Genomic DNA, 54,991 nt, shown 5'->3' on the forward strand with positions numbered 1-54,991 from the left:
GGCAGTAGACGAGATGGCGGCATTTCTTGAAACGGGAGGGACGTATCTCGTTTCGGATGCGGCGATTTACAGCAAGTTCGCTCAGCGGCTTGAGCAGGAGCAATCCGGTTCGAGGCAGCCGCGAGCAGAAGAGGTCGCAGGAGCGCCGCTTGTGCTCATGGATGAAGTGGCTCTTAATCTGAAAGAGTCGCGGGCGACTTTTGCCACGGTGCAAGGTGCGACGACGGGGATCGGCGGAATTTTTACATTGGCTATCGACATTCCGTTGCTTTTGGGCACTTCGTTGAAAGTGTTGCAAGAAATGGCCCTCTGCTACGGATATCGGCCAGAAGAAAAGCGAGAGCGCCTGTTCGTGGTCAAGTGTCTTCAATTTGCTTCCTCGGATATTGTCGGGAAAAAAGCGATTTTGGCTGAGCTTTCCCGGTTTGACGAGCCAGCTGCGCAGAAAGACGTCATCGCGCAATTGCAAGGCTGGCGGGAGGTCGTCGTGACGTACACCGAAAATTTCGGGTGGAAAAAGCTGTTTCAGCTGGTACCGATTGCGGGTATTTTGTTCGGAGCGTACTTGAATCGTTCAACCGTACAGGATGTCGCCGAAGCGGGGAGAATGCTTTACCGCAAGCGGCGAATCCTGGAGCGATTGCGGGCACAGGACACAGCGCAGCGTGATTAAGCCAGGTCTTCGGCTGTCAGCGCGAAAATCAGATGATCTTCCCACACGCCGTTGATCTGCAAGTAGCGCAAGGACAACCCTTCCTTGCGAAAACCGTTTTTCTCCAAAACGCGAATAGAGGCCGTATTGCGAGGCATGACAGCGGCTTGCACGCGGTGCAAACCGGCTTCTTGAAAGGCGAAAGCGAGAGCGAGCCTGACGGCGGCTGTCGTGTAGCCTTTTTGGTTGCAGCTTTGATCCATGAAGTAACCGATGGTTGCGTTTTGCCAGGCGCCGCGTACGACGTTTGACAGGGCAACACGGCCGATCATGTCGTCCGTTTCGCGCAGAAAGACGCCAAAAGCGTAGCCTGTGCCAGCGGCAAAGTCTTTTTCCGCCTGGGCGATTTGTTCCTGTTGGCCCGTGAGCGTCAAAAAGGAAGACGACCGAATCGGTTCAAAAGGTTGCAAAAAAGCATGATTACGCAGCCGAAGCTCAAGAAGCTCGGCTGCGTCGTCCATGCCCAGAGGTCGCAGATAGACCGTTTCTGTATGTAGCGTCATGATATCAATCCTCCCTGGAAAAAGTCGGATCGACATTGTACCATGACTTGATTTAAGTGGAAAGGCTTTTTCTTTTCAGCGGCCTTCTGGTCTTAGCCCAGCAATTCGGAGAAAGAAACGCCAAACGCCTTGCAGGTTTCCACTTCTTTCGCTGTAGGGGACAGCTCGATTTTCAAGCCTTCAAGTGGTGTTTCCGCACCGCGCTCGCTCGCCTTTTTCAAGAGAGTATCTACGGCAGCGCCAACGTGCTCGTAAGCGGAATCGCAGGAACCGAATGCGACTACTTTTTTGCCAGTCAGATCGATGTCGTCCATCTCTTCGTAGAAGTCCAGGCACTCGTCCGGAAGATCGCCGTCGCCCCAAGTGTAAGCGCCGAGCAGGATGCCATCGTAGTCCTCAAGTTCCTTGGCTGTTGCGTCCATCACTTCTTTTATCTCCAGCTCTTTTCCTGTGGATCGAATACCCTCAGCAATCGCTTCAGCAATCTCTTGTGTGTTTCCAGTCATGCTTGCGTAAACCATCAAAATGCGGCTCATAAGGTTGAAACCCTCCAAATAAGATAATGAAAATCATTCTCACAAAAATAAGATAATGAAAATGATTCTCGTTGTCAACGATTTTTTTTCTTTCTATAAAGCTGTTGCCACATGGGAATGATTTTGGTAGAGTTAAATGAAATTATAATATTGGAAGTCTAAATAGAGGTGCGCCGAAGAATAGTACATCTTTTCGTCATCTGCCGGGGGGCGGGAAAAGGAGGAAAGGCTAAAGCGCCGAAGCGGTTGTTGTTCCCCTCGAACAGCAGCGGCTGGGGTGGCTCATGAACAATGAACATCCTGTCACAAAAGACGATTGTCTTCTTGTGGAGCGCTATTTACGATTTGCTTGGGCAGTTTGGAAAGCAATGAGATAGCGAATGCACTCATTGCTTTTTTTAGTCAATTTAAACAAGGCAAGGTTTTGACCAAAAAGGAGGATTTACCTGTGAACATGATGGATGCAAATGAAATTATCGCGTTTATTCAAAAAAGCGAAAAGAAAACACCTGTGAAAGTATACGTGAAAGGCAATCTGGAGGGCATTGACTTCGGTGCCAGCGCAAAAACGTTCATCACTGGCTCTACTGGCGTCGTCTTTGGCGAGTGGAAAGAGATCGAGCCTGTTTTGGCTGCAAACGCCGACAAAATCGAGGACTACGTGGTAGAAAGCGACCGCCGCAATTCCGCGATTCCATTGCTCGATACAAAAGGCATCCAGGCTCGCATCGAGCCGGGCGCGATCATCCGTGACCAGGTTACCATCGGAAACAAAGCGGTGATCATGATGGGAGCTTCGATCAATATTGGCGCGGTAATTGGCGAAGGCACGATGATCGACATGAACGTGGTTGTAGGTGGACGCGGTACAATCGGGAAAAATTGCCACATCGGCGCTGGTTCTGTCATTGCAGGCGTTATTGAGCCGCCTTCCGCACAGCCGGTTGTTGTCGAAGACGATGTCGTGATCGGTGCCAATGCGGTTATCCTCGAAGGCGTTCGCGTAGGAAAAGGCGCGGTCGTAGCAGCAGGCGCGGTCGTGATTGAGGATGTGCCGCCATACGTGGTTGTTGCGGGCACACCTGCTCGTGTCATCAAACAAATCGACGACAAAACTCGCTCCAAGACGGAGATCAAGCAGGAGCTACGTCAGCTGTAGGGGAGAGAGCTCACATGGACTGGCGTACGCTCGACGAACAATACATCGTCTCTTCTTATAAACGTTTGCCTATCGCGATCGCCAAAGGGGAAGGAAACTACCTGTACGATACAGCGGGCAACAAGTATTTGGACCTGTTTACGGGCCTGGCAGTCAATGTGCTGGGCCACTCCCACCCGCGGATTGTTCAGGCGCTGCGCGATCAGGGAGAACGTTTCCTGCACATTTCCAACGTATTTTTGAACCAGCCGGCGATCTTGTTGGCCAAGCGGCTGGTCGAGCAGACGATCCCGGGAAAAGTGTTCTTCACCAATTCCGGCGCAGAGGCGACCGAGTCGGCGATCAAAATGATTCACAAATGGACGAAGACCGACGGAGCGGGACGCGAAGGGATCGTCGTCCTGCGCAACAGCTTTCACGGCAGGACGCTGGGCGCCGTTCGGCTGACCAGGCAAGCGCACGTCTATCAAGATTTTCCGCAGCCGGATTTTCCCGTGTACGAGCTTGATCCGGAGGACACAGCCGGATTGCGCGCCATCTGTCGCGAGGCAAAGCCAGCAGCCGTCCTGATGGAGCCTGTTCTTGGCTCTGGTGGTGTCGTGCCTTTGTCTGTAGACTTTTTGCGCGAGGTGGCGACCATTTGCCAAGAGGAAGGCATGCTGTTTGCCATGGATGAAATCCAGACAGGCATGGGACGGACGGGAAAACTGTTTGCCTACGAGCACGCAGGCGTGACGCCAGATTTGATCCTGTTTGCCAAAGGCGTAGGCGGCGGACTTCCGCTCGGTGGCGTCATTGCCGGGACGAAGCTGATGAACCAGTTCAAGCCGGGAGATCACGGCACGACTTTTGCGCCGTCTCCGCTTTCGGCTGCTTTGGGCAATGTCGTGCTGGACGAACTGCTCGATCCCGCATTTGCAGCGAGCGTAGACGAAGTGATTGCCTACCTGTGGGCTGGACTGGAAGCACTGCGTGAGCGCCTCCCGGAACAGCTTCAGGCGCTGCGCGGCAAAGGCATGATGGTGGGAATCCCGCTCAGTGCTGCTCCCGAAGAGGTCAGCCGCTTGCAGCAAGCCATGCTGGATCGGGGAGTTCTCGTGGATGTGACGCAAAAAACGATTGTTCGCTTGCTGCCGCCGCTCACTTTGACCAAGGAAGACGTAGACCGTTTCCTGGAAAGCTTTGCAGCGGAACTGGCTGAGCTTCAAGGGGCAAAAGGGGAGGCGTAAGCGATGACGACATCTTTGTTTACCCAAATTCGCCGCGATCTGCACCAAATTCCCGAGCCGGGCTTTCAAGAGGTAAAAACGCAAAAGTATTTGCTCGATTACCTGGAGAAGCTTCCGCAAGATCGGCTGGAGATCAAGACGTGGCGCACCGGGATTTTGGTCAAGGTTGCCGGAACCAATCCGAAGCGGACGATTGCCTGGCGGACTGACATGGACGGCTTGCCGATTGCAGAGGAGACGTCCTATCCGTTTCGCTCGTTGCATGAAGGGTATATGCATGCGTGCGGACACGACATGCACATGGCGATTGCTCTCGGGCTGCTGACGCATTTTGTGCAGCAGCCGATCGCAGATCACCTGCTGTTCCTGTTTCAGCCGGCGGAAGAAGGGCCAGGCGGCGCCCTGCCGATGATGGAGAGCGAAGAGTTTGCGCTCTGGCGGCCCGACTGCATTTTTGCCCTGCATATCGCTCCCGAGTACCCTGTGGGGCATATTGCTACAAAGCCGGGCATTTTGTTTGCGAACACGTCCGAATTGTACATCGATTTGGTCGGAAAAGGCGGACATGCGGCGTTCCCGCACAAAGCAAATGACATGGTAGTTGCCGGGAGCCATCTGGTGACGCAGCTACAGTCGATCATTTCGCGCAACATCGACCCGCTCGATTCGGCTGTCGTGACCATCGGCAAGCTGGAGGGCGGAACCAAGCAGAACATCATCGCCGAGAAGGCGCGGCTGGAAGGGACGATTCGCACGTTCTCGACAGAGTCCATGGCTCTGGTCAAAGCGAGGATTGAATCGCTAGTAAAAGGGATCGAGGCCGGTTTTGACTGTACAGCATCCATTGACTACGGCGTGGGCTACTGCCAGGTGTACAACGAAGAAAAGCTCACGACAGCGTTCATGGACTGGGTGCGCGAGCATGGGGAGGATGTGACGCTGATCGCCTGCAAGGAAGCGATGACCGGAGAAGACTTCGGCTACTTCCTGCAAGAGATTCCCGGCTTTTTGTTCTGGCTGGGCGTTCATACCCCCTACGGTTTGCATCATGCCAAAATCGAGCCGAGCGAGGAAGCGATCGAAGTCGCCATTCGTCTCGTCTCCCGGTATTTTACCTGGCTTTCGCAGCAAGACTAGCGTGCGACGGCAAAAGAAGAGCGGCTGTGCTGGCCGTTCTTTTTTTATCGGCCAATACCAATAGTGTGCGGACGGCCATACGCCCGCATTGTCAAGAGTCCGGAGTGGTTATTCACAAAATGGTGAACAAGTCTTTCTTCCTGTGCGGCCGTTGCTTGTGGATTCTGTGGATATTGTTGAAAAAACTTGTCTTTGCACCACAACTATTTGCCGTTTTTCACGTATAAACTAGAGAGAAGAAATTCCGGAAGAACAAGCGCTGCCGCGCACACATACAGGAGGATTATGACATGAAAAAAGCATGGTTATCGGCCTTGTTGGCGCTGACTGTAGCGGGAGTCGGGACTACCGCTGCTTTGGGAGAAGGTGCGTTGCGCGTATTTGTCGGCTCAGAAACGATTGCGAGTGACATGCCGGCTTCCAAAGCTGATTCGGTTGAATCGTTGGTCAATAAGCTTGGCGGATTCGTCGATTACGATCAGAAAACAGGAAAGCTGCAAGTAGTCAAGCCCAATGTAAACATCATTGTCCTGGAAGGGATTCAGCAGACACGCAACAAAACAATCGTGTTCAGCAACCCGATCAAAGGCTACAGTGACAAAAATGTTCCGCGCACCTTCAACGTCTTTGTCGAAGTGGACGAAGCTCCCGTCGCCAAAGACTTGCGTATACAACTGGTTCTGATCGGACCGGATGGCAAAGAAGTAAGCAGAGGAAAAGAGCTGAAGTATTCGACGCAAAACGCGAACAGCTTCTATTTCGCCGAGCCGTTTGTTTCGACCAAGCTGGAGGACTACGGCAATTACAAGGTGCAAGTCCAAATGAAGTCGGAGAAGTTCCCTACGTATGTCGTAGTAGGCGAAAACACTTTTACGGTAGGGCGATAAATTAAATGGCTTGGAAACGTTCCCACTTGGCTTGGTCACATGGTATAATAGACTGAATAAACCAATATACATGTTGAAAGCAAGTACATGAAAGAAAGGAACGATGGGAGCAGATGGAGACAAATCCCCCGCGATCGTCCACGGATGTAGAAGGCCCGAGTATACACATTGCCTGGAAAGATGAGCATTCGATTCAGGCAGAGTGGAGTATGACGAAGGAGTTCGAGCAGGAAGTGGAGAAGAAATTTGCGATACCTTTTGCCGAACTGCCGTTTGTCCTGCGCCTTTTTGACGTGACTGAGCGCAAAGAGATCCGTAACGATGGCACAGACCTTTACACTGATTTTGATATTAATCACCGCTCTTCCGAATGGATTTTGTACGGAGTCACGCAAGGATTGGAATATTGCGTCGATCTCGGCATTCGGATGGTGGATGGAAGGTTCTATTCGCTGTCAAGATCTCAAATGATTTGATCAACGTGCTCGTTTGATTTGGCTGTTTGGATGTGTGATCCAAGGCAGCCGCATAGGAAGTAGTACCCGTTTTCTTATAAGGAAAAAGCCCCGCTGGCCCACGTTTTCGTGTGGCTGGAACGGGGCTTTTATTTTTGCGGCGGATGGCTTATGGCACTTGGCGCTGTTTGTCCAGCAGACGAAGCGCGATAGCGAAGACCGCCCAGGCAGGCAGCGGCTCATCCAGCTTGCCGAGCCATTCCGGCGACGTAATCAAACCTTCGCGCAATGCCCGTTTGCCGAGATCGAGCTTCCAGGGGGGATAAGGGGATGGCTCTTCAGGCGTAAATTGATCGTAGGCGCTCAAATTGTAATTTTGAATCAGCCGAATCAGCTTGTCGGCGTACTGCGGATCAGTGGCATACCCGGCTTTTGACAGCGCCTGGGCAGCTTCCTGCGGCGTCTGGGCCATCAGCACTTTTTTGTATGCGGGCTTGAGCAGAAACTGGGCGTGATCGTCGATGGATTGTTGATAGTTGTAGTAAGCTTTGAACTCGGATGGGTGGGACACGGTTTCCCCGTTTACGACTTCCTTGCTGACGGTGGTGACCGATCCGGCGGGGCCTGTGCCTTTGATGCCAAACAAATTGTAGGAGGAGCGGCCTGTCGTCGAATCAACAGGCACTTTTTGCCCCCAGCCTGATTCCAAAATGGCTTGCGCAATCGTGATGGAAGGGAAAATGTGATAATTCAAGTAAGACTGCCTGGCGGAGCCTGCCACCAGCTCGATAAATGCTTGCGGCTCCATACGCTTTTCACCTCTTTCGTCGTCGCTGACCTCTGGCGGTGGGTACTGGCAAATTCGGCTATCTGTACCCATGTTATGCCGGGCGCAGCGAAAAAAGCTCCGCGAGGAAAGCAGCGCACGCATGCAAACGTAAAAAAACAGCAGGTCAGAGCCTGCTGCTTCATGGTTACGGTTTGCGAGGTTGAAAATATTGGACGCGTTTGTTGAACAAATGCAGCTCCGCCTTGTAGTCGCGGGCCAAGTAACGACAGTATTCGTTGGCTTTGTTCATGTCTCCGTTCGTGGCAGCTTCCGGGAGCGAAATCTGGATGTAATGCTTCTCGGTGCCATCTTCGTTGGCGCTGCCAACTCCGACCACGATCGATTTGTACATGCTCGGGTCTTTTCCCTTGAGGAGGAACCACGATTCCTTGCCTTCCGGACGTTCTTCTATGGTGTATGGAAACGCTGCCTCTTGATAGGACCAGCCGAGTTGCTGCCCTGTTTTAGCGGTCATGTCCATATATCGCGTAAACTTGGCTTTCACGTCTTCAATAGTTGCAGATTGGGCGGTAGAGCCATTCACAAAATAGATGTAGGCCGATTGAAGTTTCACGATTGCACCCTCCTAGTACCGGGAATATCTGCGTTTAGTGTAGCATTGCTTCCACTCTTTGGCAATGAGACAGTTGCGAAACGAAAACAATTGCGTGTCTTTTCTGAAAAGTGTAAAATATAAATACTATTTATATAGTCGATAAGTGAACGATAAAGGATCATGGAGGAGTAAGCCCATGCAGGAGGCCTCGATTAGACACGTATTTGAAGCATTGAACACGATGCGCGCCATTGATGTGGTAAACAAGGAAGACTGGGAGCGGGCGGCGAAGGAAGCCGAATTGGATTCCTCCGTGCAGTTAAACATTCTCTGGATCATTTACTGTTATGAAGGAGTGCGTGTCACCCAAATTGCCGATTGGACTTTCTGGCACCCGTCTTCGATCGTCATTCACATCAAAAAGTTGATGGAGAAAGGGATGGTGACGATTGAAAAGTCTGAGCTGGACGGACGGGTCGTCCATGTGTACCCAACCCAGCGAGGCAAAGAAGTTTTGGAAGAAAGCAGAAGAAATGTCCCATCAATTTTCAGATTGACGTATGCCCTGGAGAAAATGGAGGAACGATACAGTACAGCAGTAGTCGAATTGTTCTTCGAATGTCTCTCCTTTGTCGCCCAATCGCTGCACGGAGCGGAGAAGGTGAGATGGATTCAGGAGGGCGAAGATCGCGTGATGAATCCTACTCATCTGATTAGTTAAGGAGCAGAGGGTGGCAAAAAAGCCGATTTTCGTGTATACTGTTAAATACTCCGAATATTTTTGAAATATTTCCGGAGTGAAAACCAAGATGAGGAGGGATTGCTGATGGAGCACTACGAACACTTATACGACGTTTCTGAGAACGCGAATGTCCGTTTTCTCGGATTTGTTTCTGAGGGAACCAGACACGACTTTGGGATTGTATTTACACACAAGTTTTATGGAAAGCCGTTGGTGGTCTGTATGCAAACGGGGCAATCAACCCTTCTCTGTTCAGAGGATGCGGTAAAGCCGGGATATTTGCAAAAAGTTTTCCGACTGGACTCGGAAAGCGAAGCCCAGGCGCTCGCTGAATTTTTCCAACAGTACCTACCGACCATTTCATTTGAAGAGAATCAGTACTAGCAGGCGGGCAGAAGTTTATCTTCTGCCCGTCTTTTTTGCTAGAGCGCCGTGGCTGTCTCGAAAGCAAGCGGAGTGCCCTGTTTACGAAGGCGGGTGACCCGGCTTACAATCGGGATAAGGAACAGGAGGCCAGATCGATGAACGTACATAAATGGGCGGCCAGCGAGCCGAGAGGAGCAATCGTGCTGGTGCATGGAACAGGAGAACACCACGGGCGGTATGAGCATGTCGCCGCTTTTTTGAATCAGCAAGGCTGGGATGTGTATGCAGGAGATTTGCCAGGCTGGGGGCGTTCGCCGGGAATCAGGGGGCATATCGACTCGTTTGACGATTATTTGCAAAGGGTGCGGGAGTGGACGGCGTTTGCCCTGCAAGACAGCGCCGGAAAGCGTCCCGTCTTTTTGCTCGGGCACAGCCTGGGCGGATTAATTGCGACTCGCTTCGTGCAGGAAGAGAAGCTCGCTCGTGAGCTGACGGGACTGATCCTGACTTCTCCGTGCCTTGCGCTGAAGCTGGCGGTTCCGGCGTGGAAGGCGCGGGTGGCGAGTCTGCTCGACCGCGTTTGGCCGACGCTTGCCATCGCCAACGGGATCAGCCCTGACATGGTTTCGCGGGATGTGGCGGTTCAGGCTGCTTACAAAAGCGATCCACTCAACTATCCAAAGGTCAGTGTACGGTGGTTTCAGGAATTGCACAAAGCGATGAACATGGCTTTTGCGCAAAGTGGACAGCTTGCGGTGCCTGTGCTGGTGCTCCAGGCAGGTGACGACTCTCTCGTCGATGCCGATGCTGTCGAGCGCTTCGCCGAAGGCATACAGGGAAACAAAACGTTTCGGCGTTTGCCAGGCTTGCGCCACGAGGTGCTGAACGAGCCGGAGCGCGAGGATGTACTCCGGCAAATCGGCAACTGGCTGGATGAAATCGCCAAAACCAATGTGACATACTAATTAAATTCAAATTGTGTGCAATTACCGTATTGACTCCTAATGGTGTGGCATATTAAGATGAGAGTACGTTGAATCGAAGGATATGTGTTATCACATTTCATGAGGAATCCAATGCGGAGGGGACACAGATGGGAACTATCGTATGTCAGACTTGCGGGACCATCATCGAGCATTTTGAGAGCAACTCAGTGAAAACGCTTTATGCGGCTTGCAACTGCGAGTGCCGACCTGATCAGAGACAGGAAAAAGAATAGGATAAAACGCGCAGGCCACTCAGTTCGGGGCCTGTTTTTTTTGACAACCTTTTCATATTGAAGGATAATGGGGAAGTGTGATAATCGTTGCAAAAGGAGGAATTGTTTCATGAAACGAAAGCCCATGCAAGGACTGATGGCCGCAGCGCTACTGGTCAGCTCCTTGTGGACCGGGACGCCAGCGTTCGCTAACAGTGTCGGAGAGGAAATCAAAATAGACGCTAGTCAACCTGAAATTTCTGAGGATGGTTTCGACATTTCCAAAGATTATGCCGTATGGAAAGTGGAAGGCGAGAAAACACTCACCCTGTACAACCTCAGCAAACAGACAGAATTGAAAATCGGTGATAAAAAGTCCGACAAAACAAGCCCGAGAGTGGACGGGAAATACGTCGTCTGGATCGACTCTCGCAACGGAGGCTCCGATGTATACCTGTACGATATCGCCAAAGACGAAGAGATCCGTTTGACAAAAGACTCTTCGGTAAGCGGTCTGGAAATCACAGGAAAGCAAGTCGCCTGGGCAGACAAGAGCGATGAAGGTACAGACATTTATTTGTACAACATCTCGACAGGTGATACGACACGCGTGTCCACAAGCGGGAAAGCCGAGTCTCCAACCGTGGGCGACAGCTATGTAGCTTGGGCAGACAAGAGAGAAGGCAACTACGACATCTACTACTACGACATCGAGCGCGGAGTAGAAAAAGCGGCAGTCTCCGGAAAAGGCGATCAGATCGAGCCAAGCATTTACAACGACAAGATCGTGTACGAGAACAGTACGAGCCAACAAATTTACCAATATTCGATCAGCGGCGGTAAAAACAAACAGCTTACAGATAGTTCGGACAGCAAGGGATTCGTACATATTTTCAAAGACAGAGTCGTCTATCTGGAAGATGACGATTTGGTTTACCACCAATTAAACAAAACGTTTGGCAAAGAAATCGTCAGCAACATTTTTGACGAGGTCGGTCCTCGCCTTTACGAAGACTACGTGCTGTATGCCAAGAAGGACAACAACAAAAAACTGCGCTTGAGTCTGTACGACCTGGACGAACAAGAAGTCATTCCGCTCGGGACCACTTCCGGCAAGCCGATTCAACCAGACGCTTCCGACCGTTATGTCGTGTACGTGGCAGAAGCCAAAAAGGGCAATGCTGTCATTCTGTATGATACAGAAAAAGGTACAAGCAAAACGATCAGCAGCGAGGACTCCGATCCGGAAAGAGCCGTTGTAAGTGGGCGCTACGTCGTCTGGTATGACCAGAAGGAAGATGCGCTGGTTGCCTACGATATTCGCAAAGGGACAACCAAACAGATTACGGACGAAGATGAAGATCAGGAGCCGAGCGACAAGCTGTACGAAGTCGATGGCGACAACCTTTTCTGGGTGAACATCAATCGCCGGGCTGATCTGATGATTACCGATTTGGCGACAGAAAAAACGACGGAGATCGAGAGCTTGAAGAGTGAGCCGCTCTCCATCGATATTTACGGAAACTACGCTGCCTGGGTGGCAGAGACTGGCAAGAAAACGGCGAGCGTTTATTTGTACGAAATCGATGAACAAGACACGACAGAAATCCGCAAAAATGTTAACGTGCAATCGGCGCAAATCGGTGACGATTTTGTCGTTTGGAGCGAAACAAGCGACAAGTCCAAGACTGGCTGGGATTTGTACCGCTACAACATGGATCGCCAACGGACCGATTTGCTGATGCGTTTCAACGATCGCGATCAAAAAAATCCGCAAGCTTCCCGCAATATGGTGTTGTTTGAAGACAACCGCCTGACGAAGAAAGACAATGATTTCTACTATGAGCTGTATGATGCAGAAGACGGTTCGTTCAGCGACGTCGAATGGAACGAAAAAGCGGAAATGTCCAGTGCGCGAATCGGCGGCAACCGCGTTGTTTGGATCGATGAGCGCGATGGAGATCCGGTTGTGTACACGATGGCATTTGCGAAACCGCAAGACAGCGATGAGGAAGAGGAGCCAGGGGAAGAAAAGCCGGAGCCTGGTGAAGTAAAAGAGTTCAAGTATGTCGACTTGCTCAATAACAACACTTTGGGCAAACTGCTCAAAGAAGTCGGCTACAACAATTTTGTGTATGTGTTCTTTGAAGGAACGGACGAGGAAGTTACCATGACCATGCGCGAGGTCGTAAACGACAAGAGACGTTTTGACAATTACATGAAGCAAAGCGACGTGGACGAAGTCGTGGTGCGCGTCACCTACTAGAATGAATGCGCAAGCAAAAAGCAGACAGTGGACATTTTCCAGCTGTCTGCTTTTTTGCGTGCAAACCGTTTTTCACTGCGCGAGCGCTTCTTTGCACAGATAAGAATTGATCAGATGCTTATCTAGTATAAGTGCAACCAAGACTGCGCCAAAGGCTTGGCGCAGCCAGGTTTTCTAAGCAGGGGGAGTTGCTGGAATTTGGCATAAATACGGCTTTGTCAGCAGTAATCCGGCCAGAAACAAAAGGACGGCCACATAAGCGGGGAACAAATGCCAGAAGTCGACGTAGCCGACGGCAAAGTGAATCCCGATGCCCGCAGCGAACCCCGGTATGCCAGCGAGGAACAGCGTCCACCACACCCACGCTTCCCCGCGGCGGAAGCCCCACAAGCTGATCAAGAGGACAGCGAGACCGTCCGATACAAGCGCACCGCCAAAACCTGCCCTGTCGTGAGCGATCAGCGGAATCAGCTTTTCGTTAAAGGCGTTCAGCATTTCTGCGGATACGCAAAGAAAGACCAAGTCGGATGGAACGAAGACGCCAGTAATCCCGATCAGGGAAATGATCAGTCCAGCTCCCGTCAGGCTAAAGCCGATGATGACAAAAAGCAGCTGCCCCCACAAAGCCATTTTCCACGTCCGGTCGTTATGTACGTCTGGCGGAAGGGCAGGCATATGTCTGTTGGCTCGCGTACGCAGAGCAAGCAAGAACAGCGGGAGCAAAAGCAGCGCCAGAATCGCGTGCATGTAGTCAAAATAGCCGTAGCCAATAAACAGGAAAAAGCTGGAGAATCCGACCGCTCCGGAAGCGAGCAGCACGGCGCGCGTCCAATGAATGTCGTTGCGCAAGCCGTGATACGATAGCTGCGCATACATGATGCCGATCGAGATCATCGTTCCCGCCAGGCTGATCCGGTCGTGAGCCATAAACGAAAGCAGCTGCGGGCTGATCAAAGCAAGTTGTTCCGCGCTCATTTGCAAAAAACGTTCGTCGTACGGGAGGATGACGCTGGCAACGGCAACCAGCCACGCCAGTGCGCCGCCGATGATCATCCCGATGCCCAAAAGCAGCCCGCAAAGCCAGGAAGGAAGCCACAAGGCGGATCGTTCCTGTGGCTTTTTCGTAGTCGTGGTCGTTTCAGACACTGCCGCTGCTTCCTTGTCCATGTCCGGGAGCGGGCAGTCCAGCGAAGCGCATGCGCCGAAACGGGATTGCAAAATCGCTTCGTTGATTCGCTTCGGCAGACCAGGACCGGAGTAGACCAAGCCGCTGTGCAACTGGACAAAGTCAGCGCCAGCGTCAAAAAAAGCAAGAGCGTCTGCCGGTTCTAGGATGCCGCCAGAGCCGATCAAAAGGCATTCAGGCCAGGCCGCTCTGGTGCGGGAAACAGCTTGGAGAGAAGCTGCGTGTGACGGCTCGCCTGTGACGTATGCAGCAGTATGCACGTTTTCCGCATCCCGCTCCCGCTGCTGTACGCCTACGCCTCTGACGCCCCCGCATACGATCACGCCGTTCAGCCCTGCTTGCCGGGCCAGGCGGAGCAGACGAAGCCACTGGTTTTCCTCCAGGTCAGGCGGGATCGCCAGCAGGACGGGCAGCTCGGTAGCTTGCCGCAAACAGGCCAGATGATGCTGCCACTCGGCGTCACTCCACGGGTTGTCTCCTTCCATGGCGCGGCAGTCCAACGAAAAAAAGGCGCAGTACGGCTGCAAGCGGGCCATCAGCTGTTCTCTCTCCGCTGTCGCTTCCTCTAATGTTGCCCCCGGACGAAACCCCAATCTGGCTCCGAGCGGGATCGCTGACGGCGTGGAAGTGGATTGGCGCAAACGGCTTTCTACGGCTTCGATTCCCGGATTTTCAAGCGGTGTCCTGTACGTAATGGCGGAAGCACCCACGTTCCGAGCTGTCTGCCCGGAATCGGCAAGCGGCGCAAGCGTAACTGGCCCCAGCTCGATGTAGCCAAAACCGAAGCGTGACAATGCTCTAAGCGCTGTTCCAGCCGGGTCTAGACCAGCTCCCAGGCCAACCGGAGCAGGGAAGGTCAGTGCGCCGACTGTTTTGGATAAAGTTGCAGGCGGATGCATATGGCCCATCAGCTCGATGATGGCCGAGCCGCCAGGCAGCTTTGCCAGCGTGCCGATGGCGGTGAGGGTCAGACTTCTGGCGTGTTCGGCTGGCAGCAGAAAAAGCAAGGGCCGAAACAACGTTTGATAGGACCAGTCTGGCAAAAGGATCAACACCTTCCTGATTTTTCCCATTTCTATCTTATCTCAAAAGGTTCAGGCGATACATGCCCAAAAAAGCAAAAAGCCGTTGTCTCCGCAGAGGCAACGGCTTGGGATGCAAGTTCGGCGAGCTTATCCCGAAATGGCGGTTTGGCGTTTGATGACTTTGATCGTTTTCAGCGATTCGTCTTCCGGGCCTTGTACAGGAAGTCCGACGCGAATGTTTTCCTGGATGTAGGCGATGTTTTCTTCGGTGATGACTTCTCCCGGCAAGAAAATCGGAATGCCTGGCGGGTAGACCATGATAAACTCGGTAGTTACGCGGCCTGCCGCTTCCACCAGCGGAATGGTTTCGGTTTCGGCATAGAACGCATCGCGTGGTGTCGTGGACAGCACCGGGATGTTCGGCAGAGAGATCGTTGGCTTTTCTTCTGCCTGCACGTGGGAAAACTCCACTGACAACTCACGCAGAGCGTTGACCAGCGATTGAACGGAGTCTTCCGTATCCCCGGCGGTAACAAAACAGAGCACGTTGTACAAGTCGCTCATTTCCACTTCGATGTTGTACTTGTCGCGCAGCCAGTTTTCCACTTCCCAGCCCGTAATGCCAAGATCGCGGACGTGAATCAACAGCTTGGTCGGGTCCATGGCGTAGGTGGCAGGCTTCCCGAGAATTTCTTTGCCGACACAGTAGATGCGCGGAATCTCATTGATCATGTCGCGCGCTTTGTTCGCCAGCTGCATGGCCTGGTCAGCCAGCATTTTGCCGTTGAGCGCCAAGTGCTGACGGGCCATATCGAGCGAGGCCAGAAAAATGTACGAGGTAGACGTCGTCGTGAGCATGCTTAGCACTGTCTTGACGCGGTCGACATCGACCAATCCTTCGCGGACGTTGAGAATGGACGTTTGCGTAAGCGATCCGCCCAGCTTGTGAACGCTCGTTGCCGCCATGTCAGCCCCGGCTTGCATCGCTGAAATCGGCAACTCAGAGTGGAAGTGGATATGCACGCCGTGTGCTTCATCCACCAACACCGGAATTTCGTAGTTGTGGGCCGTGCGCACGATTTCGCGCAAGTCTCCGGCAATCCCGAAATAAGTAGGGTTGATGACCAGCAGGGCAGCCGCGTCAGGGTGGGCTTCCAGCGCTTTTTGCACGGCTTTCACTGTAATCCCGTGGGAAATCCCCAAACGCTCGTCCATCGCTGGATGAATGAAAATCGGTACCGCTCCGGCAAAAATAATCGCCGACATGACGGATTTATGCACGTTTCTCGGCACAATAATTTTGTCTCCAGGGCTGCACGTCGCCATAATCATCGCCATAATCGCGCCGCTCGTCCCTTGAACAGAGAAAAATGTATGGTCAGCGCCGAACGCTTCGGCAGCCAGTTCTTGCGCTTCTTTAATCATTGCTTTCGGATGGTGCAAGTCATCCAGCGGGGCAATGTTGATGAGGTCTATCGAGAGAGCGTTCTCCCCGATGAACTCGCGAAATGCCGGATGCATGCCCATACCTTTCTTATGGCCCGGAATGTGAAATTGAATCGGGTTCCGGTTGGCGTGCTCCAACAACCCGCTGAACAAAGGAGTTTTCATTTGTCTCACTACGATCGCCTCGCTTTACGAATCAAGAATAAAGGGGATAAAACAAACAAATTGAGTATAGCAAAATAGGGGGGGAAAGCAAGCGAATTTTTATTCATATTCGCGTGTGGCAGCAGGAGTTTCCTCTGGTAGCCGAGAAGCATAACAAAAATGGGGGGATGGGGATGAAAACAAGAGTAACGGAACTGCTGAAAATCGACCATCCGGTAGTTCAGGGCGGATTGGCCTATCTAGCATACGCAGAATTGGCAGCAGCTGTGTCAAATGCGGGAGGATTGGGACAGGTCACCGCGATGTCGCTGCCCTCGGCAGAAGCGCTGCGCGAAGAAATTCGCAAGGTGCGGCAGTTGACGGACAAACCTTTTGGCGTCAACTTCGCGATTGGCCAATACAACCGCCCTTATGAGGAGGCGCTGGAGGTTGCCATCGAGGAGGGCGTAGCAGCCATCTCCGTGACGGGAGGCAATCCCGAACCTCTTTTGCGCAGGCTGGACGGTCATCCGATCAAAAAGCTCGTGCTGGTCGCTTCCGTGCGGCAAGCGCAAAAAGCGGAAGCGATGGGGGCAGACGCGGTCATGGCGGTCGGACAGGAAGGCGGCGGCCACCTTGGACGCGATGATATCGGTACGTTCGTGCTGATTCCGCGCGTCGTGGACTCTGTAAACATTCCGGTGCTGGCAAGCGGCGGAATCGGTGACGGTCGCGGGCTTCTCGCTGCGCTCGCTCTCGGTGCCGAAGGGGTGGAGATGGGAACACGCTTCATCGCCACACAGGAATGCGTGCATGCCCATGAGGCGTACAAGCAGGCTCTATTGAACGGAACCGAGCAAGATACCGCCGTCATCAAAAGGACGCTGGGAGCCCCGGCGAGGGTCGTGCGCACGCCAGGATCGGACCGCATTTTGCAAATGGAAAAAGCAGGAGCCGGCTATGAAGAGCTGAAAAGCTTCATCAGCGGCGAAAATAACCGCACCTTTATTTACGAAGGCGACTGTGACAACGGCTTTGGCTGGGCTGGTCAAGTCATCGGCCTGATCGACGACATCCCGACCGTGCAGCAGCTGTTCGAGCGGATGCTGCAAGAGGTGGAAGGCGGGCTTGGGCGATTGAACAGTTTTCAGGGCAGATAGGCAGATAGATAGGCGAGCCTATTTTAGGATGCCCGTTATTGTGCCGTCAGGGTGTGCCAAAAACAAAAGAACAGGCAAGCGCTTTTCAAAAGAAAGCGGACCTGTTCTTTTGCATATACCTTAACCAAATGCCAGGGAGGCGATAGATGAAAGGTTAACGACCGATTGTATACAGCTTGCCGAGGACGGTAAACGTGTTTTCGAGGCGTTCCAGCAAGGCTTCCGGATCGGCGAGCACGGGATCATGGCGATCAATCGTAATGCCGCAGAGCAGCTCCGCCTTTTTTACTTGAGCCAGCCTGTCCACCAGCTTTTTCACGCCGTCTCGGCCCAGTTCTGCCTGAGAATGGCTCGTTGGCTCCGTGTGGTCAGGCGACCAGTGGAACGTATCCGGCACGAGCGTCATGACCTCGTCGAGTTTGGACTGGAGCGACTGGCTGATCTCGGTTTTCGCCGGCGCTTCGTAAATCACGGCATACCAGACAAACAGGTGAGTCTGCCATAGCCCGATTTGAAAGTGGGGATGCTTTTTGTACCCGCGTTTGTCATTGGCCCAGGCAACCCACGTATCTTTTGGCGGGTTGACGGTACGGCGAGCGTGCTTGGCTACATGAAAAAACATCTCGTCCCCGGTTTTAAGCGACAAGACAGGCGCGAAATGATGGCCAAGCGCTTCAAGCTTGGGACGAACAATCGTTTTGATGGCGTCCATTCGCTGGTCGAGTCCATCAATGGCAAAAACGTCAAAGTCTTCCTGGTGAAAGCCGGAAAAAGCAGTCATGAAACAAACACCTCAATTTATCCATGATCGATCGCCATGCAAAAGAAAAGGGCGAACGTCCTTGTCAAGGGAGCTTGGAAACCTCCATATGATATCATACCACGCAGGAAAAAAATACTTGCCGGGATATGAATAGCAAAACCGAAGCGTGAATAATATGATATACCACTCACTCCCTTACAGCGAAAGTGAAATCTGAGTATTCTGTCAACGGGAGGGGCCTGGATGAATCTCGGCATGGAGTTGGAGTATTACAATCTCGCGGTTTGGTTTGATCGCAAAACATTGCACGCGATGGTGCAGGCCCTGGTGGAAGCGGGGGTGAGCGTCACGTGGAAGGAATCTCCCGAGCAGTTTCACCTCCTCGTGAATACCACAGACGGCCTTTCCGACTGGAAAATGCAGCGATTAAACGGGTCTTACAAGCTGCAAGTGGCAGGTGTTCCGGTGCATGACTCCCGCGTGGCGCTGGTGCTATACCGCTTCGTGGAGCAAGCCAAGGGGCACGCCATCATCAAGGTCACGTTTGAAGACTGCATCTTGGTGAAGCACGTCCAGTACGGCGAAGTCGTCAGAATAGTGGAAATTAAAGGAGCTGAGAAAACAATGATCTACGAAAAATTTTGCAACGTGACGATGGACCAGGTGATTGCTGCTTTGAAACGACGCGACTCAGAAGAACGGATTCCTGTCTTGCGCCTGGAGCTTGATTACGAATTGGCGACGTTGTTTGATGCGATACAGGCAGAAGATCAGACGCAAATTGGCAAATCCATGGAAATACTAAAACAGCTTCGTCGGGAAATGCTGCTGCTGGAAGCGTAGGTAGACTGGAGGATAACCATAGGACGATGAGTTTGACACATAGGCGTGCGAATTAAAAAAAGCGACATCTCACAATGGAGAGTGTCGCTTTTTTTGGTTGCGCAAATTTTAGTAATTCTTGTTTTGCCCAAGACTTTGTTTGAACGCCAGGCAATGCGGAGGTACAATAGAGGAGGTTTTGACTGCTTATACGCACGCACGTATCAGAAAGGAAGAAAATGTTTTGGAACCATTCCTATCCCAGACTTCCAATGTAGCGATTTTGCTCTTGGCGGTCATCGCGCTGACCCTGATTTTGCTGCTCGTCATCATCCTGCAATCCGTTCGCATCAACCGGATGCGCAAATCGATCAACAGGCTGATGACAGGTACCGGAGGAGCCAACCTGGAGGAAGGACTGCACAGATTGCTTGATCAGGTGGATGAAGTGAAAAAGCTGCAAAGTGATCAGCAGTTTACGATTAATCGCCTGTCGCAGCGCATTGCAGCCCAATGTGGCAAAGTAGCGATTATTCGCTACAACGCTTTTGGAGATGTCGGAAGCGATCTCAGCTTTTCCATGGCGATTTTGGACGATGCCCAAAACGGCGTGGTGATCACCAGTATTTTCGGCCGGGAAGAATCGCGCGTGTATGCCAAGCCGATTGAAGCGGGCGCATCCACTTACCATTTGTCCGAAGAAGAACAGGCCGCAATCAAAAAGGCGATGACTGCCAATCCTGGATTGTAACTCCTAGCGAATTCTTTTGAAACCGCAAGCATATGAATGATTCAGGGAGATCCTTTCGTCTCCCTGCGCTATATTGCAGATATTCGTTATTTTTGCGCAAATTCATCTGCTTTTTCATCAAGACTTTTGAGGGCGCCTGTTGTATAATAAAGGTGTCAAGGATGGCTTTTTTTCGGAAAAACAAAAAGTAGGTGATCCGCCTTCATTACCCAAATCGATTTTCGATTCGCGGGGCAAGGCCAGGTTCTACAGCGTTCCTTCGTTGACACTTAGCGTATCTCCTCTACATTTGGACACAGTTTGGTCGTAATCGGCCCACGGAAACCAAAAGAATTGAGGAGATATTTATGGCACAGCGTTTAGCAACCAACTACGCCAAGGCCTATTTTACGGTGAATGAAGAGGAGCTGAACCAATTCGTCTCGCTCTTCACCAATGAACACATTTCAGTCGATGTCAAAGTATGCGACAACGGCGACCGCGACGTGATTCTGACTGACCATAACGGCGAAATTCAACTGAGTTTTTGCCGTGCGGGCAACCGCTATTCCTGCGATAGCTCCTATCTCATTCGGGACAGACAGCTGGCAAACGCGATGCGAAAAGCGATGAAAACGTTTCGGGGCTACGGAATCGTCCACAGAATTTACGAAGGCTTCACCATGGTCTACCATTACGACCAAGGTTCTGTTGTAAGCATTCAGGAATTGTCTGGGGATGAGGAGACGTCCATCTTTGAAAATACCTCTCTGAACGCGGCGAGCGAGCTGGAGTCGTTGTTCCAGCAAGAAGGCAGCGAAAGAGAGATCGAGTCCTTGCGTCAGGAGACGGACCGCTGGCTGGATTTGCGAAATTGGGCAAAGGGAGCTGCGCCTGAGAAGCTTCCAGCAATCGATGCACGCTTAGTGTCATTGTCGCAGCGGCTGTTTGAATTAGAAGTGTAGGAACGTTCGACGAAAACGGGTGCCAGATGGTGCCCGTTTTTTTCTTGGACTTTTTCTTGAAAAGGGTATTGTCAAAGTAGGCAAATACATGGTATTGTTGTTTTCGTTGGAAACAGGATTAGGAACCAGGATTCACTTCAAAGGGTGGATAACAAGAGGGAAACCGCCCCCGTTAGTGAATGACGCAGGTCCTAGCGATGTTTAACATTACACTCGTTAGGAAGGGGGAACCGAAAGATGGAATACTCGACTTTCGGAAGACACGTTGCTGTTGACACATGGGGAGTTCAGTTTGACTTGTTGAACGACGCAGAATTTTTGAAAAAGGAAATGATTGAAGCTGCTGAGGCATGCGGAGCTACGGTGCTTAGCGTGCAAGCAAAGCAGTTTTCTCCTCAGGGTGCTACCGTACTGGTTCTTCTCTCGGAAAGCCACCTGTCCATTCATACTTATCCTGAGCGCGGTTTTGCTGCTCTGGATTGCTACACTTGTGGCGAGACAGTCGATCCGCAAGTTGCTATCGACTACTTGGTATCCGTGCTGAAGCCGGAGAAAACCTACGCGAAGAAACTCGTTCGCGGAATTGGTGAACTGCAAGTGATTGAGCCAGAAATCAAAGTGGCTGAAGTTGTGAGCAAGTAACAAACGGAAGAGTATTCAAGAGGTGCGGAACCACATTCCGCACCTCTTTTACGTGAGTGAGCGACATCATTACGGCTGTTTGACGGTCGCGCCCATATCGTGCAGGAGTCTGGTGAACTCCGTCGAGGTGTTCATCACTTTTTGTCCGGCCGTACCGCCTTCGTGCAAAAGATCGTTGGTGCGATTGGTGGCTTCCTGGTAAATTTGCGCATTGATCGCGCGTACCCGATCAAATACGGATGGCTCGGATGATACTTGCAGCTGCAAGGCAGGGGAAACTGCGCGGCAAGCCGAGTGCACCTGTTGCTCAATCACTTCTGCCTGGGGCTGGGCGAGGTTGTCGCGCACTTTGACGCCTATGACGGCGTCGTTGCCGCTGACGACCACTGTGGCCCGATCTACGCCGGGAACGTCGTCTGCCGCTTTCGTCAGCTGTTCAGCGAGGTTTTGATTGAAGCCGTTTGAGGTGTAGCCTTTCAGGTAGTTTTGCGCGTTGATTCCTTGTGTATAAGCGTTATGATCGTGCGCGATGCTGGATCGCGTCAGCGGTGTCTTTGAATACGAGCTGCTTTGCGTCTGCGCTCCTGTGTCGGGACCTGCTTTGGAAGTTGCGCACCCGACCAGCGCTGCTGCAATCAAACATAAGCCTGCTAAATAGCTCGGCCCTTTTTTCCTCATGGCAGACCACCTCCTGTCTATAGTATGGCGCTTGTGGCACATGCTAATCAGGAAGTGCTTTCCGTCAAAAAATGCCCATTGTGCCGGGTTTCACGACCTGTTAATATGGAAGGTATGCATAACAGAGGAGGTTCACATGAAGCGTCTTGACATACGCAACATCGCGATTATTGCCCACGTTGACCACGGGAAAACTACTTTGGTTGACAAGCTTTTGATTCAATCGGGCACATTCCGCAGCAATCAGCAGGTAGAGGAGAGAATGATGGACTCCAACGACCTGGAGCGGGAGCGCGGGATTACGATCCTGGCGAAAACGACATCCGTGAAATACAATGAGTTCACCATCAACATTTTGGATACCCCGGGCCACGCCGACTTCGGTGGCGAGGTAGAGCGGATCATGAGCATGGTGGACGGCGTTCTTTTGATTGTTGACGCATTTGAAGGCTGTATGCCACAAACGCGTTTCGTATTGAAAAAAGCGCTCGAAGCAAAAGTTACCCCAATCGTTGTCGTGAACAAGGTAGACCGCGACAATGCACGCCCTCAAGAAGTCATCAACGAAGTGTACGACCTGTTTATCGATCTGGACGCGACGGAAGATCAGCTGGAATTTCCGATCGTTTACGCTTCCGGTCTGCAAGGTATCGCAGGCATGAAGCCAGATAAGCTGGAAGGCGACCTTCGTCCACTCTTCGACACCATTGTTGAGCATATGCCTGCACCTGATGCCGACGAAGCGGCTCCACTCCAAATGCAAGTAACCATGCTGGATTACAACGACTTTTTGGGTCGTATCGGGATCGGCCGCATTTACCGCGGAACGATGAACGTAAATGAAATGGTATCTGTTACCACACGCGAAGGCGAAGTGAAAAAAGCGCGGATTCAAAAGCTGTTTGGCTTCTCCGGCTTGCAGCGCGTGGAACAAAAAACAGCAAGAGCGGGCGATATCGTTGCGATCGCAGGGATTGACGATATCAACGTCGGGGAAACGGTGTGCCATGCAGACCATCCAGACGCATTGCCATTGCTGAAAATTGACGAGCCAACGCTGCAAATGACTTTCCTGGTGAACAACAGCCCGTTTGCAGGTCGCGAAGGCAAGCACGTAACATCCCGCAAGCTGCGTGATCGCCTGATGGCGGAATTGGAGACAGATGTATCTCTTCGTGTCGAGGAAACAGATTCTCCAGATGCTTTCATCGTATCTGGGCGCGGCGAATTGCATCTGTCCATCCTGGTCGAAAACATGCGTCGCGAAGGCTTCGAGCTGGGCGTATCCAAGCCGGAAGTTATCGTGCGTATGGTCGATGGACAAAAAATGGAGCCGGCAGAGTTTCTCGTGATCGACGTACCGGAAGAGTACACCGGGCCAGTCATGGAGACGCTTGGCCAACGCAAGGCTGAGATGGTCAACATGATCAACAACGGCTTCGGTCAAGTTCGCCTGGAATTTATCATTCCATCCCGCGGTTTGATCGGCTACCGGACAGAGTTCTTGACGATTACTCGCGGCTACGGCATCCTCAACCACTCCTTCGACAGCTATCGTCCGCTGGTGCAAGGCGCGGTAGGTGGACGCCATGCCGGGGTGCTCATTTCCCATGAGACAGGCACAGCGACCACGTACGGACTGATGTCTGTAGAGGATCGCGGAATCATGTTCATCCAGCCTGGTACGGAAGTATACGAAGGCATGATCGTGGGCGAGCACAACCGCGACAATGACCTGACTGTGAACGTCTGCAAGGAAAAGCATGCGACAAACGTGCGTTCCGCAACGAAAGACGAGACGGTAAAAATGAAGACGCCACGTCTGCTGACGCTCGAAGAAGCTTTGGAATACTTGAATGACGACGAGCTGTGCGAGGTAACTCCGCATTCCGTTCGCCTGCGCAAAAAGTATCTGAACAAATCGGATCGTGAGCGCTATGAAAAACAAAGACGCTGGGAAGCACAACCGCAAGCCTAAGCGTGAATAACAAGAAAGCCGCTTTGCCCTGACCGGGACGAAGCGGCTTTTTTGACTTTGGTTGATCTACAAAAGACTTTCGATGTCGGCTGCAAGCTCTTCCGGTTGCACGCGGGCGCCGATGCGCTTGGCCACCTGTCCGTCCTTGTCGACGAGAAATTTTGCGAAGTTCCATTCGATATCTTCGCTTTCGCCTTCCGGTGCGTGTGCTTTCAGGTGCTGGTACAAAGGATGGGTGCCAGGGCCATTGACCTCGAGCTTGGCGAACAGAGGGAAGGTCACGCCGTAGTGACTTTCGCAAAAGGAAGCGATCTCTGCTTCGCTGCCTGGTTCTTGACCCGCAAACTGGTTGCAAGGAAAGCCGAGCACGGCAAAGCCTTTGTCCTTGTATTTTGTGTACAGTTCCTGAAGTCCTTTGTACTGCGGAGTCAAACCGCACTGGCTGGCTGTGTTGACGATCAGAAGCACTTGTCCTTTGTAAGCGGCAAGCGTCGTCTCTTCTCCGGAAATCGTTTGGACGGCAATATCGTACAAGCTCATTGGATTCCCACCTTTTTGGCATACTTGACTTGTCCATCATAGCATGTTCGCCCAAAAATAGGCAGTAACTGGCGCGTGCCAAAGTGTGTGCCGATCTATTTTGACAAATGAAACGGTTACCTGATAAAGTAAAAAGGATACATAAAAATGTGGAAACAGAATAAGAGGATGCAAAAGAAACAGTCGATTCCCGCATGTGAAACGAGAAATCCTTTTGCGTTACAGGAGAGATCAGGATGGACTGGATACAGCTTGCTTCAACTTACGTACCCGCCAACCCGGATCAGCTCACGGCGTTTGACAGCTTCCGCCTGTGGGCAGACCATAACCGGGCTTGGATCTTGTTTGTGCAATTGATTATCGTGTACTACCTTGGATTTGCAACCCGCATTCGCATGCCGATTTTGAAAACATTGCTTTTGTACATTTTGCTGTTCGCAGGTGCGCTTATTTTTGCCATTCTGGATGTCCAACTGCCGGTGAAGAGCGCGATGCTGGTTGCCATTGCGATTTTGGTCGTTGTGAAATTGCGCATCAAGCCGGAGCAAACAGAGCGAAAGTGAGGATTTCTCATGAAGCGTGAAGATGCCCTTTTTAACTGGCTGCAAATTCAGGTTGTGGCAGAAGCCCGCCCCGACGATCGGTCTGCGCTCGACACTGCCGCGTTTTTTGCCCAGCTGTTGCTGGAGGATCATGCCATCAGCGAGCTTTCGTACCGGGTGGAAAACGGCTGGTATCATTTGTCGGGCAAGCAGGAAGCGGGTGCGGTAGATAACCGCTATCCCGCGGAAGCGGTGGAGAGCCTGCTGGCTGCGATTGAAAACGAGCCGAAATTCAACTGTTGATGAGCGAAACAAAAAGACTCCCGAAGCCTTGGGGACGAATCCGAGGCTTGCGGGAGTCTTTTTTAATCCAGGTGCGGGTGATTAGCCTCAAAACAAACTGGTTCTGCAAGCGGAAAATGGGCCATTAGGAGTGGTTTTCTTCCGGATGCAACTTTTGAAAAAAATGCGCCGTCTGTATGGTTGCCCTGGGCACAGAGGGAATGACTGGCAGAATAGAGGGGGAACAACAATGAAAAAAATCATGACCAGGCCCGTTTTGGCTGTCGTAACAGCGGCGGGACTCATCGGTTGCCTGACACCGCTTCTGGCGGACGCAAGCTCGACAGGAGCAGCCGAAACATCCAAGGTAGTCATGAATGAGCAAGGACAGAAAGCGACCCGATATCAGCTCAAGGAGCTTGTCCAAAGCGATCCGGCTACGCTGAACACGCTCCTGAAAACACAGGCAGACCATCTGTACATTATCGTCGATAAAATTAATTTGAACGTAAAGTTGCAATCGTATATGGAAACGAACAAGGCGGAATGGGAGCGGATTTATCGCGACTACTACAACGACATCTGGCTGGAAGTGCGCAGCCCGAAAGCGGATGAGCAACTGGTCAGCGTGAGCGCCCAGACGAAAAGCGACAAGGTGTACATCAAAGGTCTTGTGACACCGGACGTGACCAAGGTGGTTGTGACCAAGCCGAACGGTGATATCATCGAGACGGTGCCGACCAGCGAGCACTCGTTTACCGTCAGCTTTCCGGCCGTCGGTACGTCCGCCGAGCAGTATGTGACCGTTCAGGCTTTTGCGGGAAGCGTGCTTGCCGACACGGAGAAAGTAAAGCTCGTAGCGCAAACGGAAGAGGACAAAAACAGGCTGCTCCATATGTTCACGGTTTATGACGCGAAAAAAGCAGAGTGGCAAGTCAAAGGGATTGTCAAGCACGGGGCCGAGCGGGTTGTCGTCACGTATAACGGCGTGCGAAAAGAGGCCAGCCTGAAAAAGCTGCTCGATAACGTTGACAGCTTCAGTGTGACTTTCGAGAATCCGACGACGGATGCCAAGAGCAGCAAGGCTGTGATCGAAGTGTATGAGGCCGGGAAAAAGGTGGACGAGGACTCGATTGCGATTGAGCCGAAAAAGACACCGGACAACAATCCGGCAGTAGACTACAGCATTGCGGGCACAGCTGTGCACGACATAAAGAAAAAGCAGATCGAACTGAAAGGTACCGTCAAGGGCTGGGACAAAAAGCAAAAGGCGAAGCTTTTCGCGATTAAACCAGACGGCAAGAAAAAAGAGATCAAGCCCAATGACAAGGGCGAGTACACGCTGGAATTGACGTACAAAGATCGCTCGTACACGGCCAAAGCGATTCAGCTTGAACTGTATGTAAAAGACAAGCTGGTCAAGCAAGCAGACATCGTCCTGAGCACGAAGGTCATCGTCGCGCCGCCTGAGCATGATGAGGATGAGAAGAAGCACAAGCATCCGAATGGCAAAGCGTACGGCTTCTGGAAGAAACACGATGGCAAATGGGACGATGACGATCGGGACGACGATGACCGCGATCGTGACGAAGATGACGACGATCGTGACAAAAAGAAAGACAAGTAGCTGCTGTTACGGCTGTTTGTAAGTCTGGACGTAATCGACCAGTTCGCGGATGTAGTCGCCGAGGATCGGGATCGAGAGAAATTGTGTCAGTAGCGAACCGAGCAGTGCGAGAACGATAGCAGTCCCAATCGTCAAACCAAGACCCCGGGCAAGACCTGCGAGGAAATTGATCCAGAGCAGCTTGCGCGGGGCTGTGTAATTTTGGATGACATCAGCAAGCCGGATATCCTCCAAAAACATGGCGATCTTATCCATGCGCTCGTTCATTTTCCGCACTTCCTGAAGCTCGTGGAGGACTTGATCTATTTTGTGCATGAGCCGATCTGTAGGCGTAGGAGCCACTTGTTTCAACCTCCTTGTTCCTGGAAGCATTGTTTTCTACCAGTTTAGGGAAAAAGCCGACCAGAATCAAGGCGGGGAGGAAAGGTTTGCCTCCGGCTTGCGGGAGGGGTACAATAGACGTACAAAAGTATACGAGGAGGCATCCGAATGGCTGAAACCGTATCCCAAACCTTATCGGAAGAACTGTTCGCGCTCCTGCAAAAAGAGCGCTTTGTGACGTTGGCCACAGTCGATCACGAGACAGGTGCGCCATCCGTCAGTTCCTTGTCCTGGACTTTTGCTGTGAACAGCGGACTCATCCGTTTTGCTGTAGACAGCCGCTCCCGCATTCTCGCCAATATCGCCAAAGAACCGCAGGTCGTGCTGCATTTGATCGGGGCAGGCTCTTCTTTTGCGATCAACGGGCGCGCCGAGCTGAAGGCAGAACGGCTGGAAGGGGTTCCCCTGAAGCTTGCGATGGCGGAGATTGCGATTGACTCTGTCAGAGACGTGATGTTTTACGGTTCGCGCATATCCGTAGAGCCTCAGTACGAAAAGACATACGACAAAAATGCCGCAGCGAAGCTGGACAATCAGGTCATGGACGCCTTGAAAAAAGCGTAGGCGCGGTTGTCACACTCTTGTGGAAAATCTTGTTGACAAGAAACAGCGCTATCCTTTAGTATTAGGTCATTCAAATTGAATAGCAAACTTCTTATCCAGAGAGGCGGAGGGACTGGCCCGATGATGCCCGGCAACCAATCACCTGTATGTTCGTTCATACGGGGAGATAATGGTGCTAATTCCTGCAGAGTTTTTTAACTCTGAAAGATGAGAAGGTCTTGCTTACGGCGACGTAAACAAAGCCTTCTTTCAGAGGAAAGGGGGCTTTTTTCATGCCCCTCGACATCATTGGAGGGAGAGAATTACGGTATGAGACTGGAAACAAAATTGATTCAGGCAGGCGTAGGCAAAGATGAGAAAACGGGTGCGGTGAGCTTCCCCGTCTACTACGCTACCGCTTATCGCCATCCGGCGCTGGGACAGAGCACAGGTTTTGACTATACGCGGACGGCGAATCCTACCCGTTCTGTTTTGGAAGAGACAATCGCTGAGGCAGAGGGAGGCGATGCCGGCTTTGCCTGCGCGTCCGGGATGGCGGCAGTCCATACGGTAATGGGGTTGTTTTCCCAAGGCGATCACCTCATCGTATCGCTCGATTTGTACGGCGGGACGTATCGCTTGTTTGAACAAGTGCTTTCCCGTTACGGGCTTGCTTTTACTTACGTAGATTTGCGCGATCTGGAAGCGGTGAAAAAGGCGCTGCGCGCAGAGACGAAAGCGATTTTCGTCGAGACGCCGACCAATCCGCTCATGCAGATTACAAATATTCGTGAAATAACCAGCCTGGCCAAGCAACACGGGCTTTTGACGATTGTAGACAACACGTTCATGACTCCTTATTGTCAACGCCCGCTAGAGCTTGGGGCTGATGTGATTTTGCACAGCGCAACGAAGTATTTGGGCGGACACAACGATGTGCTGGCAGGGTTGATCGTTACAAAGGGCGAGGAGTTGTCGGAAAAAATCCGGTTTTTGCACAATTCGATCGGCGCGGTGCTGGGGCCGCAGGATAGCTGGCTTCTGGTGCGCGGCATGAAAACGTTGGCGCTGCGCATGGACAGACACCAGTCGAATGCGCTCGCGGTAGCGAAAAAGCTGAAAGAACATCCAGCCGTTGCCGAAGTGTTTTACCCCGGACTGGAAGAGCATCCCGGGCATGAGATTCAGGCGAGCCAGGCGAGCGGATACAGCGGCATGGTTTCGTTCCGGGTACGCTCCCAGGAGCAGGTGGGCTTGTTTCTGCAAAATTTGCGCGTCGTCTCCTTTGCGGAAAGTCTTGGCGGGGTAGAGTCGTTGTGTACGTACCCGGCGACACAGACTCACGCAGACATCCCCGAGGAAGTGCGGGCGTATGTCGGCGTGTGCGATCGATTGCTGAGGCTTTCGGTGGGGATTGAACATCCGGATGATTTGATCGCTGATTTGTTTCAAGCGCTGGATGCAAGTCTCGTCGTTGGGGGGGCTGTTCGATGAATTTCGCGACAAAAGTTTTGCATGGCTCCACAGGCATCGATCCGTTTACAGGTGCGTCGTCGGTTCCGATTTACCAGGCTTCCACTTTTCATCAGTTTGATATCGATCAGCCGGGCACATACGATTACGCCCGCTCGGGGAACCCGACGAGACATGCGCTGGAAGAAGCGATCGCCGCACTCGAAGGCGGAGCGCGCGGGTTCGCCTTTTCTTCCGGCATGGCGGCCATTTCCAGTGTGTTCATGCTCTTTTCGGCGGGCGATCATATCGTGGTCGCGGAAGATGTGTACGGCGGCACTTTCCGTTTTCTGACGAGAGTGCTGTCGAGAATGGGAATCTCTGTCACGTTTGTGGATGCGACACAAACGGAAGCGGTGCGCGCGGCGATCACTCCGGCTACCAGAGGGGTCTATCTGGAAACTCCGTCCAATCCGACGTTGAAAGTGACCGATATCGCTGCCGTTTCCGCCATTGCGAAAGAGCATGACCTGCTCGTCATCGTGGACAATACGTTCCTGACGCCGTACTATCAGCGGCCATTGGAGCTGGGGGCGGATATCGTCATCCACAGTGCAACCAAGTTTATCGGCGGCCACAGCGACGTTGTTGCAGGTCTGGCGGTAACCCGCGATGAAGCGCTCGGCGAACAGCTGTACCTCATCCAAAACGGCATGGGAGCCGTTCTCGGCGTTCAGGATTGCTGGCTGGTCATGAGAGGGCTGAAGACGCTCAAAGCGCGTCTGGATGTCAGCACGAAGTCTGCCGGAGTTTTGGCGGAATGGCTTTCTTGCCACCCCGAAGTGAGCCGCGTCTACTATACAGGCTTGGCTGAGCATCCGGGACATCTCGTTCAGCAAAAACAGGCGAGCGGCCACGGCGCCGTATTGTCTTTTGACGTCGGGAGCCGCGAGCGGGCAAAAGCGTTGTTTGACCGCGTAAAGCTGCCGATTGTAGCGGTCAGTCTTGGCGCGGTGGAGACGATTCTCTCGTATCCGGTCATGATGTCGCATGCGGCTATGCCAGCAGAGGAGCGGCAAGCTCGCGGCATTACAGACGGTTTGATCCGGTTGTCCGCAGGTCTGGAAGACGCGGACGATTTGCTGGCAGACTTGAAACAGGCTTTGGAAGCACTGCCGCCTTTGCCATCCGCGATTCCAAGCAAAAAAGAGGCATACTCCCGGGTGTAACGAACCGGGGGCTATGCCTCTTTTTCTTATGGAGTGCCAGTGCGATTTACGTTGATTTTTCCTTGCGGGGTACGCCCATCGTTGTTGATCTGTTGTTGCTGATTTTCCTGCGCCGGTGTTTCTTCGCGCCTTCTGACATCTCGCGGCAGTTGCGGAATGATCCGTCCGACGATGTCGGCCAATTCCTCTGCGAAGCCGGAGATCGGGTGGCCTCTGCGAATGTCTGCCGCCATTTCTTTCAGCCGCTGAACGATGTCCGGGTCGGCTGTTACGACGGCATTGGCCCCCTGCGGGTCTTCTTTCAGCGCTTCTGCCACAGTGTACTTGATGACGCCGACTTCCGGCCGATCCAATTGGGCGTCTACATCGATCCCGACGACGGCGTATTTGCCAATAACCACGGCTGTGGCGCCATTGACTTTTTTCACGCGAGTAGCCAACTGGACGAGACGGTCGGCGGTCGCCTGCGAAGATTGGTTGTAAGCTGGTTCCGGTGCCGTTTGCTGAACGCGCTGGGTATGGGGCGCTTGCTGTTGGTTGGGTTGTGGCGCAGCCTGGTTCGCTTTGTTGCCCGCCATGCACCCTGACAAAACAAGGCTCGCACCCAGGCAACCAATGATGATCCGTTTCACACGCATACTCCCTTTCCCCGTAGTGCCTCCGATCAGGAGGGCAGGTTACCTGTATTTTGTTCCCCTCCGCCCCATTTCATTCTGCCAAGGGTCGTCTATCTCTGTTCGACCGAACATAGACTGTAGTACATCACGTCGCCACAATTGAGCATCCCTCCAAAAATTGCATACCGTATATAAGAAGGGTAATAGGAGGCGAGATTTTGAAGAAAATCTACGTACTGGACACCAACGTACTCCTGCAAGATCCACGGGCGATGTTCTCTTTCGCTGACAACGAAATTGTCATACCCGCAGTGGTGTTGGAAGAAATCGATTCCAAAAAGCGGTACATGGATGAAATTGGCCGCAACGCACGGTACGTATCGCGGCTCTTTGACAGTTTTCGTGAGCTGGGTCATTTGCACAAAGGCATTACCCTGGAGACAGGCGGGCTCTTTCGGGTGGAGCTGAACCATTCTTCGCTCCATCAGTTGCAAAAGCAATTTACGGAAATGACGAACGACAACCGCATTTTGGCGGTCGCACTCAATTTGCAGGAGGAGGAGAACCAATCCCCACAGCCCAGACCCGTCATTTTGGTGAGCAAGGATGCGCTCATGCGTGTGAAGGCAGATGCCTTGAACATTTCAGCGGAAGATTTTCTTTCGGATCGCGTCGTAGGTGAATTTTCCAGCATATACACCGGCTATCAAAAGATGATGGTAGCCTCGGAGATCATCAAGTCTTACTACGCGACGCGCAAGCTTCATCTGGCTACCTGTTTCCCTCGCTATCGCTTTTATCCGCACCAGTTTCTCGTATTGAAGGACGAGTGCAACCCGTCCATTTCCGCGATTGGAAAAGTAGACCCTGACGGCAAAACTTTGGAAATGCTTGTATCAGATGACGATCCGATTTGGGGCATCCGGGCCCGAAATGTGCAGCAAAGAATGGCGACAGAGCTGTTGCTGCGAGATGATATTCCGCTCGTGACCATGACGGGGAAGGCGGGAACAGGCAAGACGTTGCTGGCTTTGGCTGCGGGGCTGCTGCAGATTGAAGATCAGCAAAAGTACAAAAAGCTGTTGGTAGCAAGACCTATCGTTCCTTTAGGAAAAGACATCGGTTATTTGCCCGGCGAGAAAGAAGAGAAATTGCGGCCGTGGATGCAACCGATTTATGATAATTTGGAATATTTATTCAACACAAAGCGCCCAGGCGATCTCGACAAAATTTTGGCGGGAATGGGCAGCTTGCAAGTAGAAGCGTTGACCTACATTCGCGGCCGCTCCATTCCGGGACAGTTTATCATTATTGACGAAGCGCAAAACCTGACCAAGCACGAGGTAAAAACGATTTTGACCAGGGTAGGCGACGGCTCGAAAATCGTTTTGATGGGCGACCCGGAACAGATCGACCATCCGTATTTGGACGAAAGCAACAACGGTCTGACTTATGTAGTGGAAGTATTCAAAGACCAGAAGCTGGCCGGGCATATCCGCTTGGAAAAAGGCGAGCGGAGCGTGCTTGCACAACTCGCGGCCGATTTGTTGTAAAAAGCGTGTATGAAAATCGTTTTGCGGACCATACTATAGTTGTCGAGCCCGTCAGATTCATGTAGCAAACGGCGAAATGCCTTGCAGGAGGCGAAGATCCGTGGATAATCATGAATTAGCAATCGACGAAAGTCGAATGGAAATAAGCCGAGTTCTTGGGTAACCTAATCTCTTCAGGGAGGTTGAAGTGCCAAAGAGAATAACCGGTAAAACCCCATAAGCAATCGGGCTCGACAAAGAACCGCTCCCAATCTGGGGGCGGTTTCATTTTTGCTTGGTAAGAGGGCCATAAAAAAACGCGAAAAACCGTGGGAATGGTTCCGCGTTTTGCTTTGTTGGCGAATGAGTCAAAAAGTTAAGCGTTGGAATGGGCGATTGCTTTGCGCAAAGCGGAAATGGTGCCGATGTGCATGCCCTCATGGAACAGGGTGAAGACCATCATCTCGCCATACGTGTTCATGACACCTTTGTCACCCAACTGGAACGGTTTGGGCAGCGGGTCATTCAGTTTCGTTTGCAACTGTTCTTTTACCCGGGCGTGCTGCTCCTTCAATTGTGCCGCCAGCTCCTCGATGGATGGCACATCGCCTTGCCAGTCTGCGGGCTTTGTGCCGGGGCTGAACAAAGCGGCATACGACGGAGGACATTTCATTTCGGCTGGTCCGAACAGCAAGTAATCCTGCGTGAGCAAGATGTGGCCGATATTCCAGTGAATGTTGTTTTTGAATCCTGCCGGAACAATCTCTGCCTCTTGCTCGGATGTTTTGGACAAGCCTTCAAGAAACATGCCGCGAATCATATCATACTGATTCCATACAAATGAGTAATCCTGCATGACAAAACCACCTTTCATCCATTTCCATTCTTCTCCATGTTACCGTAAAAAGACGATTCAGAAAACAAGCGTCCGCTATTTTTTGCAAGGTTGTCCCGCTGCCTTCATACACATGTAAAAAGGAGGGAGCGCATATGGTCACGTTGGACTCATCCATCGCCTTTTTTGTGTATGTGACGGCTGTTTCCAGTGCGGCGGCAGGTGTGACGGAAGCGTTCAAATCGATTATTCCGTTCTTGTCGACGGACTATGAGCCGAAGGAAGATTGCTGGGAGGATCAAAACCATGCGGCGCGGCTGATGAATTACAAGCGATTTTTCAACCTGCTCATCTCTGTTTTGGCGGCAGGCGTCATTTTTGGCATGCTCGGTCTGGACCCCGCTCTGATCTTGACGGGCGCACAGACGGCGTATGTCGAAGACCCGTGGCAAGTGGGAACGTGGCTGTGGGGCATCGTCGCGGTGTTCGGCTCGCCGTTTTTCGCTTCCGTCCTGAAAATTTTGGAAGGCTTCAAGCAATCGGTCAATCACAATCAGCCACCCAATCGCCCGCGGCAAAAGGTAAGCGGTCCGCGGGAGTGAGCACAACCTGGTTGAACCGTGCTTGCAGCGTGCGGTAAGATAGCAAAAGTACATACCGCAAAGTAGGTGGGCACGATGAAACGGCAAAATTCATTCCGAATGCTTGGACTGTTTGTACTGCTTGCTTGTATGCTGGCAGCCTGTTCGTCGCAAGCAGGGCCAGCCGGGGCGTTTGATCCGGAAAATCAGCAGGAATATGGCGTCAGCGGGGTTTACCTCGGCCAAAACATCAAGGAAGCGATGGACTTGCTAAAGCCGACCAAAGCCGATTTTATGGACATGATCTCCCGCGAAAGCTATACGGTGGAGAGAATGGCAAAAGGCGAGGGCGAGGCGGTCATGGGCATGCTTTTGATCGATCGCACACAGCTGCTCGTCAAGGTCAGAAAAGGCGAACTGATCTCGATCATGCTGGGCGGCGTGGCAAAAGAAGATGCGGCACGCTTTCAGACGCTCCGCGGGCTGTCCATGTACGACAGCAAGGAACAACTGAAAAAATTGTACGGCGAAGGGTCCGGAGAAACCGAGGTTGTGTACGAAGGCAGCAAATATACGGCCAACTTCGGCGTCTCGGGCGGTCAGGTAGTCTGGTTCCGCTTTGACAGCAAGTAGTCGTCTCGGCAAAAAAGCAGGCGGGTTCTCCAAAAGGGAGCCCGCCTGCTTTTTTATGCGCGGCGCGAAGGCACGTTACGACAAAGCCAGAAAGTCCAGCTTGACCTTGTATGCCTTGGCGATCCCTGCGGCAAGCTCCGCCAGATTGCTGTCGATGAGGTAGATGGTATCCGCTTGATCCGCCTGGGGGATCGTGCCCTTGACATGCTCCTTCCATTGCTCGGCCGCTGCCCAGCGATCGTCGGGCGAGCCGGAGTTTTTATCTGCCGTAAACAGCGCGACTTGATCTGCATAAACAAACGTATGGCCATTTTCCGTGACGAAGCCGATATCAGCCCCCTCGTCTATTACGGCTTGGGGAGGAAGCAGCAGCAAGGAGAACTCCTCCCCAAGCATGTTGGATTTTTGCAAGATCGCCGCAAGCTTGTCCCGCTCTTCTTCGCTCTCGACAATAAAAAGCAGTTTGTCCCGAGCAAAGACATTGACATGGTCTCCGATTTTATGTATGACTTGAGCATAGAACCCGGGCAGTTTCCCGGCGGGGATCGCAAGCTCGATTCCGTACATATGTCGCATATCCTTCATCCTTTTCGCAAGCTTTCTTTTTATCGTATCAAAAAATCAGGGAGGTTCCTATTCTTATGAGCGACCAACATCTCGCCGTCCAATCTTTTGCCTTGGGAGGCTTTCAAACAAATGCTTACGCCTTGACCAACAAAGAAACAAACGAAACGATTGTCATTGATCCAGGTATGCAGCCAGAGCGGCTGCTCCAGGAAATTGCCGGTAAAAACGTCGTAGCGATCTTGTTGACCCATGCGCATCTCGACCATATCGGAGGGCTGAATCAAGTAAGAGCGCTGACCAAAGCTCCGGTGTACATTCATCCGCTCGAACAAGAGTGGCTGACCAATCCTGATCTGAACGGGTCGAGCCGCTGGGGGCTGCCTGAGCCGATTGTTTGCGAGCGTGCAGAGCATGAGCTTGCCGACGGTCAAACGCTTGCTCTGGCTGGTTTCGACATCCAGGTGCTGCATACGCCCGGGCACTCTCCGGGAAGCTGTTCCTTTGTGATCGGAAAGCATTGCTTTGGCGGGGACGTCCTGTTCCAGCAAAGCATCGGCCGTACCGATCTGTTCGGAGGCGACTACGAGACGCTGATGATCAGCATTCAAGACAAGCTGTTTGAGCTGGAAGATGACACCATCGTCTACCCTGGACACGGTCCCAAGACGACGATTGACTACGAAAAAACGTACAATCCATTCGTGACAGGCATGCTGCGCTAAAAGACTTCACGATTGTTTATGAGGCAAAAGAAGAGGAAATGGCTTGCAGACGGCGAAAAGGAAGTGGGTTACATTATCGCCAAAGGAGCTATTGTCATGAAGCAAACATGGAACAAGTGGGTCATCATCACAGCATTAGGCTGTATGAGTCTGGCCGGATGTGTCCCGCCAGCAGCCCCTGATAGCCACGCTTCCAAGGCTCCTGTCCTGCAAGTGAGTCCGTCCGACAATGCCACGCCGCAGACAGCAGAGGAACCGACTACTGACTCGCCATCCGATACAGTCCCCCCAACTGGGGAAGCGCCGCCATCCCGTTTTCCGGAACAGCGGATTTCGCTTCTCGCGGTCGGGGATATCATGGTTCACCAGGAGCAAATGGATGCCGTCTGGAACCCGGCGACCAAAACGTATGACTTCCACAAGTTTTTTCCTTACGTCACGCCGCTGTTTCAGCAGGCTGACTGGGTAATCGGCAATCTGGAAACGACGATGAGCGGCAGTCAGGCCCGCTACTCGGGATATCCGATGTTCAATTCCCCGGAATCTTTGGGGCAGACATTGAAGGAAGTCGGTTTCACTGCGGTAACGACTGCGAACAACCACTCGATGGATCGCAAAGAGCAAGGCGTGCTGCAAACGCTCAAGTACCTCGATCAGGCGGGAATTTTGCACACAGGGACGTTTGCCAGTGCCAAAGAGCGCGACGAGCCGCTGCTTTTGACCAAGGACGGATTTACGCTCGCTCTGCTTTCCTATACGTACGGGACGAACGGAATCGCCATCCCCAAGGACAAGCCATACCTCGTCAACCTGATTTCGCCTGAGTTGATGAAACAGGACATTGCCCGTGCGAAAGAAAAGGGAGCCGATCTCGTTGCCGTCGCCCTGCACTTTGGGGTCGAGTATCAGCGGTTGCCGAATGCGGAGCAGATCAAGACAGCCGAGCTGTGCTTGACGTACGGAGCCGACTTGATTTTGGGGGCGCATCCGCACGTGGTTCAGCCGTACGAATGGAAAACCGTTACGCGGGAGGACGGCACACAACACAAAGGCTTGATTACGTATTCGCTGGGGAACTTCGTCTCTGCCCAGAGATGGGATTACAAAGATGTCGGCGCGATTCTCAAGCTTACGCTGCACAAGGACGAGTCTGGAAAGGCGAGTATCGAACAGGCGGAAATGCTGCCGACCTACGTTCATTTTTTCCGCAAAAACAACAAGCGCAATTATGTCGTTTATCCCGTGGCGGAGACATTGGAGGGATTGCAGCGCGGGGAGAAGTATCCGGGCCTCACGAAAGAAGCCATCCAGTACATGACCCGCTTGCAAAAGGAGATGCCTGTTCACATGAATATGGCTGTTTCCAAGAAAAAAGCCAGCTAACCGTTAGCTGGCCTTATTTCTTTCCGAAGCCGAAGGGGAGATTCAATTTCAGTTGAAGCTTCAGTTCTTCGTTTTGCAGGCTGATTCCTTGCACCTGAATATTCGGGGAGATTAGCTCGGGGTAGAAGCCGAGGTCGTACGTCTTTTCCATTTCGTCGACAGTTGCTTGCGGCAGGGCGAACCCGTCGAAATAAAGCTCCGTGATGTGGAACTTCAACTGGGTAGGAGAGACAAGCTCGTAGTTGCCGACCAGCCGAAGCTCCATGTGGTCATACGTGCCTTCGACAGTCAGCTTGTCGTTTTCAAAAGAAAAACGGGATTGCTTGAACAATTCGTCTTTTTGCATCAAAAACTGGTTGAAATCGCTCTGCTTGATCGTCAGCGTGTGCGAGAAGAAGCCGTCGGACTGAATGCGGTCAGGCGTGGCCAACTCCGGTACTTGCACCATCACTTTGGCCAGCATGCCAAAAAACGTCTGGAAAGCGGGCAAGCCGCGTGTTTCCCAATCATTGATCAGATGATCCATCAGCGCTTCCACGGTGGTAGGATCGTCAAGCTTTTGCACGTTTTTTTCTTTTTCCGCCTGAATGGCGATCATCTCCGCCAGTTGCAGCTCGTATTTTTTGCGGAGGTCCTGGAGCAGAGTGAGTCGTGCTTGCTTGTCTGTCTGCATCGTGGCAAGCTTCACTCGCTCGGCGTGGTACGTCTGGAGCCGATTCATATCATACTCGTACACGAGCTGGTAGAAATCGAACATCAATAAAAACTCATTGAAATTTTCCGCATTGAGTAAAAGCGTGAGAAGATTGGCGCGTTCACCCATGTAATAAGCCCGTGCCACCTCGCCGGCATGGCGCTGCATCGCTTCAATCACCAGCTTTTGGCGTTGCAGGTCCAGATCGATTTGAGCGATATCCCGATAGGTTCGCGTCTCTTCATCCTTGAGCAAGGTGAGAGTTCGCTCCAGTTCTTTTTGGGTAAAATGCTGCTGCAAGATCAACTGCTCCAGCGGAATTGCAGTCTCTTCCTGGGCGAACACAGTCAGCGGACATACAAGCAGGAACAAGACGAGCAAAAATTTACGCATGTTTTCACCTTTTGCTTTCATGATGGAAGTCGCTTGCCTTTCCACATTGTATGACTTCTTTTTCGTATTATAGCCTTATCAGGTTGAATTTGGATAGCAGGAGAAGAGCCCATGGATATAAACGCTATGATTCGCCGTGAAATGGAAAGCCAGGAGGGAGGCGCGATCCCGTTCGCACGCTTTATGGAACTGGCCCTCTACCACGACTCCTACGGCTATTATATGTCGGACTTGCCCAAGGTAGGCAAAGATGGCGATTTTTTTACCAGCGCGACCGTACACGCTGTCTTCGGGGAAACATTGGCGGATGCCGTGATAAAGCTGTGGAGCACCGCGGCGATTGAGCAGCCTGCGCTCGTTGAAATCGGAGGCGGGACTGGCTCCTTGTGCAAAAGCATGCTTGCCCGCATACAGGAAGCAGCGCCAGATGTGTACGCCAAGCTTACGGTTGTGTTGATAGAAGCAAGCCCGTATCATCGCCAAAAACAGCAAGAGGCCCTTTGCGAGCACGAGGTGCGCAAAATATGGTATTCGTCACTGGAAGAAGCAGCGCAAGCAGGCGGGCTAGAAGGAGTGATCGTGTCCAATGAATGGCTGGATGCCTTTCCCGTCCACTTGGCGCAAAAGACGAAAACGGGTTGGAAGGAAGTAGCGGTGACATGCGAGGAGGGGCAGTTCACGGAGGTGCTGCAAGAGCCGGGAGCCACGCTTTTGAACAGCCTGACAGAAATCGAGGCTGCTACCGCGATGCCAAACGGGATGCGCATCGAAGTGAATCTCGCGTTGGAACAGGCGGCGCAGCAGGTCGGACGCCTGCTTGCCAAAGGATATGTCATAACGATCGATTACGGCGACAGACAAGAGGAGTTGTATCATGCCAGCCGGAAAAACGGGACACTGATGTGCTACTACCGCCATCAAGCCCACGATAATCCGTACATTCACGTCGGCGAACAAGATATAACGGCGCACGTCAATTTTTCCGCATGGAGCCGTTTTGGCGAAGCGGCGGGGTTGCGAGAGGTTTTGTATATGCGCCAGGATAAATTTTTGCTCCAGAGCGGCCTTTTGACCAAAGCGGTCGTCCATCACGATACAGACCCGTTTACGAGTGTCGCGATGAAACGCAACCGGGCGTTGTTGCAGTTGATTGATCCTGCCGGGCTGGGCGGACGGTTTCGAGTCATGATCCAGCAAAAAGGCGTGGAGAACAGCCTGGATACGGCAAGCTTTTTCAGGTCGTTTGCATAAAAAAAGATGCTCGCAGATGAGCATCTTTTTTTCTTACATCATCAGTTGCATGAAAGCGTGTTCTTGCGGGCCTACAGGCATTACGAAGAACGTGTAGTACGTGAACCCTACAAAAGACAGGAACATGAAGCCGAAAAAAATGTTCAGATACACTCGCTCAGTCAGGCTCATGTAGCTCAACGCTACGAAGAATGCTGTAAGACCGAAGAAGATGAGCGACATTGGGTACAGACCGCCCCAGAACGCCATCAGCGCGATAACGATGGTCCAGAAACCAAGCACGCGATACATACGATCCATTTGTTGTCCCCCCTTTTTGCCTAGATCGGTAAGATTTACAAGATTCCTACCCCATTATAAAGGACAGGCGAAGACGTGTAAACGATAAAGGTATGACGGATTTGGGGCGAAGGAAAACGCTTCAAATCACCGTCCGGGTGAGGATCATTCTCAATAATGGATAACCGTATAGTTGCACGATTTGCAGCCCCTGATCATCGAGCCATCCTCACGTAATTCAATCTTCCCTAAGTACGTTTCGAATATTCCCATGAGCAGAGCGTTATGCATCTCGCAAACCGCGCGCGGATATTTTTTGGCCGTGTCGGAAAACGTGCAGTTGTTTACACGAAAACGAAGGGTGCCTTCGTCCAGCTTTTCAATATCGGGTTTCAATCCCTGAGCAACGACGAGTCGATGGATCAGGTTCAATTTCTCTTCCAAAGTAGCCGTTTGCAGATTCAATCCGCTTTGGACAACCGCCCGTTTCGCCATCTCTGTACCAATGCGATGCCCCATATTGATCAGAGCGGCTTCGCCCGCCTCGCCGAGCGACAGCAGGCTTTCGATTGCGATATCGGCCAGAAGCTGATAGTCGCGAGGTGGGAACTGGAGGCTCACCACCTGTTCAGACAGGGAATACAATCGACTGGGACGTCCACCTTTGCCACTTTTGTCCGAGACGGCTGTGAGCAAATTCACGTCCTCCAGCTTTGTCAGATGCAGGCGGGCCACATTCGGATGGATGGAAAAGTGGTCTGCGACATCCTGGACAGTGATTGGATCTTTGCTGTACGCGACAAATTGGTAAATGGAGAAGCGGGTGGGGTCTGCCAAAGCACTGGTTAACTTATGCGCGTCGTGGTCCATGCCGGATACCCCTTTCTCAAGTGACAAACCGTGTTCCATATTTGTTTGAAAAAATTTCACATCCACATAAGTGTATCCGATTTTGTTTGGCTTGTTAAGGTGGCAGTGTGCTATAACAACACATCCCCCAAATTTTCTGCCTAGTTTTTAGATTAACTACTATTGACATAGTGTTTATTGTAGATTTATAATCCAAAGTAAGGAAAGAATTTTTATTAGCTTACTTTTTGTGAGTTAATAGCTCAAAGCAATTGCATCCGGCAATTGGCAAAAGAGCACATGGAAACACCAAGAATACACGAAACCAAATGGGTATAGATGAGATGGAGGGGTAACCGATGGCAGTTGCTGAACGTACTCAAACACAAAAATTAACGTTTTTCACGTATCCGAGCTGCACATCCTGTCGCAAAGCCAAAGCTTGGCTGGCAGAGAATGGCGTCAATTACGAAGAGCGTCACCTGTTTAAAAACCCGCCGACAGCCGAAGAGCTGCTCGACATCATCAAAATGACGACAAACGGACTGGACGAGATTTTGTCCACGAGAAGCCAACGCTTCAAAAACTTGGACGTCGATATTAATGACATGTCTGTCAAAGAGTTGCTGGAGATGCTGAGCGAAGAGCCGCAGCTTCTGAAGCGCCCGATTTTGACAGATGGCGAGAATTTGATTGTCGGCTTCAATTCTTCCGCGATGAAAAACTTGTTGTCCTGAAAAGGAGGAGGCATACTGCCTTCTCTTTTCTTTTTTTAACCGCATCCGATATGATTTTGTCGCGCAAACCAGTAAAATAAAGCAAACAAAATCGAAGCAAAGGATGAGATTGCGTTCATGGATACCGTACTGCTGCAAAAAGAAGCGGGCATTGCCACGATTACGCTGAATCGGCCGCACGTACATAACGCGGTCAGCATGGAGCTGGTCGACGAGCTGCACCATGTTTTGGCGGACTGCCAGGCAGATTCGCAGGTGAAGGTGCTCATCATTACAGGTACAGGCAAAAGTTTTGTCTCCGGGGGAGACTTGAACCAGTTTATCGCGGCGCGCGGACATGATCAGGCGTATCCGCTGCTGAGCAAGGTGGCGGGATTGTTGTCTGCCATCGACACGTTCACCAAGCCTGTCATTGCCATGATCAACGGCGCTGCTGTCGGAGGCGGATGCGAATTTGCAGGTGCTTGCCATTTTCGCTTCGCCAGCGAGCAGGCGCGGTTCGGCTTTGTGCAGATCGGCATGCATATTACGACAGGCTGGGGCGGGGGAAGCCGGCTTCTGGACATGCTCCCGGAGTCGAAAGCGTTGGCTCTTTTGCTGGCGGGAGAAAGGCTGACGGCGCAAGAGGCCAAGTCGTACGGCTTCGTGGACGAAATCTACCCGCACGATCAGCTGCAAGCGGCTGTGCACGCGTTCGCGAAAAAAATCGCCGCGCAGCCGTTGGAAGGGATCGAAGCGTACATGCAGCTCGTTCGCTGGAAGCGGGAAGGAATCGTGCGGGCCGAGCGCATCGAGCGCGAAGTGGATCAATGCGCAAAACTATGGGGAAGTCCGGCTCATGTCGCCGTCGTGGAAAAATTTCTGAACAAGCAGTAACCGCCCGCCAGATGGTTCTTCTCGTTTAAACATTTATTTGCTTGGACATACTTTTTCTAGTAGAAAGCGATTCTACAAGAGTAGGGAAAAGCATAGGATGAACTACATCATCCTTTTTAAAGGTAACGGGAGGGACTCATATGGTAGCTTCCAGACAAGACGCATGGACCGAAGATGACGATCTCGTGTTGGCGGAAGTCACCTTGCGCCACATACGCGAAGGCGGTACACAACTTGCCGCATTTGAAGAAGTGGGTCAAAGGTTGGGCAGGACAGCAGCTGCGTGCGGATTTCGCTGGAATAGTTGCGTGCGCAAACGTTACGATGCGGCAATCTCGATAGCCAAAAGTCAGAGACAGCAATTGAAGAAGATGGGCAGGATTCAAACGCCAGCTACCATTGTGGAGACAGAGGCTGTTTTGTTGCCGCAAAGGCAATTGCCGCCTGCTGTTGCCGAGATGCAGGCTTCTGAACTGGAATCAGTGGAAGAAGAGCAAATCGAATCGGTTATTCGCATGCTCGTCAACCAGAAGGAAATGGCGAGGCGCTTGCGACAACTGGAACAAGAGTTGGAAGGCAAAGATTTGGAGTTAAAAGAATTGAAGGATGCGCATGAGCGAGCCAAAAAAGAACTGGAGCAGGTGCAGGGAGTAAATGACGATTACCGCGCGCTTGTTCAGATCATGGATCGCGCGCGCAAGCTGGCCTTTTTGCAGGAAGAGGAGTCCTCCAAAGCTATTTTCAAAATGGATGAGAACGGCAACCTGGAGCGAGTGGAAAAATAAATGCTGCGCAGCAAACAAAAAAGAAGCGGTTACATTCCGCTTCTTTTTTCTGTCCTGTCCAAAGGAAGAGCTAGTCTTGCAGCTCCACATTCTCTGGCAACCAGACGTACGGGTTTTCGCCGCGATCGCGCATCGGATTGTATTTGACAGGGGTAAAGCCCATTTTCAGCCAAAATTCGTCCGCACGACAGCGGGAGTTTGTTTTAATAGGAGCGCCAAAGCTTTTTGCATGGTTAACCAAAGCCGTGCCGTAGTCTTTGCTGCGGTAATCAGGCAGGACTTCAAGCTTCCACAGCTCGTAGTAATCTTGGGCTGGTTGGAAATAACGGTCGTATTTCCCGTCGATTTTATAGAGGCTCATGCGTGCTACCAGAAGATCGTTGTCATAAATACCGTAAAAAGGAGATTCCGAATCGTTCTCCACGATGTTCGCCTCCAGGTCTTCCTTCATCGAAAGCTCCTCCAGGCCAAATTCGCGAAACTTTTGAAATTCCTCCAGTGTCTTGTAGTTGATCTGTAAACGTCTTACTTCAAACATGGTCAGCCACTCCTCTCACAGCTCTTTGCCTTGGCCGGCTTAGGCCACTCCTCTTTATTATACACCATGATCGGATTTTCCGAAGCGTTTTCTTTGCCGCGTTGCGGAATTGTCAGAAAGCGAAAAAAGGTTCATGGAAAAAATTTAAAAATTCTTTCTAGAACTATGTTCATTCTCATGGCAAAATAGAAGTAAGCATCACATGAAACAAACCGAGCAAACAATTTGGAAACGCTTTCGATTGGAGTCGGTTTGTCAAAGAGGGGAGCGTTGCCATGCGTAAGGTATTGATCGCAAACCGTGGTGAGATTGCCAGAAGAATTATGCGCACCTGCCGCGAAAAAGGAGTCGCAACCGTAGCCGTCTACTCGGATGCCGACCGCGACCTGCCGTTTGTCCGTGAAGCGGATGAAGCCGTCCATATCGGCCCGCCGCCAGTGCCGCACAGCTACTTGAACGTAGAGGCTATCATCGCGGCGGCGAAAAGCACGAATGCCGATGCCATTCATCCCGGCTACGGACTGCTTTCGGAAAACGAAGCGTTCGCGAGGCGCGTTCTAGAAGAAGGGCTTGTATTCATTGGACCTTCGCCAAAGGTCATCGGGCAAATGGGCGACAAGCTGACGGCCCGCAGAATCATGCAGGAGGCAGGCGTGCCTGTCGTGCCAGGCTGCGAAGATTCGCTTGCGACAGTGGAAGAAGCGACAGCGCAGGCCGCTCAAATCGGCTATCCGGTCATGTTGAAGGCCAGTGCTGGCGGGGGCGGGATCGGCATGCAAATATGCCGTGAAGAGTCGCAGCTATTGCAAGCCTATCAGTCGGCAAAGGGTCGCGCCAAAGCGTATTTCGGCAACGATGCGATGTACGTGGAAAAATATGTGGAGCGCCCGCGGCATATCGAGGTGCAGATTGCAGCCGACAACGCTGGCAATGTCATTCATCTGCTGGAGCGGGAGTGTTCCATTCAGCGCCGTCATCAAAAAGTGCTGGAAGAAAGCCCGTCGCCTTTTCTTGATCCTGCCACGAGAGAACAATTGTGCGAGGCAGCCGTCAAGGCAGCGAAGGCTGTCGGCTACACAGGGCTGGGAACGGTCGAGTTTATCGTAGATGAAAACAAAAATTTTTACTTTTTGGAAATGAACACGCGCTTGCAAGTGGAGCACGCCGTGACCGAAGAGATGACCGGATACGATTTGGTCGCTATGCAGCTGGCGATTGCCGATGGACAGCCGCTGCCAGTCGAACAGCGCGATGTTCAGGCGAAGCGGCACGCGATTGAACTGCGTGTGTACGCGGAAGACCCGGTGACGTTTTTGCCGTCGCCAGGCACGATCAGCCTGTATCAGCCGCCTGCCATGGAGCATGTGCGGATCGATGACGGGGTAGAGTCGGGAACACAGGTTACGCCTTTTTACGACCCGATGATTGCCAAAGTGATCATTTCCGGCGAGACAAGGGAAGAAGCTGTGGAGCGGGCGCAGGAAGCTATGCATCATTTTCTGATTACTGGTATTAAAACGAATATTCCATTTTTGCAGGAAGTATTGGCGGATGAACAGTTCCGGGGCGGAGACTACACCACCTGGTTTATTACGGAGCGAACAACGAAAACCAACCACAAGTAAGGAGAGGGTCTTGGATGAAACAAGTAGCAGCGAATATGGCAGGAACCGTCATTTCTGTTTTGGTGCAGCCAGGTGACACGATCAGCGAGGGGCAAGATGTCATCGTATTGGAATCGATGAAAATGGAAGTGCCTGTCCAGTCGATGGAAGCGGGAAAAGTCGTGGAAGTGAAAGCGAATATCGGTGATTTTGTCAACGATGGCGACATTATCGTCGTTCTCGAATAATTTTTTTCTTTCCAAACTGAGCGGTCGCTAGGAAAGGGGCGGGAAGATTGTGAACGTGCAAATCGTAGAGGTTGGCCCACGCGATGGGCTGCAAAATGAGAGCGTCATCGTACCCGCAGAAGCAAAAATCGAGTTGATTAAGAAGCTGATCGACGCCGGGCTTGTGCGGATCGAGGCCAGCTCGTTTGTCAATCCGCGCTGGATTCCGCAATTGGCGGACGCCGAGGAAGTTTTGCAAGGGATACTTCCAGCCAGCAAAAAGGACGTGCGCATCAGTGCGCTGGTGCCAAACGTTCGCGGGCTGGAGCGGGCGCGCCTGTGCGGCGTGAGCGAAGTTGCCCTGTTCATGTCTGCCTCGGAGAGCCATAACCGCAAAAATATTAACAAAAGCATCACGGAAACATTTCCTGTGCTGGCGGAAGCGGCGAAGGAAGCGCTCGCTCTCGGCATGCGCGTGCGCGGGTACGTCTCCACCGTGTTTGGTTGTCCGTATGAGGGAGCCGTCCCTGTTGACAACACGAGAAGAGTGACCCATGCGCTCGTCGAGATGGGCGTGTCCGAAGTTTCGCTCGGGGATACGATCGGCGTGGCAACCCCAAAGCAAGTGCACGAGGTTTTTCAGGAGCTTGTGAAAGATGTTACGACCGAGCGCTTAGCCGGGCACTTTCACGACACGCGAGGAACCGGGCTGGCGAATGTCGCGGCAGCGTTGGCGGAAGGCATCCGGATTTTTGACAGCTCCATCGGCGGCTTGGGCGGATGCCCGTACGCACCGGGGGCGGCAGGCAACATTTCGACGGAAGACTTGGTCTACATGCTGCACGGAATGGGCTATGAAACCGGAGTTGACCTGAATCGGCTGACAGAGGCAGGTGCCTACATCCAGGAACAGCTGGGCAGGGAGCTGACTTCCAAAGTTTTGAAAGCTAACCTGGCAAAGCAAAAGCAGGAGGAGCATACGTAGAGAGGAAGGGCCACATGACGATTTCCTATCGAAAAGACGGGCTGGTCGGTGTCGTGACGCTTGATCGGCCGGATGTGTTCAACTGTTTGAACCTGGAGACTTTGACGGAACTGCGCAAGCTTATCGCCGAACTTGCCCGCGATCGCAGCACGCGTGTCGTCATCGTCACCGGGGCGGGAGACAAGGCATTTTGCTCCGGCGCGGATTTGAAGGAACGGCGAGGCATGTCGCCCGAACAGGTGGAAGTGTACATTCGGACGATTCGCGACACGTTCAGCGAGCTTGAAAAACTGCAAAAGCCAGTCATTGCTGCCCTCAACGGTTTGGCGCTTGGCGGCGGTACGGAGCTGGCGCTCGCCTGCGATTTGCGAATCATGAGCGAGCAGGCGCAAATGGGCTTGACGGAAACCTCTCTCGGCATTATCCCGGGAGCGGGCGGCACGCAGCGGCTGCCGCGGCTAGTCGGCAAGGGCATCGCCAAAGAACTGATTTTTACAGCGCGGCGCGTTTTCCCGGCGGAAGCTTTGGCGATCGGGCTTGTCAACCGCGTCGTGCCGCACGAGCAACTGATGAATGTGTCCATGGAGCTGGCAGCGCAGATTGCGAGCAATGCTCCGCTGGCGCTGGCCCAGGCCAAGTTTGCCATCGACTGCGGCAGCGAAGTAGAGCTGGCAACCGGATTGATGATGGAGAGCAATGCGTACCAGCTGCTCGTTCCGACCAAGGACCGTTTGGAAGGACTGGCAGCTTTTGCGGAAAAACGAAAACCGATCTATCGCGGAGAGTGACGAGGGGGAGTAGCCGATGACCAAGCATTTGGAAGAGACGTTGCAGGAGAAGATCGCGCATATCAAGCAAGGTGGCGATGCCAAATACCACGAAAAGCTCAAGGAGCAGAACAAGCTGTTCGTCCGCGATCGGCTGAAGCTGTTGTTCGACGATGAGTTCATGGTCGAGGACGGGCTGTTCGCCAATGTCATGGCGGGAGATTTGCCTGCGGATGGCGTCGTGACTGCGATTGGAAAAGTAAACGGCCAGACGGTATGCGTCATGGCCAATGACTCTACGGTCAAAGCAGGCTCCTGGGGCTCGCGGACGGTAGAAAAAATCATTCGCATCCAGGAAACGGCGGAAAAAATGCGCGTACCGCTGATTTACCTCGTGGACTCGGCAGGCGCTCGCATTACCGACCAGTTGGAAATGTTCCCCGGCAGACGGGGAGCGGGACGCATTTTTTACAATCAAGTGAAGCTGTCCGGCAAAATTCCGCAAGTCTGCATTTTGTTCGGCCCATCTGCTGCGGGCGGCGCGTACATCCCGGCTTTTTGCGACATTGTGATCATGGTCGACAAAAACGCGAGCATGTACCTCGGCTCGCCGCGCATGGCGGAGATGGTGATCGGGGAAAAGGTGAGTCTGGAAGAGCTGGGCGGCGCCCGGATGCATTGCTCGGTGAGCGGCTGCGGCGATGTGCTGGCAGCAAACGAAGAGGAAGCGATTCAGTCTGCGCGCACCTACTTGAGCTTTTTCCCGGCGAACTACAGCGAGCAGCCTCCGCTCCAAGCGGCAAAAGCGCCGATCGAGACGGCCAAAGACATCACTACTATCGTACCGGAAAACCAAAATGCCGCGTTCAACATGCACGATCTCATTCAATCGCTCGTTGATGCGGATTCATTTTTCGAGATCAAGAAGCTGTTCGCGCAAGAGCTGATTACGGGTCTTGCCCGTCTGGATGGCAAGCCGGTCGGGATCATCGCCAACCAGCCACGGGTAAAAGGCGGCGTCCTGTTCGTCGATTCCGCCGACAAAGCGGCGCGCTTCATTACTTTGTGCGATGCGTTCGGAATCCCGCTGCTGTTTTTGGCCGACGTTCCAGGCTTCATGATCGGCACCGCAGTAGAGCGGGCGGGCATCATCCGTCACGGAGCGAAAATGATTTCCGCTATGGCCGAGGCGACCGTACCGAAAATTTCCGTGATTGTGCGCAAGGCGTATGGAGCCGGACTGTACGCCATGGCCAGCTCGGCGTTTGAACCGGACGCGTGCATCGCCTTGCCTGGAGCGCAAATCGCGGTCATGGGCCCGGAAGCTGCCGTAAACGCTGTGTACAGCAACAAAATTCAGGCGATCGAGGACCCGGCAGAACGTCAGGCGTTCATTCAGGAGAAGCGCAAGGAATACCAGGAGGACATCGACTTGTATTTGCTGGCTTCCAACCTGATCGTCGACGCGATTGTGCCGCCGAGCGGTTTGCGCCATGATCTGATTTCGCGCTACGAGATTTACAAGGGGAAACGGCAAGTTTTCTCTGACCGCAAGCATCCCGTTTATCCTGTATAAATATTCGTTGAGACTGTCGCTATCCCGCGGCAGTCTTTTTTGAGCAGATTGAAAACGGCGAGCAGTTGACCGCTTGAAAAACAAAGGAACGTGGCTGATAGAAATTTTTCGATAATTTTGATCTTTTTTGTTCCAATCAATTGAACAATCTCCTAAACTCTGCTATTCTTATAAAATAAGTATTGATTAATGTAGGTGAACAAATGCAACCCGATACAAGCGCTTTGCAAGTGGTTGTCGTTGGCGGAGGTTCCGTTGGTTTGCTGTATGCAGCAAGGCTTGCGCTCGCTGGTCAGTCCGTGACCGTCGTAACGCGCAGTTCACTACAGGCGAATCAACTCATGGAGCAAGGACTGTGGCTCCACAGTCTGGACGGCCAAAAAAACAGAGTAAACGTACAAGCCCAACCGATTGCAGATGGATTGCCGGAAGGGAACTTGTATTTGCTCACTGTCAAACAGCCCGATTTGCCCTCGCTACTCCCGGCTCTTGCCGAAATCCCTCCGTACGCGCGTGTCATTGCCTTGCAAAACGGCATGGGACACCAGGAATTGCTCGCATCTGTACTGGAGGATGCGCAATGCTACTTCGCCATTCATACAGAAGGAGCCAGAAGGCATTCTGCTACGGAAGTGGAGCATACCGGAACAGGGACGCTTCGCGTGGGGCCCTGGCAGGAAAAGGCAGACCGCGATGCTTTGATTGACGCATTCGTCACATGGGCAGTCGATGCAGGCATCACAGCGCTTTATGAAAAAGCAATCGAACCGCATGCGTGGAGAAAGCTGTTGGCCAATGCCTTGATCAATCCGCTCACGGCATTGTTTGAGATTCCGAATGGCGCCCTCCTCGACAGTTCATATACGCAAGGACTGATGCGTGATTTATTTAATGAAGCTGTGGAGGTAGCTGCTTTTTCCGGACAGAAAATCGGCGATCCCGAATGGCAGGAAATTGTCGCCATTTGCCGAAATACTTCCCGTAATCTTTCCTCCATGCTTCAGGATGTGAAGCGGCAAAAACCGACGGAAGTGCAAGCAATCAACGGCTACCTCGTGAAGCGGGGAAAAGAAGCCGGGATTCCTACTCCGTTGCACGAAACCTTGCTTCGCGTCATTCTTCTCAAGACAAGCATGGGAATAGGGAAGGAGGGGAGGCGACAGTAGATGGCCGTGTGGACAACTTTCTGGTCCTATTTTTGGGGTACGCTGACCGTAGTGCCTTTCTTGGGGTTTCCGCTTGTTTACTTGAGCGTGTACATGTGGAAGCGGAACAAGAGATTGGCCGGTCGCTGGGCGGTGAATATCACGAATTTTTTGGTGATTCGCTCCGCTGTTTCCGCATACGAACTCATCTGGCCTGAGGCGATGTCGGCCTGGTGGTGGGTGAGCTGCTTTTTCCTCGGCGCCGTTGTGCTTTTGGGATGGCTCCAGGTCAAGCTGAAAGGAAAGCTATCTCTGAAAAAGGTCGGGTTTTCCGCCTGGCGGTTGTCGTTTCTCTGGTTTGGACTTGTCTATATAGTGCTGTTTACGACCGGCATAATCAAGACGATGGGTGTCGTGTAACGCACTGACTGATACATATCGTATTTATTCCGATAAGAAAGAAGGTTGGAACTATGCGACTTCCCATCGAGAGCATCGGACATAAGATTCGGATGATTCGAAAAGAACGTGGATTTACTTTGGAGATCATGGCAGGCAAAACAGGGCTCAGCAAAGGGCTGCTCAGCCAGGTGGAACGGGGGATATCCCAACCGTCACTGGATTCTCTCTGGAAAATTACAAAGGCCCTGGAGTCTCCGATCATTCATTTCTTCGAAGACATCGACCAAAAGCAAGTACACGTGACACGTCTGCAAAAGCGCAGACAGCTGGTTTTTCCCGAATCGACCGGCACGTATTCGTTGCTCTCGATGGGAGGAAGCGCCAAGCTGGGCATGCTGGAAGTGCGTCTGATGCCGAAGGAAATGGTCACAGACAAATTCGTCCAGTCCGAAGGCGAGGAGTGCTTTACCGTCATATCGGGTAGCGTGACAGCGAGGTTCAATGATGAAGAGCACGTGTTGGAGGCGGGAGACAGCATCTCGTTTGACAGCAGCAAGTCGCACACGATTGAAAACAGCGGCGAGGTGGAAGCTGTCCTGATCTGGTCTGTTACTCCGCCGCAATTTTAAAAAGATGCCAGCTCTACACTTTGACAACCCATTTAAGCGGGTTGTCTTGTTTTTTGTGAATGCCTGGCGTGGTATAATTTGCAGTGACCATCGCCCTAAGAAAGGTGAGCTAGCATGAATGTTGAACGCGTTGCGCTTCCATTGGCAAATCGGCTGGCGCGAGAGTACCAGCAGCAAAACGAGTCTGCCCTGTCATTTTTTGCCCATAATCCCTACCGAGATCAGGCATACCGGGAGCGGCTGGAGTGGCTGTCCACCCAAACCTTCAATCGGCTCCAACTGGCGGAAGGCTTACATAACTTTAATCAGGCGATCGGAAACCACCCCGAAGCGCTGGACAAAATCGAGTTGTTGAAGCAGCAGGATACATATGTCGTCATCGGCGGTCAGCAGGCAGGCGTCCTGACAGGCCCGCTGTATACGATCAACAAGGCCGTCCATTTGATTCAGGCGGCCAAAAAGCTCTCTGCCGAGCTGCAAGTAAACGTCGTCCCGGTCTTTTGGATCGCGGGCGAAGATCACGACATCGATGAGATCGACCACGTGTACTGGACGACGGATGGCGATACGCGTCTGCACAAAGAGCGGCTGTCGCTGAAAAAGAGAGGTCGTGCGTCTGCAAGCAAGCTTCCTTTGGAAGAGGAAGTGTGTATGCAGTTCCTGGAAACGTTTTTCCAGGAACAAACCGAGACGGCGGAAACGAAAAACGTACGGGAATTGCTGACGCAAACGGCGAAAAGCTCATCCACGGTAGTGGAGTGGTTTGCGCGTCTATTGGCGCAGTTGTTTGGCAAGCATGGCCTGATCCTTGTCGAGTCATCGCTGCCTTTTGTCCGGGAGTTGGAACGTCCCGTATTTCAGCAGGTGATCGAGAAAAACGAGCAAATGGCCCAGTTGCTGGTGCAGGCTTCCGAGCGGCTTGCCACAGCGGGCTACCCGTTGCAGCTTGAAGTCGACGAACATCAGGCCAACTTGTTTATTTATGAAGGCGAGGATCGCCTTTTGCTTTCCCGTCATCTGGATCGCTTTGTCAACAGACGGCAGTCGTACAGCCGCGACGAGCTGCTTGCGCTTGTCCAGGAACAGCCGGAGCGGTTCAGTGCCAATGTGGTCACGCGCGGTCTGATGCAGGAGCAACTGTTCCCGACGCTTGCGTTCATTGGCGGACCCGGTGAAATCGCCTACTGGGCGTATTACCGCGAAGTTTTTGCGTTGTTCGGGATGCAGATGCCGATTGTTTTGCCGCGGATGTCGATCACTTTGGTGGAAGGGGCGCATTTGCGCTTGCTGGAGGGTCTGGAGCTGTCTGTCGAGCAGGTTTTGACCGGCTTCACCGAATGGAAAGCTGACTGGGAGAAGAAACAAGGCCCGCATCCGCTGCACGAACAATTCGCCCAAGTGCGCCAATCGATTGAGCAGCTCTACCGTCCACTCGTGGACGAAGTGATCCGGCTGGACCCGGGAATGCGCGGGCTGTCGGAGAAAAACAGCACGCTCTTGCTCGAACAAGTCTCCTTTTTGGAGGAGCGGCTGATTCGTTCCTTGCAGCAAAAAGAAGACGTGGCCTACAACCGGATCAAGCGAATCGAGACGACGCTGTTGCCGGAGGGCGGTCTGCAAGAACGCAAGCTGTGCTTTTTCCCTTTTGCAAACAAGTACGGATTGGAATTAATCGATCGCATGGTCGAAGCGCCATTCACCCATGACGGGACTCATCAACTGTTTTTTGTCTAGAAATCGCCAAAGCCGACTGCTCGTCCTGGACGAAACGTCGGCTTTTTTCTATGAAAAACGTCTCGATGTTTTTCAGGAAATGGGATGTGCCCGCTTGGCTTGCGGTCAACAAAACGGACATGACCATTTTGGTTGTTGCACCGCTTGTGGGAAAAATTTCTAACGAATAGACCGAAACTTTTCCGACAAATTTTGCGTCCTACGAATAAGGCAATTCCTGTGAGGAAAGGTGGTACTCGAGATGCAGAACAAGTTGCGACAAGTCGGGAAAAAAGCCACTGTTTTGGCGCTTGCCTGGTCAATCGCATGGGCGGGCGCGGCATTTGGTGAGTGGAATCGGGCACAGGCCAGGGAGGAAAAACCCGTGGCTTCCGCAGGCTCTTTCCTCGACACAAAAGGACACTGGGCAGGAAAAGAGATTGAATTGGCAGCGAAAAGCGGGTTGATCCAAGGCTTTCCGGACGGCACTTTTCAGCCGGAAAAAACCGTTACGCAAGAGCAATTTCTTGCCTTGGTGGAGCGTGTGCTGCCATCCTATAGCGGATTTGAGCCTGACGCTTTTGTCAAAGAGACGTATTTGGCTCCTTCCGTAGGTCGCTGGTCAGAGCAGACGTACCGTCATTTGGCGGCAGCAGGCATTATGTCGACAGGCAAACCGACAGACGGGATGACCAGACTGGAGGCGGCCCGCATTCTTTTGGCGGCGCTCGGACATCAATCCGAAGGGGAAAAGTATCGGGGAACGACCACGCGCTTTTTCTCTGATTTGTCTACCGCCAACGAACAGGAAGTCATGACCGTCTACCCTGCGTACAAGATGGGCTTGCTCGCCGGATACCCGGACGGCTCCTTCCGTCCCAATAGTGCGATCAGTCGGGCACAGGCGGTCGTGATGCTGACGCGTCTGGACAGCAAAATCGAAGAGTTGTTCCCGGGCGAAGTGACGGCGAGCGAGAAAAAAGGGATGACCGATGCGGTATCGGCGTTTGTCCACGAAGTAATGGAGCAAAAAAAGATCAGACGCTATGCTGATCTGCAAGCTTACGTCAAAGAGAACAAGCTGAATGTCAGCGAACCGTTTTTGCGCGAGCACTTCTCGTTTATGAAGTACGAAGTCTACGATTACGTGCGGTTTCCGCGATTTAATGAATTGATGTACTATGCCAAAATCGGCACGAACAAATACAGGCTGACCGTGCAATACTATGCGGGAGAGCTTGGCGGAAGCGTCGACAAGACCTTTTACCTGTCCTCCCAGGATGGAAAGACGTTCCGGTTGATTGGGAAAGATGAATAGCGGGTGTGGAAAAGCGAAAAAGCAGGGGGCTTCCCTGCTTTTTTTGCTGCCAGCGCTGTTGCTGTTGCCTGCAAAAGGGCTACTGTTTTCCTTGAAGCTGACGGATGAGTTTCCGGTTGAAGGCAACGGCGTCATCAGTCGTAGTCGTGTCATTGAGCAGGAAGGTAGTCATATAAGAGGCGTTTTGATGGTGAAAGGAATAAAAGGCATACGTTCCGGAGGCGGCTTCTTTTTGCCCGTATTCGACTGTGATTCCTTCTATTTCGGCTGTCTTGGCGTCATGCAAGGAGTTTTTCATCGTGCTGATTTCCATGATGATGATTGGCCTGCCCGCGTACTCGCCATAAAAGATTTCACGCTGCTGTCTGTTGCGCATTTCCGCTTTTTGCTCGTCCGTGATTGGCAAAAGTTCTCCCTTTTCATCGGTATACACGATGGTTGCGATAGAGGGGCCAGCGATTTGTTGCCCGTTTACGATGGGCGGATAGCGAATTTCTGCATACTTGACGACCAGCTTGTCGTTTGAAGGAACAGCGATATCCATACCGATTTGCTCCTCCATCTGCTTTTCGATAGCCGAGGGAAGCGTGTTTGATTGCGGTTCGGCACAGCCGACCAGAAGCGACAGAGTCATCGCGGTACA

At 52.3% G+C, this 54,991-nt stretch carries 60 protein-coding genes and 2 riboswitches (2 of these 62 running past the window's edge); of the genes, 42 read left to right on the forward strand and 18 right to left on the reverse strand.

Annotated features, from left to right (window positions below; translation table 11 throughout):
- A protein-coding gene (locus tag EDM60_RS16395; protein ID WP_122964941.1) for an EcsC family protein crosses the window boundary here: on the forward strand, nt 1-673 show its 3' portion. Its footprint begins 155 nt before the window's first position; only the last 673 of its 828 coding nucleotides appear in the window; the start codon falls outside the window, past its left edge; its stop codon occupies nt 671-673.
- Here EDM60_RS16395 and EDM60_RS16400 read toward each other — a convergent pair.
- The gene (locus tag EDM60_RS16400) at nt 670-1,215 is read right to left on the reverse strand and encodes a GNAT family N-acetyltransferase (protein ID WP_122964942.1); all 546 of its coding nucleotides are present in this window, start codon (nt 1,213-1,215) and stop codon (nt 670-672) included. The genes EDM60_RS16395 and EDM60_RS16400 overlap by 4 nt on opposite strands.
- A gap of 92 nt (nt 1,216-1,307) precedes the next feature.
- The gene (locus EDM60_RS16405) at nt 1,308-1,751 is read right to left on the reverse strand and encodes a flavodoxin (RefSeq protein WP_063229726.1); all 444 of its coding nucleotides are present in this window, start codon (nt 1,749-1,751) and stop codon (nt 1,308-1,310) included.
- A gap of 155 nt (nt 1,752-1,906) precedes the next feature.
- A riboswitch (Lysine riboswitch) is annotated at nt 1,907-2,096 on the forward strand.
- Nucleotides 2,097-2,199: 103 nt separating this feature from the next.
- Between EDM60_RS16405 and dapD the strand changes: the two genes are divergently transcribed.
- The 5 genes from dapD (at nt 2,200) to EDM60_RS16430 (ending at nt 6,639) form a co-directional block, all read left to right on the forward strand.
- Nucleotides 2,200-2,910 (forward strand): 2,3,4,5-tetrahydropyridine-2,6-dicarboxylate N-acetyltransferase, encoded by a 711-nt coding sequence (gene dapD, locus EDM60_RS16410; protein ID WP_122964943.1) that lies wholly within the window; start codon nt 2,200-2,202, stop codon nt 2,908-2,910.
- A gap of 14 nt (nt 2,911-2,924) precedes the next feature.
- Nucleotides 2,925-4,139, forward strand: a complete 1,215-nt coding sequence (locus EDM60_RS16415) for an aspartate aminotransferase family protein (RefSeq protein ID WP_122964944.1) — start codon at nt 2,925-2,927, stop codon at nt 4,137-4,139.
- 3 nt (nt 4,140-4,142) lie between these two features.
- Nucleotides 4,143-5,276, forward strand: a complete 1,134-nt coding sequence (locus EDM60_RS16420; protein WP_122964945.1) for an N-acetyldiaminopimelate deacetylase — start codon at nt 4,143-4,145, stop codon at nt 5,274-5,276.
- Between the two features lie 290 nt (nt 5,277-5,566).
- A complete protein-coding gene (locus EDM60_RS16425; protein ID WP_122964946.1) occupies nt 5,567-6,163 on the forward strand; it encodes a hypothetical protein in 597 nt (198 codons plus the stop codon).
- A gap of 113 nt (nt 6,164-6,276) precedes the next feature.
- Nucleotides 6,277-6,639 carry a DUF4912 domain-containing protein gene (locus EDM60_RS16430; protein ID WP_063229721.1) on the forward strand — a complete coding sequence of 121 codons (363 nt, stop codon included), beginning with the start codon at nt 6,277-6,279 and terminating at the stop codon, nt 6,637-6,639.
- A gap of 148 nt (nt 6,640-6,787) precedes the next feature.
- Here the strand turns inward: EDM60_RS16430 and EDM60_RS16435 are convergent, their stop codons facing one another.
- Nucleotides 6,788-7,426: a glycoside hydrolase family 73 protein gene (locus tag EDM60_RS16435; RefSeq protein ID WP_122964947.1), complete on the reverse strand. Its 639-nt coding sequence runs from the start codon at nt 7,424-7,426 to the stop codon at nt 6,788-6,790.
- Nucleotides 7,427-7,592: 166 nt separating this feature from the next.
- Nucleotides 7,593-8,021 carry a DUF1885 family protein gene (locus EDM60_RS16440; RefSeq protein ID WP_122964948.1) on the reverse strand — a complete coding sequence of 143 codons (429 nt, stop codon included), beginning with the start codon at nt 8,019-8,021 and terminating at the stop codon, nt 7,593-7,595.
- A gap of 178 nt (nt 8,022-8,199) precedes the next feature.
- Here EDM60_RS16440 and EDM60_RS16445 point away from each other — a divergent pair, with 178 nt between their 5' ends.
- The 5 genes from EDM60_RS16445 to EDM60_RS16465 all read left to right on the forward strand — a co-directional run bounded on the left by EDM60_RS16445 (nt 8,200) and on the right by EDM60_RS16465 (nt 12,575).
- Nucleotides 8,200-8,724 (forward strand): MarR family winged helix-turn-helix transcriptional regulator, encoded by a 525-nt coding sequence (locus EDM60_RS16445; protein WP_122964949.1) that lies wholly within the window; start codon nt 8,200-8,202, stop codon nt 8,722-8,724.
- A gap of 105 nt (nt 8,725-8,829) precedes the next feature.
- A complete protein-coding gene (locus EDM60_RS16450) occupies nt 8,830-9,129 on the forward strand; it encodes a DUF3055 domain-containing protein (protein WP_063229717.1) in 300 nt (99 codons plus the stop codon).
- Between the two features lie 137 nt (nt 9,130-9,266).
- Complete coding sequence (locus tag EDM60_RS16455; protein ID WP_122964950.1) at nt 9,267-10,076, forward strand: alpha/beta hydrolase; 810 nt, start codon at nt 9,267-9,269, stop codon at nt 10,074-10,076.
- Between the two features lie 128 nt (nt 10,077-10,204).
- The gene (locus EDM60_RS16460) at nt 10,205-10,330 is read left to right on the forward strand and encodes a GapA-binding peptide SR1P (protein ID WP_083955739.1); all 126 of its coding nucleotides are present in this window, start codon (nt 10,205-10,207) and stop codon (nt 10,328-10,330) included.
- 109 nt (nt 10,331-10,439) lie between these two features.
- Complete coding sequence (locus EDM60_RS16465; RefSeq protein ID WP_122964951.1) at nt 10,440-12,575, forward strand: TolB-like translocation protein; 2,136 nt, start codon at nt 10,440-10,442, stop codon at nt 12,573-12,575.
- Nucleotides 12,576-12,749: 174 nt separating this feature from the next.
- Here the strand turns inward: EDM60_RS16465 and EDM60_RS16470 are convergent, their stop codons facing one another.
- Together EDM60_RS16470 and EDM60_RS16475 are read right to left on the reverse strand one after the other, a co-directional pair.
- Nucleotides 12,750-14,804: a dihydroorotate dehydrogenase gene (locus tag EDM60_RS16470; RefSeq protein WP_122965467.1), complete on the reverse strand. Its 2,055-nt coding sequence runs from the start codon at nt 14,802-14,804 to the stop codon at nt 12,750-12,752.
- A 129-nt stretch (nt 14,805-14,933) separates the two neighbouring features.
- Nucleotides 14,934-16,406, reverse strand: a complete 1,473-nt coding sequence (locus tag EDM60_RS16475) for an aminotransferase class I/II-fold pyridoxal phosphate-dependent enzyme (protein WP_122964952.1) — start codon at nt 16,404-16,406, stop codon at nt 14,934-14,936.
- A 164-nt stretch (nt 16,407-16,570) separates the two neighbouring features.
- On the opposite strand from EDM60_RS16475, the gene EDM60_RS16480 reads away from it, so the two are divergent.
- The gene (locus EDM60_RS16480; RefSeq protein WP_122965468.1) at nt 16,571-17,536 is read left to right on the forward strand and encodes an NAD(P)H-dependent flavin oxidoreductase; all 966 of its coding nucleotides are present in this window, start codon (nt 16,571-16,573) and stop codon (nt 17,534-17,536) included.
- 154 nt (nt 17,537-17,690) lie between these two features.
- Here the strand turns inward: EDM60_RS16480 and EDM60_RS16485 are convergent, their stop codons facing one another.
- Complete coding sequence (locus EDM60_RS16485) at nt 17,691-18,317, reverse strand: YktB family protein (protein ID WP_063229713.1); 627 nt, start codon at nt 18,315-18,317, stop codon at nt 17,691-17,693.
- Nucleotides 18,318-18,542: 225 nt separating this feature from the next.
- On the opposite strand from EDM60_RS16485, the gene EDM60_RS16490 reads away from it, so the two are divergent.
- The 4 genes from EDM60_RS16490 to speD all read left to right on the forward strand — a co-directional run bounded on the left by EDM60_RS16490 (nt 18,543) and on the right by speD (nt 21,458).
- The gene (locus EDM60_RS16490; RefSeq protein ID WP_122964953.1) at nt 18,543-19,142 is read left to right on the forward strand and encodes a hypothetical protein; all 600 of its coding nucleotides are present in this window, start codon (nt 18,543-18,545) and stop codon (nt 19,140-19,142) included.
- Between the two features lie 223 nt (nt 19,143-19,365).
- A complete protein-coding gene (locus EDM60_RS16495; RefSeq protein WP_122965469.1) occupies nt 19,366-19,872 on the forward strand; it encodes a DUF4446 family protein in 507 nt (168 codons plus the stop codon).
- Nucleotides 19,873-20,219: 347 nt separating this feature from the next.
- Complete coding sequence (locus EDM60_RS16500; RefSeq protein WP_063229710.1) at nt 20,220-20,816, forward strand: hypothetical protein; 597 nt, start codon at nt 20,220-20,222, stop codon at nt 20,814-20,816.
- A 237-nt stretch (nt 20,817-21,053) separates the two neighbouring features.
- Complete coding sequence (speD, locus tag EDM60_RS16505; RefSeq protein WP_063229709.1) at nt 21,054-21,458, forward strand: adenosylmethionine decarboxylase; 405 nt, start codon at nt 21,054-21,056, stop codon at nt 21,456-21,458.
- Nucleotides 21,459-21,527: 69 nt separating this feature from the next.
- Here speD and EDM60_RS16510 read toward each other — a convergent pair whose 3' ends face one another.
- Complete coding sequence (locus EDM60_RS16510) at nt 21,528-22,136, reverse strand: YhcN/YlaJ family sporulation lipoprotein (RefSeq protein WP_122964954.1); 609 nt, start codon at nt 22,134-22,136, stop codon at nt 21,528-21,530.
- Nucleotides 22,137-22,272: 136 nt separating this feature from the next.
- Here EDM60_RS16510 and typA point away from each other — a divergent pair, with 136 nt between their 5' ends.
- Complete coding sequence (gene typA, locus EDM60_RS16515; protein WP_122964955.1) at nt 22,273-24,114, forward strand: translational GTPase TypA; 1,842 nt, start codon at nt 22,273-22,275, stop codon at nt 24,112-24,114.
- A 66-nt stretch (nt 24,115-24,180) separates the two neighbouring features.
- Here the strand turns inward: typA and EDM60_RS16520 are convergent, their stop codons facing one another.
- Complete coding sequence (locus tag EDM60_RS16520; protein WP_122964957.1) at nt 24,181-24,654, reverse strand: glutathione peroxidase; 474 nt, start codon at nt 24,652-24,654, stop codon at nt 24,181-24,183.
- A gap of 236 nt (nt 24,655-24,890) precedes the next feature.
- Here EDM60_RS16520 and EDM60_RS16525 point away from each other — a divergent pair, with 236 nt between their 5' ends.
- The 3 genes from EDM60_RS16525 (at nt 24,891) to EDM60_RS16535 (ending at nt 27,105) form a co-directional block, all read left to right on the forward strand.
- Nucleotides 24,891-25,217: a YlaH-like family protein gene (locus EDM60_RS16525; RefSeq protein ID WP_122964958.1), complete on the forward strand. Its 327-nt coding sequence runs from the start codon at nt 24,891-24,893 to the stop codon at nt 25,215-25,217.
- A 9-nt stretch (nt 25,218-25,226) separates the two neighbouring features.
- A complete protein-coding gene (locus EDM60_RS16530) occupies nt 25,227-25,499 on the forward strand; it encodes a hypothetical protein (RefSeq protein ID WP_122964959.1) in 273 nt (90 codons plus the stop codon).
- A 229-nt stretch (nt 25,500-25,728) separates the two neighbouring features.
- Complete coding sequence (locus EDM60_RS16535) at nt 25,729-27,105, forward strand: hypothetical protein (protein ID WP_122964960.1); 1,377 nt, start codon at nt 25,729-25,731, stop codon at nt 27,103-27,105.
- Nucleotides 27,106-27,111: 6 nt separating this feature from the next.
- On the opposite strand, the gene EDM60_RS16540 is transcribed toward EDM60_RS16535, so the two are convergent.
- Nucleotides 27,112-27,420: a DUF5665 domain-containing protein gene (locus EDM60_RS16540; RefSeq protein WP_173597067.1), complete on the reverse strand. Its 309-nt coding sequence runs from the start codon at nt 27,418-27,420 to the stop codon at nt 27,112-27,114.
- 174 nt (nt 27,421-27,594) lie between these two features.
- Between EDM60_RS16540 and EDM60_RS16545 the strand changes: the two genes are divergently transcribed.
- The 3 genes from EDM60_RS16545 to EDM60_RS16555 all read left to right on the forward strand — a co-directional run bounded on the left by EDM60_RS16545 (nt 27,595) and on the right by EDM60_RS16555 (nt 30,710).
- A complete protein-coding gene (locus EDM60_RS16545) occupies nt 27,595-28,050 on the forward strand; it encodes a pyridoxamine 5'-phosphate oxidase family protein (RefSeq protein ID WP_122964962.1) in 456 nt (151 codons plus the stop codon).
- An 88-nt stretch (nt 28,051-28,138) separates the two neighbouring features.
- Nucleotides 28,139-28,264: riboswitch (SAM riboswitch) on the forward strand.
- A gap of 95 nt (nt 28,265-28,359) precedes the next feature.
- Entirely contained in the window at nt 28,360-29,523 is a 1,164-nt protein-coding gene (locus EDM60_RS16550) for an aminotransferase class I/II-fold pyridoxal phosphate-dependent enzyme (RefSeq protein WP_122964964.1), read from the forward strand.
- Nucleotides 29,520-30,710, forward strand: coding sequence for a trans-sulfuration enzyme family protein (locus EDM60_RS16555; RefSeq protein ID WP_122964966.1), 1,191 nt, complete (start codon nt 29,520-29,522; stop codon nt 30,708-30,710). The genes EDM60_RS16550 and EDM60_RS16555 overlap by 4 nt, the downstream gene beginning before the upstream one ends.
- A 26-nt stretch (nt 30,711-30,736) precedes the next feature.
- Here EDM60_RS16555 and EDM60_RS16560 read toward each other — a convergent pair whose 3' ends face one another.
- On the reverse strand, nt 30,737-31,348 hold the full coding sequence (locus EDM60_RS16560) for a YhcN/YlaJ family sporulation lipoprotein (RefSeq protein ID WP_122964967.1): 612 nt from the start codon (nt 31,346-31,348) through the stop codon (nt 30,737-30,739).
- A 197-nt stretch (nt 31,349-31,545) separates the two neighbouring features.
- Here EDM60_RS16560 and EDM60_RS16565 point away from each other — a divergent pair, with 197 nt between their 5' ends.
- Nucleotides 31,546-32,880, forward strand: coding sequence for a PhoH family protein (locus EDM60_RS16565; RefSeq protein WP_122964968.1), 1,335 nt, complete (start codon nt 31,546-31,548; stop codon nt 32,878-32,880).
- 355 nt (nt 32,881-33,235) lie between these two features.
- Here the strand turns inward: EDM60_RS16565 and EDM60_RS16570 are convergent, their stop codons facing one another.
- Nucleotides 33,236-33,715, reverse strand: coding sequence for a DinB family protein (locus EDM60_RS16570; RefSeq protein WP_122964969.1), 480 nt, complete (start codon nt 33,713-33,715; stop codon nt 33,236-33,238).
- Nucleotides 33,716-33,849: 134 nt separating this feature from the next.
- Between EDM60_RS16570 and EDM60_RS16575 the strand changes: the two genes are divergently transcribed.
- The gene (locus EDM60_RS16575) at nt 33,850-34,296 is read left to right on the forward strand and encodes a hypothetical protein (RefSeq protein ID WP_122964971.1); all 447 of its coding nucleotides are present in this window, start codon (nt 33,850-33,852) and stop codon (nt 34,294-34,296) included.
- 75 nt (nt 34,297-34,371) lie between these two features.
- Nucleotides 34,372-34,908 (forward strand): hypothetical protein, encoded by a 537-nt coding sequence (locus EDM60_RS16580; RefSeq protein WP_122964973.1) that lies wholly within the window; start codon nt 34,372-34,374, stop codon nt 34,906-34,908.
- A 75-nt stretch (nt 34,909-34,983) separates the two neighbouring features.
- On the opposite strand, the gene EDM60_RS16585 is transcribed toward EDM60_RS16580, so the two are convergent.
- Complete coding sequence (locus tag EDM60_RS16585; protein ID WP_122964974.1) at nt 34,984-35,484, reverse strand: hypothetical protein; 501 nt, start codon at nt 35,482-35,484, stop codon at nt 34,984-34,986.
- 65 nt (nt 35,485-35,549) lie between these two features.
- Between EDM60_RS16585 and EDM60_RS16590 the strand changes: the two genes are divergently transcribed.
- Together EDM60_RS16590 and EDM60_RS16595 are read left to right on the forward strand one after the other, a co-directional pair.
- A complete protein-coding gene (locus EDM60_RS16590) occupies nt 35,550-36,197 on the forward strand; it encodes an MBL fold metallo-hydrolase (RefSeq protein WP_122964975.1) in 648 nt (215 codons plus the stop codon).
- 96 nt (nt 36,198-36,293) lie between these two features.
- Nucleotides 36,294-37,580 (forward strand): CapA family protein, encoded by a 1,287-nt coding sequence (locus EDM60_RS16595; RefSeq protein WP_122964976.1) that lies wholly within the window; start codon nt 36,294-36,296, stop codon nt 37,578-37,580.
- A gap of 13 nt (nt 37,581-37,593) precedes the next feature.
- On the opposite strand, the gene EDM60_RS16600 is transcribed toward EDM60_RS16595, so the two are convergent.
- Nucleotides 37,594-38,667, reverse strand: a complete 1,074-nt coding sequence (locus tag EDM60_RS16600) for a coiled-coil domain-containing protein (protein WP_122965470.1) — start codon at nt 38,665-38,667, stop codon at nt 37,594-37,596.
- 111 nt (nt 38,668-38,778) lie between these two features.
- On the opposite strand from EDM60_RS16600, the gene EDM60_RS16605 reads away from it, so the two are divergent.
- The gene (locus EDM60_RS16605) at nt 38,779-39,918 is read left to right on the forward strand and encodes a class I SAM-dependent methyltransferase (RefSeq protein ID WP_122964977.1); all 1,140 of its coding nucleotides are present in this window, start codon (nt 38,779-38,781) and stop codon (nt 39,916-39,918) included.
- A gap of 33 nt (nt 39,919-39,951) precedes the next feature.
- Here the strand turns inward: EDM60_RS16605 and EDM60_RS16610 are convergent, their stop codons facing one another.
- Both EDM60_RS16610 and EDM60_RS16615 read right to left on the reverse strand, forming a co-directional pair.
- The gene (locus EDM60_RS16610; RefSeq protein ID WP_063229689.1) at nt 39,952-40,218 is read right to left on the reverse strand and encodes a DUF2626 domain-containing protein; all 267 of its coding nucleotides are present in this window, start codon (nt 40,216-40,218) and stop codon (nt 39,952-39,954) included.
- Between the two features lie 150 nt (nt 40,219-40,368).
- On the reverse strand, nt 40,369-41,067 hold the full coding sequence (locus EDM60_RS16615) for a helix-turn-helix transcriptional regulator (protein ID WP_122964979.1): 699 nt from the start codon (nt 41,065-41,067) through the stop codon (nt 40,369-40,371).
- Between the two features lie 338 nt (nt 41,068-41,405).
- Here EDM60_RS16615 and EDM60_RS16620 point away from each other — a divergent pair, with 338 nt between their 5' ends.
- From EDM60_RS16620 to EDM60_RS16630, 3 genes are all read left to right on the forward strand, one after another.
- Complete coding sequence (locus tag EDM60_RS16620; protein WP_063229687.1) at nt 41,406-41,783, forward strand: Spx/MgsR family RNA polymerase-binding regulatory protein; 378 nt, start codon at nt 41,406-41,408, stop codon at nt 41,781-41,783.
- Between the two features lie 117 nt (nt 41,784-41,900).
- Nucleotides 41,901-42,659, forward strand: coding sequence for an enoyl-CoA hydratase/isomerase family protein (locus EDM60_RS16625; protein ID WP_122964980.1), 759 nt, complete (start codon nt 41,901-41,903; stop codon nt 42,657-42,659).
- A 140-nt stretch (nt 42,660-42,799) separates the two neighbouring features.
- Nucleotides 42,800-43,444 (forward strand): RsfA family transcriptional regulator, encoded by a 645-nt coding sequence (locus tag EDM60_RS16630; RefSeq protein ID WP_122964982.1) that lies wholly within the window; start codon nt 42,800-42,802, stop codon nt 43,442-43,444.
- Between the two features lie 70 nt (nt 43,445-43,514).
- Here EDM60_RS16630 and EDM60_RS16635 read toward each other — a convergent pair whose 3' ends face one another.
- Entirely contained in the window at nt 43,515-43,982 is a 468-nt protein-coding gene (locus EDM60_RS16635; RefSeq protein ID WP_063230368.1) for an N-acetyltransferase, read from the reverse strand.
- Between the two features lie 275 nt (nt 43,983-44,257).
- Between EDM60_RS16635 and EDM60_RS16640 the strand changes: the two genes are divergently transcribed.
- The 10 genes from EDM60_RS16640 to EDM60_RS16685 all read left to right on the forward strand — a co-directional run bounded on the left by EDM60_RS16640 (nt 44,258) and on the right by EDM60_RS16685 (nt 54,348).
- Complete coding sequence (locus EDM60_RS16640; RefSeq protein ID WP_122964983.1) at nt 44,258-45,607, forward strand: acetyl-CoA carboxylase biotin carboxylase subunit; 1,350 nt, start codon at nt 44,258-44,260, stop codon at nt 45,605-45,607.
- 14 nt (nt 45,608-45,621) lie between these two features.
- Nucleotides 45,622-45,834 (forward strand): biotin/lipoyl-containing protein, encoded by a 213-nt coding sequence (locus EDM60_RS16645; protein ID WP_122964984.1) that lies wholly within the window; start codon nt 45,622-45,624, stop codon nt 45,832-45,834.
- A gap of 49 nt (nt 45,835-45,883) precedes the next feature.
- The gene (locus tag EDM60_RS16650; protein ID WP_122964985.1) at nt 45,884-46,798 is read left to right on the forward strand and encodes a hydroxymethylglutaryl-CoA lyase; all 915 of its coding nucleotides are present in this window, start codon (nt 45,884-45,886) and stop codon (nt 46,796-46,798) included.
- 14 nt (nt 46,799-46,812) lie between these two features.
- Nucleotides 46,813-47,586, forward strand: coding sequence for an enoyl-CoA hydratase-related protein (locus EDM60_RS16655; RefSeq protein WP_122964986.1), 774 nt, complete (start codon nt 46,813-46,815; stop codon nt 47,584-47,586).
- Nucleotides 47,587-47,602: 16 nt separating this feature from the next.
- Nucleotides 47,603-49,141 (forward strand): acyl-CoA carboxylase subunit beta, encoded by a 1,539-nt coding sequence (locus tag EDM60_RS16660; RefSeq protein WP_122964987.1) that lies wholly within the window; start codon nt 47,603-47,605, stop codon nt 49,139-49,141.
- A gap of 203 nt (nt 49,142-49,344) precedes the next feature.
- Nucleotides 49,345-50,307 (forward strand): ketopantoate reductase family protein, encoded by a 963-nt coding sequence (locus tag EDM60_RS16665; protein ID WP_122964988.1) that lies wholly within the window; start codon nt 49,345-49,347, stop codon nt 50,305-50,307.
- Nucleotides 50,308-50,706 carry a DUF3397 family protein gene (locus EDM60_RS16670; protein ID WP_122964989.1) on the forward strand — a complete coding sequence of 133 codons (399 nt, stop codon included), beginning with the start codon at nt 50,308-50,310 and terminating at the stop codon, nt 50,704-50,706.
- A 53-nt stretch (nt 50,707-50,759) separates the two neighbouring features.
- The gene (locus tag EDM60_RS16675) at nt 50,760-51,317 is read left to right on the forward strand and encodes a helix-turn-helix domain-containing protein (RefSeq protein WP_122964990.1); all 558 of its coding nucleotides are present in this window, start codon (nt 50,760-50,762) and stop codon (nt 51,315-51,317) included.
- 114 nt (nt 51,318-51,431) lie between these two features.
- On the forward strand, nt 51,432-53,051 hold the full coding sequence (gene bshC, locus EDM60_RS16680; RefSeq protein WP_122964991.1) for a bacillithiol biosynthesis cysteine-adding enzyme BshC: 1,620 nt from the start codon (nt 51,432-51,434) through the stop codon (nt 53,049-53,051).
- A 241-nt stretch (nt 53,052-53,292) separates the two neighbouring features.
- Entirely contained in the window at nt 53,293-54,348 is a 1,056-nt protein-coding gene (locus tag EDM60_RS16685; RefSeq protein WP_122964992.1) for an S-layer homology domain-containing protein, read from the forward strand.
- A gap of 79 nt (nt 54,349-54,427) precedes the next feature.
- On the opposite strand, the gene EDM60_RS16690 is transcribed toward EDM60_RS16685, so the two are convergent.
- On the reverse strand, nt 54,428-54,991 hold the 3' portion of the coding sequence (locus EDM60_RS16690) for a hypothetical protein (RefSeq protein ID WP_122964993.1). It continues 18 nt past the right edge of the window; the window shows 564 of its 582 coding nt (coding positions 19-582); its start codon lies beyond the right edge, outside the window — the gene reads right to left on this strand; it ends in the stop codon at nt 54,428-54,430.

This window comes from Brevibacillus parabrevis, assembly GCF_003710905.1.
Classification (GTDB): Bacteria; Bacillota; Bacilli; order Brevibacillales; family Brevibacillaceae; genus Brevibacillus; species Brevibacillus parabrevis.

Excerpts from the sequence above, each read along its gene's own strand:
- EDM60_RS16560 (WP_122964967.1), bottom strand. The coding sequence starts at position 31,348 with ATGCGTGTGAAACGGATCATCATTGGTTGCCTGGGTGCGAGCCTTGTT.
- EDM60_RS16555 (WP_122964966.1), top strand. The coding sequence starts at position 29,520 with ATGAATTTCGCGACAAAAGTTTTGCATGGCTCCACAGGCATCGATCCG.
- EDM60_RS16630 (WP_122964982.1), top strand. The coding sequence starts at position 42,800 with ATGGTAGCTTCCAGACAAGACGCATGGACCGAAGATGACGATCTCGTG.
- EDM60_RS16575 (WP_122964971.1), top strand. The coding sequence starts at position 33,850 with ATGGTCACGTTGGACTCATCCATCGCCTTTTTTGTGTATGTGACGGCT.
- EDM60_RS16585 (WP_122964974.1), bottom strand. The coding sequence starts at position 35,484 with ATGCGACATATGTACGGAATCGAGCTTGCGATCCCCGCCGGGAAACTG.
- EDM60_RS16425 (WP_122964946.1), top strand. The coding sequence starts at position 5,567 with ATGAAAAAAGCATGGTTATCGGCCTTGTTGGCGCTGACTGTAGCGGGA.
- EDM60_RS16685 (WP_122964992.1), top strand. The coding sequence starts at position 53,293 with ATGCAGAACAAGTTGCGACAAGTCGGGAAAAAAGCCACTGTTTTGGCG.
- EDM60_RS16645 (WP_122964984.1), top strand. The coding sequence starts at position 45,622 with ATGAAACAAGTAGCAGCGAATATGGCAGGAACCGTCATTTCTGTTTTG.
- EDM60_RS16540 (WP_173597067.1), bottom strand. The coding sequence starts at position 27,420 with ATGCACAAAATAGATCAAGTCCTCCACGAGCTTCAGGAAGTGCGGAAA.
- EDM60_RS16640 (WP_122964983.1), top strand. The coding sequence starts at position 44,258 with ATGCGTAAGGTATTGATCGCAAACCGTGGTGAGATTGCCAGAAGAATT.
- EDM60_RS16460 (WP_083955739.1), top strand. The coding sequence starts at position 10,205 with ATGGGAACTATCGTATGTCAGACTTGCGGGACCATCATCGAGCATTTT.
- EDM60_RS16415 (WP_122964944.1), top strand. The coding sequence starts at position 2,925 with ATGGACTGGCGTACGCTCGACGAACAATACATCGTCTCTTCTTATAAA.
- EDM60_RS16670 (WP_122964989.1), top strand. The coding sequence starts at position 50,308 with ATGGCCGTGTGGACAACTTTCTGGTCCTATTTTTGGGGTACGCTGACC.
- EDM60_RS16480 (WP_122965468.1), top strand. The coding sequence starts at position 16,571 with ATGAAAACAAGAGTAACGGAACTGCTGAAAATCGACCATCCGGTAGTT.
- EDM60_RS16615 (WP_122964979.1), bottom strand. The coding sequence starts at position 41,067 with ATGGACCACGACGCGCATAAGTTAACCAGTGCTTTGGCAGACCCCACC.
- EDM60_RS16635 (WP_063230368.1), bottom strand. The coding sequence starts at position 43,982 with ATGTTTGAAGTAAGACGTTTACAGATCAACTACAAGACACTGGAGGAA.
- EDM60_RS16675 (WP_122964990.1), top strand. The coding sequence starts at position 50,760 with ATGCGACTTCCCATCGAGAGCATCGGACATAAGATTCGGATGATTCGA.
- EDM60_RS16660 (WP_122964987.1), top strand. The coding sequence starts at position 47,603 with ATGACCAAGCATTTGGAAGAGACGTTGCAGGAGAAGATCGCGCATATC.
- EDM60_RS16490 (WP_122964953.1), top strand. The coding sequence starts at position 18,543 with ATGAATCTCGGCATGGAGTTGGAGTATTACAATCTCGCGGTTTGGTTT.
- EDM60_RS16535 (WP_122964960.1), top strand. The coding sequence starts at position 25,729 with ATGAAAAAAATCATGACCAGGCCCGTTTTGGCTGTCGTAACAGCGGCG.
- EDM60_RS16430 (WP_063229721.1), top strand. The coding sequence starts at position 6,277 with ATGGAGACAAATCCCCCGCGATCGTCCACGGATGTAGAAGGCCCGAGT.
- EDM60_RS16580 (WP_122964973.1), top strand. The coding sequence starts at position 34,372 with ATGAAACGGCAAAATTCATTCCGAATGCTTGGACTGTTTGTACTGCTT.
- EDM60_RS16610 (WP_063229689.1), bottom strand. The coding sequence starts at position 40,218 with ATGGATCGTATGTATCGCGTGCTTGGTTTCTGGACCATCGTTATCGCG.
- EDM60_RS16520 (WP_122964957.1), bottom strand. The coding sequence starts at position 24,654 with ATGAGCTTGTACGATATTGCCGTCCAAACGATTTCCGGAGAAGAGACG.
- EDM60_RS16485 (WP_063229713.1), bottom strand. The coding sequence starts at position 18,317 with ATGACTGCTTTTTCCGGCTTTCACCAGGAAGACTTTGACGTTTTTGCC.
- EDM60_RS16595 (WP_122964976.1), top strand. The coding sequence starts at position 36,294 with ATGAAGCAAACATGGAACAAGTGGGTCATCATCACAGCATTAGGCTGT.
- bshC (WP_122964991.1), top strand. The coding sequence starts at position 51,432 with ATGAATGTTGAACGCGTTGCGCTTCCATTGGCAAATCGGCTGGCGCGA.
- EDM60_RS16665 (WP_122964988.1), top strand. The coding sequence starts at position 49,345 with ATGCAACCCGATACAAGCGCTTTGCAAGTGGTTGTCGTTGGCGGAGGT.
- EDM60_RS16525 (WP_122964958.1), top strand. The coding sequence starts at position 24,891 with ATGGACTGGATACAGCTTGCTTCAACTTACGTACCCGCCAACCCGGAT.
- EDM60_RS16545 (WP_122964962.1), top strand. The coding sequence starts at position 27,595 with ATGGCTGAAACCGTATCCCAAACCTTATCGGAAGAACTGTTCGCGCTC.
- typA (WP_122964955.1), top strand. The coding sequence starts at position 22,273 with ATGAAGCGTCTTGACATACGCAACATCGCGATTATTGCCCACGTTGAC.
- EDM60_RS16400 (WP_122964942.1), bottom strand. The coding sequence starts at position 1,215 with ATGACGCTACATACAGAAACGGTCTATCTGCGACCTCTGGGCATGGAC.
- EDM60_RS16530 (WP_122964959.1), top strand. The coding sequence starts at position 25,227 with ATGAAGCGTGAAGATGCCCTTTTTAACTGGCTGCAAATTCAGGTTGTG.
- EDM60_RS16435 (WP_122964947.1), bottom strand. The coding sequence starts at position 7,426 with ATGGAGCCGCAAGCATTTATCGAGCTGGTGGCAGGCTCCGCCAGGCAG.
- EDM60_RS16405 (WP_063229726.1), bottom strand. The coding sequence starts at position 1,751 with ATGAGCCGCATTTTGATGGTTTACGCAAGCATGACTGGAAACACACAA.
- EDM60_RS16450 (WP_063229717.1), top strand. The coding sequence starts at position 8,830 with ATGGAGCACTACGAACACTTATACGACGTTTCTGAGAACGCGAATGTC.
- EDM60_RS16445 (WP_122964949.1), top strand. The coding sequence starts at position 8,200 with ATGCAGGAGGCCTCGATTAGACACGTATTTGAAGCATTGAACACGATG.
- EDM60_RS16455 (WP_122964950.1), top strand. The coding sequence starts at position 9,267 with ATGAACGTACATAAATGGGCGGCCAGCGAGCCGAGAGGAGCAATCGTG.
- EDM60_RS16500 (WP_063229710.1), top strand. The coding sequence starts at position 20,220 with ATGGCACAGCGTTTAGCAACCAACTACGCCAAGGCCTATTTTACGGTG.
- EDM60_RS16550 (WP_122964964.1), top strand. The coding sequence starts at position 28,360 with ATGAGACTGGAAACAAAATTGATTCAGGCAGGCGTAGGCAAAGATGAG.
- EDM60_RS16620 (WP_063229687.1), top strand. The coding sequence starts at position 41,406 with ATGGCAGTTGCTGAACGTACTCAAACACAAAAATTAACGTTTTTCACG.
- EDM60_RS16600 (WP_122965470.1), bottom strand. The coding sequence starts at position 38,667 with ATGCGTAAATTTTTGCTCGTCTTGTTCCTGCTTGTATGTCCGCTGACT.
- EDM60_RS16625 (WP_122964980.1), top strand. The coding sequence starts at position 41,901 with ATGGATACCGTACTGCTGCAAAAAGAAGCGGGCATTGCCACGATTACG.
- EDM60_RS16570 (WP_122964969.1), bottom strand. The coding sequence starts at position 33,715 with ATGCAGGATTACTCATTTGTATGGAATCAGTATGATATGATTCGCGGC.
- EDM60_RS16605 (WP_122964977.1), top strand. The coding sequence starts at position 38,779 with ATGGATATAAACGCTATGATTCGCCGTGAAATGGAAAGCCAGGAGGGA.
- EDM60_RS16590 (WP_122964975.1), top strand. The coding sequence starts at position 35,550 with ATGAGCGACCAACATCTCGCCGTCCAATCTTTTGCCTTGGGAGGCTTT.
- EDM60_RS16465 (WP_122964951.1), top strand. The coding sequence starts at position 10,440 with ATGAAACGAAAGCCCATGCAAGGACTGATGGCCGCAGCGCTACTGGTC.
- speD (WP_063229709.1), top strand. The coding sequence starts at position 21,054 with ATGGAATACTCGACTTTCGGAAGACACGTTGCTGTTGACACATGGGGA.
- EDM60_RS16510 (WP_122964954.1), bottom strand. The coding sequence starts at position 22,136 with ATGAGGAAAAAAGGGCCGAGCTATTTAGCAGGCTTATGTTTGATTGCA.
- EDM60_RS16420 (WP_122964945.1), top strand. The coding sequence starts at position 4,143 with ATGACGACATCTTTGTTTACCCAAATTCGCCGCGATCTGCACCAAATT.
- EDM60_RS16655 (WP_122964986.1), top strand. The coding sequence starts at position 46,813 with ATGACGATTTCCTATCGAAAAGACGGGCTGGTCGGTGTCGTGACGCTT.